General features: G+C 67.3%; 47 protein-coding genes (1 of these 47 running past the window's edge). 18 read left to right on the forward strand and 29 right to left on the reverse strand.

Annotated elements, in window-relative coordinates; genetic code table 11:
* Positions 1–592: the 3' portion of a serine hydrolase domain-containing protein gene (locus tag IB227_RS13270; protein WP_192287767.1), read on the forward strand. It extends 500 nt beyond the left edge of the window; only the last 592 of its 1,092 coding nucleotides appear in the window; its start codon lies off the left edge, out of view; the stop codon is at positions 590–592.
* 84 nt (positions 593–676) lie between these two features.
* Positions 677–1,162 carry a YajQ family cyclic di-GMP-binding protein gene (locus IB227_RS13275; RefSeq protein WP_132865789.1) on the forward strand — a complete coding sequence of 162 codons (486 nt, stop codon included), beginning with the start codon at positions 677–679 and terminating at the stop codon, positions 1,160–1,162.
* 18 nt (positions 1,163–1,180) lie between these two features.
* On the opposite strand, the gene IB227_RS13280 is transcribed toward IB227_RS13275, so the two are convergent.
* The 3 genes from IB227_RS13280 to IB227_RS13290 form a co-directional block, all read right to left on the reverse strand.
* Positions 1,181–2,287, reverse strand: a complete 1,107-nt coding sequence (locus IB227_RS13280) for a helix-turn-helix domain-containing protein (protein WP_192287768.1) — start codon at positions 2,285–2,287, stop codon at positions 1,181–1,183.
* 74 nt (positions 2,288–2,361) lie between these two features.
* Positions 2,362–3,489 carry an NAD(P)-dependent alcohol dehydrogenase gene (locus IB227_RS13285; RefSeq protein WP_192287769.1) on the reverse strand — a complete coding sequence of 376 codons (1,128 nt, stop codon included), beginning with the start codon at positions 3,487–3,489 and terminating at the stop codon, positions 2,362–2,364.
* A gap of 14 nt (positions 3,490–3,503) precedes the next feature.
* Positions 3,504–4,967: a benzaldehyde dehydrogenase gene (locus IB227_RS13290; RefSeq protein WP_192287770.1), complete on the reverse strand. Its 1,464-nt coding sequence runs from the start codon at positions 4,965–4,967 to the stop codon at positions 3,504–3,506.
* A gap of 223 nt (positions 4,968–5,190) precedes the next feature.
* On the opposite strand from IB227_RS13290, the gene IB227_RS13295 reads away from it, so the two are divergent.
* The gene (locus tag IB227_RS13295; protein ID WP_192287771.1) at positions 5,191–5,760 is read left to right on the forward strand and encodes a DUF1415 domain-containing protein; all 570 of its coding nucleotides are present in this window, start codon (positions 5,191–5,193) and stop codon (positions 5,758–5,760) included.
* A 101-nt stretch (positions 5,761–5,861) separates the two neighbouring features.
* Here the strand turns inward: IB227_RS13295 and IB227_RS13300 are convergent, their stop codons facing one another.
* The 5 genes from IB227_RS13300 to IB227_RS13320 all read right to left on the reverse strand — a co-directional run bounded on the left by IB227_RS13300 (position 5,862) and on the right by IB227_RS13320 (position 10,673).
* Complete coding sequence (locus IB227_RS13300; protein WP_192287944.1) at positions 5,862–6,530, reverse strand: HAD family phosphatase; 669 nt, start codon at positions 6,528–6,530, stop codon at positions 5,862–5,864.
* A gap of 5 nt (positions 6,531–6,535) precedes the next feature.
* Positions 6,536–7,243 carry a pseudouridine synthase gene (locus IB227_RS13305; RefSeq protein WP_132865794.1) on the reverse strand — a complete coding sequence of 236 codons (708 nt, stop codon included), beginning with the start codon at positions 7,241–7,243 and terminating at the stop codon, positions 6,536–6,538.
* On the reverse strand, positions 7,240–8,295 hold the full coding sequence (locus IB227_RS13310; RefSeq protein WP_192287772.1) for a class I SAM-dependent methyltransferase: 1,056 nt from the start codon (positions 8,293–8,295) through the stop codon (positions 7,240–7,242). The genes IB227_RS13305 and IB227_RS13310 overlap by 4 nt, the downstream gene beginning before the upstream one ends.
* Before the next feature lie 62 nt (positions 8,296–8,357).
* Positions 8,358–8,663 carry a DUF3247 family protein gene (locus tag IB227_RS13315; RefSeq protein WP_132865796.1) on the reverse strand — a complete coding sequence of 102 codons (306 nt, stop codon included), beginning with the start codon at positions 8,661–8,663 and terminating at the stop codon, positions 8,358–8,360.
* 63 nt (positions 8,664–8,726) lie between these two features.
* Entirely contained in the window at positions 8,727–10,673 is a 1,947-nt protein-coding gene (locus tag IB227_RS13320) for an ATP-binding protein (RefSeq protein ID WP_318639550.1), read from the reverse strand.
* 258 nt (positions 10,674–10,931) lie between these two features.
* On the opposite strand from IB227_RS13320, the gene IB227_RS13325 reads away from it, so the two are divergent.
* Complete coding sequence (locus tag IB227_RS13325; protein ID WP_192287774.1) at positions 10,932–11,501, forward strand: DUF3016 domain-containing protein; 570 nt, start codon at positions 10,932–10,934, stop codon at positions 11,499–11,501.
* Between the two features lie 73 nt (positions 11,502–11,574).
* Here IB227_RS13325 and alr read toward each other — a convergent pair whose 3' ends face one another.
* Entirely contained in the window at positions 11,575–12,651 is a 1,077-nt protein-coding gene (gene alr, locus IB227_RS13330) for an alanine racemase (RefSeq protein ID WP_192287775.1), read from the reverse strand.
* Positions 12,651–13,916 carry a D-amino acid dehydrogenase gene (locus tag IB227_RS13335; protein WP_132865800.1) on the reverse strand — a complete coding sequence of 422 codons (1,266 nt, stop codon included), beginning with the start codon at positions 13,914–13,916 and terminating at the stop codon, positions 12,651–12,653. The genes alr and IB227_RS13335 overlap by 1 nt, the downstream gene beginning before the upstream one ends.
* A 149-nt stretch (positions 13,917–14,065) precedes the next feature.
* On the opposite strand from IB227_RS13335, the gene IB227_RS13340 reads away from it, so the two are divergent.
* Positions 14,066–14,545 (forward strand): winged helix-turn-helix transcriptional regulator, encoded by a 480-nt coding sequence (locus IB227_RS13340; protein WP_132865801.1) that lies wholly within the window; start codon positions 14,066–14,068, stop codon positions 14,543–14,545.
* A 162-nt stretch (positions 14,546–14,707) separates the two neighbouring features.
* Here IB227_RS13340 and IB227_RS13345 read toward each other — a convergent pair whose 3' ends face one another.
* Positions 14,708–15,139, reverse strand: a complete 432-nt coding sequence (locus IB227_RS13345) for a classical arabinogalactan protein 4 (protein WP_192287776.1) — start codon at positions 15,137–15,139, stop codon at positions 14,708–14,710.
* Positions 15,140–15,241: 102 nt separating this feature from the next.
* Here IB227_RS13345 and msrB point away from each other — a divergent pair, with 102 nt between their 5' ends.
* From msrB to IB227_RS13370, 5 genes are all read left to right on the forward strand, one after another.
* Positions 15,242–15,709, forward strand: coding sequence for a peptide-methionine (R)-S-oxide reductase MsrB (msrB, locus tag IB227_RS13350; RefSeq protein ID WP_192287777.1), 468 nt, complete (start codon positions 15,242–15,244; stop codon positions 15,707–15,709).
* Positions 15,710–15,847: 138 nt separating this feature from the next.
* Positions 15,848–16,702 (forward strand): flagellar motor stator protein MotA, encoded by an 855-nt coding sequence (motA, locus tag IB227_RS13355; RefSeq protein ID WP_132865804.1) that lies wholly within the window; start codon positions 15,848–15,850, stop codon positions 16,700–16,702.
* 10 nt (positions 16,703–16,712) lie between these two features.
* A complete protein-coding gene (gene motB / locus IB227_RS13360) occupies positions 16,713–17,648 on the forward strand; it encodes a flagellar motor protein MotB (protein ID WP_192287778.1) in 936 nt (311 codons plus the stop codon).
* 188 nt (positions 17,649–17,836) lie between these two features.
* Positions 17,837–18,313: a hypothetical protein gene (locus IB227_RS13365; RefSeq protein ID WP_192287779.1), complete on the forward strand. Its 477-nt coding sequence runs from the start codon at positions 17,837–17,839 to the stop codon at positions 18,311–18,313.
* Positions 18,314–18,327: 14 nt separating this feature from the next.
* Positions 18,328–18,603 carry a DUF4031 domain-containing protein gene (locus IB227_RS13370; RefSeq protein WP_132865807.1) on the forward strand — a complete coding sequence of 92 codons (276 nt, stop codon included), beginning with the start codon at positions 18,328–18,330 and terminating at the stop codon, positions 18,601–18,603.
* Between the two features lie 125 nt (positions 18,604–18,728).
* On the opposite strand, the gene IB227_RS13375 is transcribed toward IB227_RS13370, so the two are convergent.
* Positions 18,729–19,271 carry a hypothetical protein gene (locus IB227_RS13375; RefSeq protein ID WP_192287780.1) on the reverse strand — a complete coding sequence of 181 codons (543 nt, stop codon included), beginning with the start codon at positions 19,269–19,271 and terminating at the stop codon, positions 18,729–18,731.
* 129 nt (positions 19,272–19,400) lie between these two features.
* On the opposite strand from IB227_RS13375, the gene IB227_RS13380 reads away from it, so the two are divergent.
* Positions 19,401–19,649, forward strand: a complete 249-nt coding sequence (locus tag IB227_RS13380) for a DUF3297 family protein (RefSeq protein ID WP_192287781.1) — start codon at positions 19,401–19,403, stop codon at positions 19,647–19,649.
* 166 nt (positions 19,650–19,815) lie between these two features.
* Here the strand turns inward: IB227_RS13380 and IB227_RS13385 are convergent, their stop codons facing one another.
* Entirely contained in the window at positions 19,816–21,459 is a 1,644-nt protein-coding gene (locus tag IB227_RS13385) for a Na+/H+ antiporter (RefSeq protein ID WP_192287782.1), read from the reverse strand.
* Positions 21,460–21,670: 211 nt separating this feature from the next.
* Positions 21,671–22,471, reverse strand: a complete 801-nt coding sequence (locus tag IB227_RS13390) for a class III extradiol ring-cleavage dioxygenase (protein ID WP_192287783.1) — start codon at positions 22,469–22,471, stop codon at positions 21,671–21,673.
* Between the two features lie 107 nt (positions 22,472–22,578).
* Here IB227_RS13390 and IB227_RS13395 point away from each other — a divergent pair, with 107 nt between their 5' ends.
* A complete protein-coding gene (locus IB227_RS13395) occupies positions 22,579–23,466 on the forward strand; it encodes a LysR family transcriptional regulator (RefSeq protein ID WP_192287784.1) in 888 nt (295 codons plus the stop codon).
* Between the two features lie 9 nt (positions 23,467–23,475).
* Here the strand turns inward: IB227_RS13395 and IB227_RS13400 are convergent, their stop codons facing one another.
* Positions 23,476–26,424 (reverse strand): EAL domain-containing protein, encoded by a 2,949-nt coding sequence (locus IB227_RS13400; protein WP_318639546.1) that lies wholly within the window; start codon positions 26,422–26,424, stop codon positions 23,476–23,478.
* Between the two features lie 303 nt (positions 26,425–26,727).
* Between IB227_RS13400 and IB227_RS13405 the strand changes: the two genes are divergently transcribed.
* Entirely contained in the window at positions 26,728–28,836 is a 2,109-nt protein-coding gene (locus IB227_RS13405; protein WP_192287786.1) for a M13 family metallopeptidase, read from the forward strand.
* 229 nt (positions 28,837–29,065) lie between these two features.
* On the opposite strand, the gene IB227_RS13410 is transcribed toward IB227_RS13405, so the two are convergent.
* Positions 29,066–29,986: an oxygenase MpaB family protein gene (locus tag IB227_RS13410; RefSeq protein WP_132865815.1), complete on the reverse strand. Its 921-nt coding sequence runs from the start codon at positions 29,984–29,986 to the stop codon at positions 29,066–29,068.
* A 321-nt stretch (positions 29,987–30,307) separates the two neighbouring features.
* On the opposite strand from IB227_RS13410, the gene IB227_RS13415 reads away from it, so the two are divergent.
* Positions 30,308–30,910 (forward strand): hypothetical protein, encoded by a 603-nt coding sequence (locus IB227_RS13415; protein WP_132865816.1) that lies wholly within the window; start codon positions 30,308–30,310, stop codon positions 30,908–30,910.
* Between the two features lie 74 nt (positions 30,911–30,984).
* Here the strand turns inward: IB227_RS13415 and IB227_RS13420 are convergent, their stop codons facing one another.
* The 12 genes from IB227_RS13420 to IB227_RS13475 form a co-directional block, all read right to left on the reverse strand.
* Positions 30,985–31,314 (reverse strand): hypothetical protein, encoded by a 330-nt coding sequence (locus tag IB227_RS13420; protein ID WP_225591819.1) that lies wholly within the window; start codon positions 31,312–31,314, stop codon positions 30,985–30,987.
* Positions 31,315–31,336: 22 nt separating this feature from the next.
* Complete coding sequence (locus IB227_RS13425; protein ID WP_132865817.1) at positions 31,337–32,110, reverse strand: LytTR family DNA-binding domain-containing protein; 774 nt, start codon at positions 32,108–32,110, stop codon at positions 31,337–31,339.
* Positions 32,100–33,437, reverse strand: a complete 1,338-nt coding sequence (locus IB227_RS13430) for a histidine kinase (protein ID WP_192287787.1) — start codon at positions 33,435–33,437, stop codon at positions 32,100–32,102. The genes IB227_RS13425 and IB227_RS13430 overlap by 11 nt, the downstream gene beginning before the upstream one ends.
* Positions 33,438–33,558: 121 nt before the next feature.
* Positions 33,559–34,008 carry a GNAT family N-acetyltransferase gene (locus tag IB227_RS13435; protein ID WP_192287788.1) on the reverse strand — a complete coding sequence of 150 codons (450 nt, stop codon included), beginning with the start codon at positions 34,006–34,008 and terminating at the stop codon, positions 33,559–33,561.
* 29 nt (positions 34,009–34,037) lie between these two features.
* Positions 34,038–36,008: a WD40 repeat domain-containing protein gene (locus IB227_RS13440; protein ID WP_192287789.1), complete on the reverse strand. Its 1,971-nt coding sequence runs from the start codon at positions 36,006–36,008 to the stop codon at positions 34,038–34,040.
* 167 nt (positions 36,009–36,175) lie between these two features.
* Positions 36,176–37,825: a M28 family metallopeptidase gene (locus tag IB227_RS13445; protein WP_192287790.1), complete on the reverse strand. Its 1,650-nt coding sequence runs from the start codon at positions 37,823–37,825 to the stop codon at positions 36,176–36,178.
* Positions 37,826–37,970: 145 nt separating this feature from the next.
* Positions 37,971–41,039, reverse strand: coding sequence for a TonB-dependent receptor (locus tag IB227_RS13450; RefSeq protein WP_192287791.1), 3,069 nt, complete (start codon positions 41,037–41,039; stop codon positions 37,971–37,973).
* 325 nt (positions 41,040–41,364) lie between these two features.
* Positions 41,365–42,606 (reverse strand): sigma-70 family RNA polymerase sigma factor, encoded by a 1,242-nt coding sequence (locus IB227_RS13455; RefSeq protein WP_225591820.1) that lies wholly within the window; start codon positions 42,604–42,606, stop codon positions 41,365–41,367.
* Positions 42,607–42,654: 48 nt separating this feature from the next.
* Positions 42,655–43,011 carry a DUF1428 domain-containing protein gene (locus IB227_RS13460; protein WP_192287792.1) on the reverse strand — a complete coding sequence of 119 codons (357 nt, stop codon included), beginning with the start codon at positions 43,009–43,011 and terminating at the stop codon, positions 42,655–42,657.
* Positions 43,012–43,030: 19 nt separating this feature from the next.
* Complete coding sequence (locus IB227_RS13465; RefSeq protein ID WP_192287793.1) at positions 43,031–43,441, reverse strand: VOC family protein; 411 nt, start codon at positions 43,439–43,441, stop codon at positions 43,031–43,033.
* Positions 43,438–43,875, reverse strand: coding sequence for a VOC family protein (locus tag IB227_RS13470; protein WP_192287794.1), 438 nt, complete (start codon positions 43,873–43,875; stop codon positions 43,438–43,440). Before IB227_RS13470 ends, IB227_RS13465 begins: the two co-directional genes overlap by 4 nt.
* A gap of 24 nt (positions 43,876–43,899) precedes the next feature.
* Positions 43,900–44,328, reverse strand: a complete 429-nt coding sequence (locus tag IB227_RS13475) for a YciI family protein (RefSeq protein ID WP_132865825.1) — start codon at positions 44,326–44,328, stop codon at positions 43,900–43,902.
* Positions 44,329–44,490: 162 nt separating this feature from the next.
* On the opposite strand from IB227_RS13475, the gene IB227_RS13480 reads away from it, so the two are divergent.
* The 4 genes from IB227_RS13480 to IB227_RS13495 all read left to right on the forward strand — a co-directional run bounded on the left by IB227_RS13480 (position 44,491) and on the right by IB227_RS13495 (position 55,406).
* Entirely contained in the window at positions 44,491–44,865 is a 375-nt protein-coding gene (locus IB227_RS13480; protein ID WP_192287795.1) for a YciI family protein, read from the forward strand.
* Positions 44,866–45,247: 382 nt separating this feature from the next.
* Positions 45,248–48,274 (forward strand): TonB-dependent receptor, encoded by a 3,027-nt coding sequence (locus tag IB227_RS13485; protein ID WP_192287796.1) that lies wholly within the window; start codon positions 45,248–45,250, stop codon positions 48,272–48,274.
* 366 nt (positions 48,275–48,640) lie between these two features.
* On the forward strand, positions 48,641–51,688 hold the full coding sequence (locus IB227_RS13490) for a TonB-dependent receptor (protein WP_192287797.1): 3,048 nt from the start codon (positions 48,641–48,643) through the stop codon (positions 51,686–51,688).
* A 688-nt stretch (positions 51,689–52,376) separates the two neighbouring features.
* Positions 52,377–55,406 carry a TonB-dependent receptor gene (locus IB227_RS13495; RefSeq protein ID WP_192287798.1) on the forward strand — a complete coding sequence of 1,010 codons (3,030 nt, stop codon included), beginning with the start codon at positions 52,377–52,379 and terminating at the stop codon, positions 55,404–55,406.
* Between the two features lie 117 nt (positions 55,407–55,523).
* Here the strand turns inward: IB227_RS13495 and IB227_RS13500 are convergent, their stop codons facing one another.
* Positions 55,524–57,608 (reverse strand): gluconolaconase, encoded by a 2,085-nt coding sequence (locus IB227_RS13500; RefSeq protein ID WP_192287799.1) that lies wholly within the window; start codon positions 57,606–57,608, stop codon positions 55,524–55,526.
* Between the last annotated feature and the right edge of the window lie 63 nt (positions 57,609–57,671).

Below are 57,671 nucleotides of genomic sequence, written 5' to 3' on the forward strand. Positions count from 1 at the left end.
CGGTGGCCGTGCCCCGGAGTTCACGCCCGGCACGCAGCAGAAGTACGGCAACTACGGCTACATCGTGCTCGGCAGGATGGTCGAGGTACTGTCCGGGCAGGACTTCGAAAGTTACATCCGGCAGCACGTCCTCGCACCGGCCGGCATGACCCGGACCGGCTTCGTGGACTGCGGCGACCCGGCCCCCGACCTGGCCGCGGGCTACGTGGAGGTGGACGGCAAGCGCGTGCGCAACTGCGCCACGCTGCCGGCGCGCGGTTTTGCCGCCGGCGGCGAGGTGGGTACCGCGCGCGACCTGCTGCGCTTCGTGCAGGCGTTGAACGCAGGCAAGCTGCTGCCTCCTGCCCTGCTGGCCGAGGCCACGCGCACCCAGCGCGAGTTCATGGGGCTGGGGTTCTTTGCCACCGGCTATGGCGAAGGCGTGCCGGAGCGCGATTTCCGCTGGGGCCATGGCGGCAGCGCCGACGGCATCTGCACCGACGTGCGCCACTACCCGCGCACCGGCGAGACGGTGGTGGTGTTGTCCAACAAGGACGCCCCGGCCTGCTATGCGGTGTCCAACCTGCTGCATGCGCAGTGGAAGGGGCCCTGAACGCCGGCGCATCATGGCGGTGCTCTACCGGGGTGCAAGGCATCGCCTAGAATGGCGGCGGTTTTCATTGAACGGAGTTGCCCCATGCCTTCTTTTGACGTCGTTTCCGAAGTTGACAAGCACGAGCTGACCAACGCCATCGACCAGGCCAACCGCGAGCTGTCCACCCGCTTCGATTTCAAGGGCGTGGATGCCAAGTTCGACCTGGAGGACGAGAAGCTGATCAAGCTCACCGCGCCCACCGACTTCCAGCTCAAGCAGATGGCCGACATCCTGCGCCTGCGCCTGTCCGCGCGGAACATCGACTTCCGCTGCATGGAGTTCGGCGACATCGAGACCAACCTGGGCGGTGCACGCCAGCAGGTCACGGTCAAGCAGGGCATCGAGCAGAAGCTGGCCAAGCAGATCGCCGCCAGGATCAAGGAAGCCAAGATCAAGGTCGACACCCAGATCAACGGCGACAAGCTGCGCGTGAACGGCAAGAAGCGCGACGACCTGCAGGAAGTGATCGCGCTGCTGAAGAAGGGTGAGTTCGAGCAGCCGCTGCAGTTCGACAACTTCCGCGATTGATCCAACGCCGCGGCAGGGTCAGTCGCCCTGCTGCAGCTTGCGGTACAGCGTGGTGCGCGAGATGCCGAGCCGGCGCGCGGCAGCGCTGACATTGCCCTGGTGCAGTTGCATGGCTTCATGCACCGCACGCGTGCCCTGCGCACGCAGCGAGCCCTGCCCCGCCTGCCGGGCCGCCTCCGGGATGGCGATGCTGCCGCGCCGCGGCACCGGCGGGCGCAGGTACTGCACGTACACCGCCCGGTCCTCGCTGACCGACACGCGTCGCGCCGCCCCGGCCTGCAGCAGGCGCCGCCGCTGGTGCACGTTGGCCGCGGCGAACAGGCCTTCCAGCATCAGCGCCGGCAAGGGGCCACGCCGTGGCAGGTCAAGCAGGCGCCGGGCGATGCGGTTGGCGGCACGGACGCGCCCGTTCTCCTCCACCGCCAGCAGCCCCTGGAACGGGGTATGCAGCCAGCGTGGATCATGCTGCAGGGCCAGCAGGTGGCACGGGCGGCATTCGAGCATCAACCGGTTCTCCACCGACAACGCCGCCTGGCGGAAGTAGTCCAGCAGCAGCGCGGCGTTGCGGTCGCCGTTGCCGGTGATGTCCAGCGCGCCCAGCACCTGGCCTTCCAGCCCATGCAGCGGCACGCTCAGGCAGAAGGTGTGCGCGAAGTGGTCCAGGTAGTGTTCGTTGCCTCGCACCAGCACCGGCAGGTCATCGGCCAGCGCGCAGCTGGGGGCTGTGGTGCCCAGGTGCGACTCGCGCAGCCGCCGGCCGAGCTGGATCGAGCGCAGCAGCGGCGAATCGGTCAGGCCGTGCTCGCGCTGGGCCACGATCCATCCCTGTGCATTCACGCAGAACAGGGTCCAGTGGCGGCCGCCGAACGCGGCCCACAGCCGGTCCAGTTCATGCTGCACGCAGCGTGCCAGGCGCCGGTCGTCCGGGTGCTCCGGCGGTGGTGGACGGGCGATGCGCGGCTGCAGCAGCGGGGCCTCGCGCGGCGCGATGCCGGCCTGCCGCGAGCGTTGCCACGAGCGCAGCAGCGGGGGCGGCAGCAGGTGGACGGGCAGCGGCCCGCCTTCGGCGAACGCGTGGCGCGCATGGGCCAGCTGTTGCTGGCGCTCCTGGATGATCCCGGTCATCACGGCGACTCCTGCGGCTGGGCGCGGCGGCGGCCTGCCCGCGTTGTGTGCATTCCCGACACCTCGTCCCGCCTTCAGCCGCCGATACGCAGGATCGGCTTGAGCGTGATGCCACGGCGGCTGTCCTCGGCCGCCTGGTTGATCTGCGCCAGCGGGTAGAACGTCACCAGCCGGTCGAACGGAAAGCGCCCCTGCAGGTACAACTGCACCAGTTGCGGGATGAACACCTGCGGCACGCTGTCGCCTTCGACCACGCCACGGATGCTACGCCCGCCCATCAGCAGGTTGTTGACGTCGAAGCTGGCCTGGGTGCCCATCTTCGAAGCACCGACCACGCCGATCACGCCGAGCTTGGCCAAGGCGGTGACGCCCTGCTCCAGCACGTCGGCGCGGCCGGTGGATTCCAGCGCGTAGTCCACGCCGCCGGGGCTGACCTGCTGCACCGCCGCGACAATGTCCTGCGTGCGGCTGTCGATGACATGGGTGGCGCCCAGTTCCCGCGCCAGCGCCAGCCGCGACGGCACCACGTCCACGGCGATGATGATGGCCGCACCCGCCACGCGCGCGGCCATCACCGCGCTCAGGCCGACCGCACCGGCCCCGTAGACGGCGAAACTGCTGCCGGGCGTGACCTTCATCGAGTTGATGACCGCCCCGGCACCGGTCTGGATGCCGCAGCCCAACGGCCCCAGCAGTTCCAGCGGTGCGTCGTCGGGTACATTCACCGCGTTGTTCTCGCGTGCCAGGGCATAGGTGGCGAAAGAGGACTGGGCGAAGAAGTGGTCGTGCAGCGGGGCGCCGTCGGCGTCCTCCAGCGCGTTGGAACCATCGGCCGCGGCGCCGCCGAAATTCTGCGTATAGAAGTCCACGCAGTACGCGCCGTGGCCGCTGCTGCACGGCTTGCAATGCCCGCAGGCACCGTAGGCCAGCACCACGTGGTCCCCCACCGCGAGCCCCTTCACTTCCGGGCCGATCACTTCGATCACCCCCGCGCCTTCGTGGCCAAGCACGATCGGCAACGGCACCGGGTAGTACTGGTCGCGCACGATCAGGTCGGTGTGGCACAGGCCCGTCGCCACAATCCGTACCAGCACCTCGTCGCTGCGCGGGCCGCGGATGCGCGCCTGCTCGATACGGAAGGGTTGTTCCTTGCCGCGCACCACCGCCACGGTGATCTCGCGCGTTGCATCAATCGCATTCATGCCGGTCTCCTGGCTTACAGCGGGTAGGCAGGGGCATCGGCCTTGATCGTCAGCCACTGCCACTGGGTGAACTCGTCGAGGTTGGCCGGGCCACCAATGCTGGTGCCGTTGCCCGAGATGCCCACGCCACCGAACGGGTTGAGCACCTCGTCGTTCACGGTCTGGTCGTTGATGTGCAGCAACCCCGTGTGCAGCCGCTCACCCAGCTTCAGCGCACGCCCGACGTTGGCGCTGATCACGCCCATCGACAGGCCGTAGGGCGTGTCATTGGCCAGTTCGACCGCTTCATCGTCGCTGTCGAAAGGCACCACCACCGCGACCGGGCCGAAAATCTCCTCGCCGAACGCGGGATTGTCACGGCCCACGTTGGCCAACACGGTCGGCGCGAAGAACAGGTCACGGAACGTACCGCCGGCCGCCAGCGTGGCGCCGGCCGCGCGCGCGGCGTTGACGATGCCGATCGCGTGGTCGCGTTGCTGCGCGTTGATCAGCGGTCCCAGTGCGACGTCCTCCTGCGCGGGGTCACCCACCTTCAGCTGCTTTGCCTTGGCCACCAGCTTTTCCACGAACGCCGCGTACAGGCCACGCTGCACCAGCACGCGCCCGGTCGCCATGCAGATCTGGCCCTGGTGCAGGTACGCGCCCCAGGCGGTGTTGGCCACGGCCAGGTCGATGTCGGCATCGTCCACGATGATCAGCGTGTTCTTCCCGCCCAGTTCCAGCGACACCTTCTTCAGGTGCTGGCCTGCGGCTTCACCGACCTTGCGCCCGGCGGCGGTGGACCCGGTGAACTGGATCATCCGCACGTGCGGGTCGCGGCAGAGCGCCGCACCGGCGGCGCCGTCCCCGGGCAGGACATGCAGCACGCCTTCCGGCAGGCCGGCCAGTTCGAACAGGCGGGCGATCACCAGCCCACCGCACACGGCGGTGCGCGGGTCCGGCTTGAGCACCACCGCATTGCCCAGCGCCAAGGCCGGCGCGACCGCGCGCAGGGCCAGGTACAGCGGGAAGTTGAACGGCGAGATCACCCCGACCACGCCCAGCGGGCGCCGCCGCGCCAGGCTCAACCGCCCCGGCTGCGATGGCAGCACCTCGCCAACGGCACGGGAGGGCAATGCCGTCGCCTCGTGCAGCACGCGGACAACCACCTTCAGCTCGGAACCGGCCTTGAGCCGCGTCGACCCGCCCTCGCGCACCAGCCAGTCAACGATCTCGCCGGAATGGGTTTCGGCGAGCACGGCGGCACGACGCAGCACACCTGCGCGCACTTCGTGCCCGGCATCGGCCCATGCACGCTGCACGTGCGCGGCCCGCGCCGCCGACGCGGCGATCTGCTCGGGCGAGGCCATCGCCACCTGGCCCAGCGCACGCCCGGTCGCCGGCTCGCGTACCTCGTGCAGGACGCGTCCGTCCCGCCACTGCCCGACAAACTGCTTGCCCAACCAGAGTGCGGCCGGCAGGAAGGTCTGTACGCTCATCACACACACTCCACGCATCGCTTGCGATGCATTGGATACCCCCACCCCGGCGTTGGCTATTGGCCGTGCCCGACAATCACGCAGATGCCCGCGCAGGCCGCCATTGCGGGACTTGCGGGTGTTTCATTGCGGGACAACCGGCGCTGTACCCGGTCTCATCCAGGGACAGCAGGTGTGCCGGAACCTCTACAATCGGCCCCCCAGCCAGCCCAAAGGGCCTGCCATGACCGACTTCACCGACCACCTTGCCCCCGATCCCATCGCCGTTACCCGGAACTGGCTGGAGAAGGCGGTGATCGGCCTGAACCTGTGCCCGTTCGCCAAGGCGGTGTACGTCAAGCAGCAGGTGCGCTTCGTGCTCAGCGATGCGACCACGCCCGAGGCACTGCTGGAAGAACTCGCCGAGGAGCTGGTGCTGCTGCGCGACACCCCGGCCGAGCAGATCGACACGACGCTGATCATCCATCCGGACGTACTGACCGATTTCCTGGAGTACAACGACTTCCTCGACAACGCCGACGCGGTGCTGGAAGCGCTGGACCTGCCGGGCATCCTGCAGGTGGCCAGCTTCCATCCGCAGTACCAGTTCGAGGGCGTGGCTCCGGACGACGTCAGCAACTACACCAACCGCGCGCCCTACCCGATCCTGCACCTGCTGCGCGAAGACAGCGTGGAGCGCGCGGTGGCGGCCTTCCCCGACCCGGACGTGATCGTGGAACGCAACATCGCCACGCTGGACAAGCTGGGCGTGGACGGCTGGGAGCGGTTGTTGTCGGGCGAAAAGCCGCACTGAAACCCACGTGCGGCGCATGGCGCCGGGATTGCATCCCGGCCTGCGGGAGGGTCACCGGGCGAACCGCTTGCCCGCGCTGCCGTGAGGGAACGTGGCCGGGTTCAGCCCAGCCAGGGTTGCAGCATCTGGTGTACGTCGTGCAGCGAGCCGGTGATGCGGTGGCCCAGCGCGCGGACGTCGTCGTCCGGCTCGAGCAGGTCGGGAATCTGGATGGTGGTCATGCCCGCCGCAAGCGCCGCGCGCACGCCGGTCGGCGAATCTTCCAGCGCCAGGCAATGCTGCGGCGCCACGCCCAGCCGCGCCGCGGCGAGCAGGTAGATGTCCGGTGCCGGCTTGGAATGGGCCACTTCGGTGCTGGTGGCCACGGCCTGGAAATACGCCAGCAGGCCAGCCGCTTCCAGTTTGCGCTGCGCCAACGGCGTGCGGGTGGCGGTGGCGACCGCGCGCGGCACCTGGTGCGCGTCCAGCAGCTTCAGCAGTTCGAGGATGCCCGGGCGCAACGGCACGCCGGCCTCGACGATGCCGTCGTAACGGGCATAGGAATCGGCCAGCAGCGCGTCGGTGCGCTCCACCCCCAGTGCATCGCCCAGCCTGCGGCGGGTAACCGCATCGGCCGAGCCCACCAGCGACAGCAGCAGGGCGCGCGGCACCTCGTAGCCATGCGCGCGCGCGGTCTGTTCCAGGCAATCGAGCAGCGCGCGTTCGCTGTCCAGCATCAGCCCGTCCATGTCGAAGATCACCGCCTGCGGACGTGCCGGCAGCCCCGTCATCAGGTTCACTGGGCCGCTCCGAACAGCGTCTGAAGATCGGCGGCCTGCAGTTGCCGCCATTGCCCCGGCTGCAGCTGGCCCAGGTCCAGGCCGCCAATGCGCACGCGCTGCAGCGCCTGCACGTGGTTGCCGACCGCGGCGAACATGCGCCGCACCTGGTGGTAGCGGCCTTCGTGCAGGGTCAGGCGCACCTGGCGCGGGCCCAGCACCTCCAGTTCGGCCGGCAGCAGCGGCTTGTCGTCCGATTCCAGCAGCAGCGTGCCGCTGGCGAACTGCGCCGCCTCGTCACCGCGCAGGTCCTGCGCCAGCTCGGCGACGTAGACCTTGTCCAGGCGTGCCTTGGGCGAAACGATGCGGTGCAGCAGCTGGCCGTCGTCGGTCATCAGCAGCAGGCCGGAGGTATCGCGGTCGAGGCGGCCGACGCTGGACAGCACCGGGTCGCGGTCGCGGAAACGCTCGGGCAGCAGGTCGTAGACCAACCGCCCCTGGTCCTTGGTCGAGCAGGTGTAGCCGGTCGGCTTGTACAGCATCAGTGCCAGCCCGGGCGGCGGGTCCAGCGGTTCGCCGTCGACGCGGATGGCGTCGTGCTCAACCTTGTCGTCGGCATACAGCACCTCGCCGTCGGCGTCGGTGATGCGGCCTTCGCGGAACATCCCCTGCACCTGCTTGCGGCTGCCGTAGCCGAGGTTGGCGATGTGCTTGACCAGCTTCATGCGCGGCCCCCGCGGGTGCCGACGATCACCTTGAAGCCATCGCGCTCGGCCGCCACGCGCACCTGGCCGAAGCTCTCGTTGAGGATCTGCTCGTACGGCAGGTGGCGGTTGGCCACCATGAACAGCTGCCCGCCCGGGCGCAGTGCCTGCGCGGCCACGGCGATGAAGCGCTGGCCGATATCGGGCCGGTCTTCGCGCGCCGGGGTGTGGAATGGCGGGTTGGAAACGACGAAGTCATAGCGGCCGTCGATGCCGGCGGTGACGTCATGCCAGCGGAAGTCCAGCTTGGTGTTGCTGCCGGCCAGGTTGCGGCGGGCCAGCGCCAGCGCGCGTGATTCGGCTTCGTACAGGTCAAGCGCGGTGACCTTGGGGCAGCGTGCCAGCACTTCGGCCGACAGATACCCCCAGCCGGCGCCGAGGTCGGCGCCACGCCCGGCCAGGTCGGCCGGCAGCTGTTCGACCAGCAGCGCCGAGGCCGGGTCGATGCGGTCCCAGGCAAACACGCCGGGCCGGCTCTGGAAGCGCCCATCGACGATGCCGCGCGGCGCGTCCAGTGCCGCCCAGCGCTTGCGCAGGGCTTCGTCGTGACGGCCATCGGCCGGTGCGGTCCAGTAGGTGCGGCAGTGGTTCTTGGTCAACTTGCCGCCCAGCCCGGCCAGCTGCTGCAGGTCGCTCTCGCCCGAGCGCGCGCCCTCGTTGTTGGACTGGCAGGCAACCACGATGCCGCCCGGCGCCAACGACGACAGCGCACGGGCGAACAGCGCGCGGGCCTCATCACGCTGGCGCGGCGGCAGCACCAGCACCAGCGCATAACGCGTGTCGTCGGCGTCCAGCGCGTCCTCGTCCACCACCTGCCAGCCACTGCGCCCCAGCGCGTCGGCGAACGGGCGGAAGCTCTGCGCGCAGACCAGTTGCCCCGGCGCGGCGTGCTCGCGCAGCGGCCAGCCATCGCGGGCGCGCAGGAACAACACCGGGCCGGCCGGCCAACGCAGGCCGGCATGGGAAAAGGGCAGGAACAGGGTTTGCAGCGGGGCGTCTTGCAGGGCGGGCATGCCGGTACTTCTTGGAACGGGCCGTCCATTCTACCGGGGCTTGGCCCCGGCCCACCGCAACGCTACAGGACCTCGCCCGGCCCCGGCTCGCCCAGCCGCAGCACCTGGCGGACGCTGTCCAGCCAGATCACGTGCTGCTGGGAGATCCGCGCCAGGTCGTCCAGGCGCACCATGGCGTTGACCCCGGCCTGCTCGGCCGGGTCGGAAAAGTGCTGCAGGCAAGGCCGCATCACCACCGTGCCGGCAACCCGGCTGCCGTCCTTGAGCACCAGCATCACCCGCGCCTGCCCCGGCAGTTCCCCCGCCAGGGTTTCAAGCGCGGCAATGGTCAGCGGGTCGGAATAGACGTGGGGCGCGTAGAGGGCCATGCGAGCGTCCAAGAGTGCTCGTCATCACATTAGCGGGGCGGCGCGTGAAACCGGCGCAAAGATTCAGCGCGGCAAGCGGGCATCGCGGATGGCGCCCACCAACTGGGCCACGCTGTACGGCTTGGCGATATGGCCCTGGAAGCCGGCCGAGAACGCACGGCGCCGGTCATCCTCGCGGGCCAGCGCGGTCACCGCCACCGCCGGCAGCTCGGCCCCGCCGATGCCCAGCGTCTCGCGCAGCGTGGTGACCAGCCCGTAGCCGTCCATGCCGGGCATGCCGATATCGCTGATCAGCACATCGAAGGCCGCATGGCCGCCCATGTCCAGCAGTTCCAGTGCTTCGGCGGCGCTGCTGACGGCCACCACCGAGGCACCCTGCTCCTCCAGCAGACGCTTGAGGTAGACCAGCATGTCGGGCTGGTCCTCGACCGCGAGCATGCGCAGCCCGGCCAGCGCGTGCGCGGCCACCACCTGTGCGCCGATCGGGCCACGCTGCACCTTGCGCCGCGGTCGTCCCTCCGCCTCGCGGGCGCGATGGACCGGCAGCCGCAGCCGGAAGGTGGCACCACGGCCCTCGCCGGCACTCTCGGCCGACACCGTGCCGCCATGCAGTTCGGTCAGCTGCTGGACGATGGCCAGGCCCAGCCCGAGCCCGCCATGGCGCCGGGTGGTGGTGCCATCGGCCTGGCTGAAGCGGCTGAACAGCTGCTGGAGGAACTCTGGCGCGATGCCGTCGCCGTCGTCGCTGACCCGTACTTCGTAATGCTCGCCGTCGCGCAGCACGCGGATGTGGATATGGCCTTCGACTGCGGTGAACTTGATCGCGTTGGAGAGCAGGTTGGAGAGGATCTGGCGGATGCGGGTGGCATCGCCCAGCACCTGGCAGGGGTGCTCGGGCAGCGACAGGGTCAGCTCCTGCGCCTTGCCTTCGGCCACCAGCTCCTGCGCGCGGACGGTCTCGCGCACCTGCTCGGCCAGGTCCAGCACCTCCACTTCCAGCTGCACCTTGCCCAGCAGCATGCTGCTCAGGTCGAGCATGTCCGACATCAGGTGCTTCTGCGTCATCGCGCTGCTGGCGATCACCTCCAGCCCCTTGCGCATCGGGTGGTCGGCGTCCATGCGCTGCAGAAGCAGCTCGCTCCAGCCCAGCACCGTGGTCAACGGCGTGCGCAGTTCATGCGACAGCGTGGCCAGGAATTCATCCTTCATCCGCGCGGTGCCTTCGGCGGCGTTGCGTGCGGCACGCTCGGCGGCGAGCAGTTCCTCGCGCGCCATGTCGATCTCGCGGCGCTCGGTGACGTCCGGGCTGTTGCCGGCCAGGCCGATGAAGCGGCCGTCCGGGGAGAATCGCGGCACGGCATTCATCTCCAGCCAGCGCCATTGCCCGTCGTGGCGGCGCACGCGCACGCTCATGTGCAGCTCGCGGCGCTCGGCCAGGGCCGCTTCGAGTTCGTACCCGAACGGCGCCAGGTCGTCGGGATGCAACAGCTTCTGCCAATGCCCGGGGCCGATGTCCACGTCCGGGGCCAGGCCGAAGTAAGTGCCGAAGGCGGCGTTGACGAAACGTACCTGGCCCAGGTCATCCAGCACCCAGACCGGCATCGGCAGGCCGTCGGCCAGCGCGCTGAAGCGCGCCTCGCTCTCGGCCAGCTCGATTTCCACCCGCTTGGCCTCGGAGATGTCGAAGAACAGCATCGCCACCCGGCATTGCTCCGGCGCACCGACGCGCACGGCCTCCACCGAGTACCAGCGGCCGAGCTCGCGCACCTCGCGCTCGAACTGCACCATCCGCCCTTCACGCACCACGTGGCCGAACAACTGGAACCAGTACGGCTCCACCCCCGGCAGCACCTCACGCACGCGCCGGCCGGTCACCTCGGCCAGGCCGGTGATGCGCTCGAACGCGCGGTTGACCTTCAGGTAACGGAAATCGACGGCCTCCTCGTTCTCGAACAGCAGCTCGATCACGCAGAAGCCGGTTCCCACCGCATCGAACACCTCCCGGTACACGGAGGCATTCTCCAGGTCCAGGTCAGGCAGGTTGGGAAGCGGGCGGCGGATTTCGTGGTCGAAGGGGAGCATCGGCGGGGCGTTCGGGGGACGTACTCGGGCTGGCGGCGGCGCTGCTGCAGTCTGCGCAGCGGGCGATCCACAGGACGTGATGATGAACCATCACGCAATCCTGGGCTGGCAGGTTGACAGCGTTCATTGCCGGCTCTCCCAACCCCGATCACACTTGGTCCATCCCAACCCACCGGAGTACGTGCCATGAGAACCCTGACCGTCACCGGACTTGGCCTGGCCTGCCTGCTGGCGGTTGCCGGTGCCCATGCCAAGCCGCGCAACGTGTCCGACCCGGAGGCCCCGCGTGCCCTGCCCACCGAAGGTACGGTGCAGGTGCAGTGGACCGACCCGGCCCAGTTCACCGAGCTGCGCACCAGCCGCAACCGCTGGGAAGCCCAGCGCGGCGACTGGGTGGTGACCCTGGCCGAACACCTGCGCAAGCAGGCCGACAAGCGCCTGCCCGAAGGACAGAAGCTGGACGTGACCATCACCGACATCAAGCGTGCCGGTGACTACGAGCCGTGGCATGGGCCGCAGATGGACGACGTGCGCTTCCTGCGTGACATCTACCCGCCGCGCATCACCCTGCAGTTCACCCTGACCGATGCCAACGGCCAGGTGATCGACCAGGGCGAGCGCAGGCTGTCGGACACCGGCTACCTGTTCAACAGCAGCCTGCCCAGCAACACCGATCCGCTGCGTTACGAGAAGCGCCTGCTCGACGATTGGCTGCGCCGCGAGCTGCAACCGGAACGCAAGACCGCCGGGCTGTAACTCCACCCGAACCGGGCATTACCAGGAAGGGCCGCGCATGCGGCCCTTCTGCATGGGTGGCCGGCGGCGCGGCTTACTCGCTCAGGTAGACGCGCGGGGTGCGCTTGAGGCTGCACGGCAAGCGGTAGGCGCTGGTGTTGCAGCGCGGGGCCAGCTCGGAAATGGTCGGCGCATTGCCCCACAGCTGCACGACGCTGCCGTGGCCCGCCTGCGGGTGGTCGGTGAGGTCGATGGTGAGCATGTCCATCGACACGCGGCCGATCAGCTGCCCGGGCACGCCATCGATCAACACCGGCGTGCCATTGGGCGCGAACTGCGGGTAGCCATCGGCATAGCCCATCGCCACCACGCCGACGCGGGTCGGGCGCTGGGCGATGAACCGCGCGCCATAGCCCAGCGGCTCACCGACACCCAGCTCGCGCACCGCGATGACCCGCGACTGCAACGTCATCACCGGGCGCAACTGCGCCGCGTGCGGGCTGGGCTGCGGGTACAGCGGATCGGCGCCGTACAGCATCAGGCCCGGGCGCACCCAGTCGCTGCGCACGTCCGGCCAGCCCAGCAGCGCCGGCGAATTGCACAGGCTGGTCTCGCCGGCCAGGCCGGCGATGGCGTGCTGGAACACGTCCAACTGCTCGCGGGTGCGGTTGCTGTCCAGTTCGTCGGCGCGCGCCAGGTGGCTCATCATCACCAGCGGTCCCACGGTGGGCAGCGCGCTCAGGCGCGCGTGCGCATCGCGGAACTGATCCGGCGACAACCCCAACCGGTGCATGCCGCTGTCCAGCTTCAGCCAGATGCGCAGCGTGGCATCGGTGCGGAAGGCTTCCACCGCCTCCAGCTGCCACGACGAGGACACCACCGTCCACAGGTCATGCTCGACGATCAGCGGCAACTCGGCCGCATCGAAGAAGCCTTCCATCAGCAGGATCGGCCCGCGGATGCCGGCCTGGCGCAGCTCCAGCGCTTCCTCAATGCAGGCCACGCCGAAACCGTCGGCCTCGTCCTGCAGCGCGCGTGCGCAGGTCACCGCACCGTGGCCGTAGGCGTCGGCCTTGATGATCGCCAAGGCCTTGCCGCCCCCCAGCTGGCGGGCCAGCCGGTAGTTGTGGCGCAACGCCTCCAGGTCGATCAGTGCCTGTGCCGGGCGCATCAGTGCTGCCCCTTGCCGTAGCGGAAGATGTCCAGGCCTTCGCTGCTGATCTGCGGCGTCCTGCCGCTCATCAGGTCGGCCAGGTAACGGCCCGAGCCGGCGGCCATGGTCCAGCCCAGCGTGCCGTGGCCGGTGTTGAGGAACAGGTTGCGGTACGGCGTGGCGCCGATCACCGGGGTGCCGTCCGGCGTGGCCGGGCGCAGGCCGGTCCAGAACGTGGCCTTGGACAGGTCGCCACCCTGCGGGTACAGGTCGTTGACCACCTTCTCCAGCGTGGCGCGGCGGCGTGCTTCCAGCGACAAGTCGAAGCCGGCCACCTCGGCCATGCCGCCGACGCGGATGCGGTCCTCGAAGCGGGTGATGGCGATCTTGTAGCTCTCGTCCAGGATGGTCGAGTTCGGTGCCATCGCCGCATCGGTGATGGGCAGGGTCAGCGAATAGCCCTTCAGCGGGTAGACCGGCAGGCGCATCCCCAGCGGCGCCAGCAGCTGCGGCGAGTAACTGCCCAGCGCCAGCACGTACTGGTCGGCGGTTTCCAGCGCGCCGTTGACGCGCACACCGGTGATGCGGTCGCCGTCGCCCTGGATCGCGCTGATGTCCTGGTCGAAGCGGAACTCCACGCCCGCATCGGCGGCCAGCGCCGCCAGCTTGCGGGTGAACAGCTGGCAGTCGCCGGTCTGGTCCTCGGGCAGGCGCAGTGCGCCGACCAGCAGGTCGGTCTTGCTGGCCAGCGCCGGCTCCACGCGGGCGATGCCCTGGCGGTCCAGCACCTCGTACGGCACGCCGTACTGGCGCAGCACCTCGATGTCCTGGGCGGCGGCGTCGAGCTGCTGCTGGGTGCGGAACAGCTGGGTGGTGCCGAGCTGGCGGCCTTCATAGTCGATGCCGGTGGCCGCGCGCAGTTCGTTGATGCAGTCGCGGCTGTAGTCGGACACCCGTACCATGCGCGCCTTGTTCACCGCGTAACGGGCCGCGGTGCAGTTGCGCAGCATCTGCCACAGCCAGCGGTACTGGTTCAGGTCGGCGGTCGGGCGGATCGCCAGCGGCGCGTGTTCCTCGAACAGCCACTTGATGGCCTTGAACGGCACGCCCGGGGCGGCCCAGGGCGAGGTGTAGCCAAAGGACAGCTGGCCGGCGTTGGCAAAGCTGGTCTCCAGCGCCGGGCCCGGCTGCCGGTCGACCACGGTGACGTCATAGCCGGCCTGCCGCAGATACCAGGCACTGGTCGTGCCGATCACACCGCTGCCAAGCACCAGAACTCGCATTGCCCTCTCCTGACCCGATCATTTCCTGCCCGGGAGTGGGCAGGCACTGGAAACGGCGCAGTATATTCAGGTCCTTCCAGAACTTTTCCCTGTATTGATTGGCCGATGCAGGGTAATTTCTTGTTTCGTTCATCAAAAGCAGAATCCCGATGGCCACCCGCAGCCGCGAACTGGACAAGATCGACCGCAGGATCCTGCGCATCCTGCAGCAGGAAGGCCGTATTTCCTTCACCGAACTGGGCGAACGGGTGGGGCTGTCGACCACGCCCTGCACCGACCGGGTGCGCCGCCTGGAACGCGAAGGGGTGATCACCGGGTACTACGCCCGGCTCGATCCACAGTTCGTGAAGGCCAGCCTGCTGGTGTTCGTGGAGATCAGCCTGGCCTACAAGTCCGGCGACATCTTCGAGGAGTTCCGCCGCGCCGCGCTCAAGCTGCCCAACGTGCTGGAGTGCCACCTGGTATCGGGCGACTTCGACTACCTGCTCAAGGCCCGCATCAACGAGATGGCCTCCTACCGCAAGCTGCTGGGCAGCACCCTGCTGACCATGCCGCACGTGCGCGAATCCAAGAGCTACATCGTGATGGAAGAGGTGAAGGAGACCTTGTCGCTGCCGATTGATGAGTGAGTGGCCGATGGCAGAAGTCCCTCTCCCCTACGCCTTCGGCGCAAGGCAGGCGCAGTCAGGCGCGCTGCAGGGAGCACGGAGCGCCGGACTGTCCACCCGCTCCCTTTCGTGCAGCAAAGGGGAGGGCTGGGGAGAGCGCCTTTCACGCATGGAACGCACACGTCAACTCTGCGGCTTGGCTCCGGCCGGCGGCGGCACGATGCGCTGGCCGACGCCGCTCGGCTCGGTGGTGTGGTATCGCCCGGTCCGCGGGTCGAAGACCCGGTTCGGCCCGGCCTGGCGCATGCCTTCGACCCGCTGGCCCTTGCTGTCGTAGATCGGGCGCATCGGCGGTGGCGGGGTCACCGGCTTGATCGGCGGCTTGGTCGGTCGTGGCGGCGGTGGCACCCGTGGTTGCGGGTCCTCGCGCTGCGCGTCGTCGCGGGTAGGCGGCGGCACGCTCGACGGGCGGGTGGCCGTCGGTGAGGTCGGCGGTGGCGAACCCGGCAGGCTCACCGGCCGCGTGGCGGTCGGCGAGGCCGGGGCCTGCAACTGGGCCAGCGCCGTCACCGGCAGGAGCAATGCGACAAGCAATACCGTGGTCGTGCGGAACATCACCCGTCCCTGTCTGTATCCGGCTCGAAGCATGCACCCATTCGACTTGCGTGGCGATGAACCGGCCACCACCATGGTTCCCTGCCCCACGGATTCCTCGCCATGACCGCTTTCGACCTGACACCCCCCAGCGCTGCACAGCGTGATGCCCTCATCGCTGGCCTGAGCGAGGAGGAAAAGCGCGTGCTGCTGCAGCACGGCACCGAGGCGCCGTTCTGCGGCGTGTTCCTGGACAACAAGCGCGAGGGCGTCTACTGCTGCCGGCTGTGCGCGCTGCCGTTGTTCCGCTCCAGCACCAAGTTCGACTCCGGTACCGGCTGGCCCAGCTTCTTCGCCCCGTTCGACCCGGCCCATGTCGGCGAGATCCGCGATACCAGCCACGGCATGGTGCGCACCGAGATCGTCTGCGCCCGCTGCGGCAGCCACCTGGGCCATGTGTTCCCGGACGGCCCGCCGCCGACCTTCGAGCGGCACTGCCTGAACTCGGTGTCGCTGGGCTTCGTCGACCAGGGCCAGCCCTACCCTGACCCGCTGCAGCGCGGCGGCGCCGAGGCCGAACCGGCGCGCTGAGCCATCGCGCCGAGCGATGCCGGGGGCATGGCGGCGTCTGGCCGTCTGCACGCACGCCCTGCTTAGCGGCCAAGCCCGCGCCTACAGAATCCGGCGAGCGTGCCGACAACGGGATATCCCCTTCCCCGTGCCCGCACCATGCTCATCCTCGTTGGCCTGCTCATCGTCATCATCAGCGTGCTCGGCGGCTACGTCGGCGCGCACGGCCGTCTGGGCGCGCTGTGGCAGCCTTACGAGCTGGTCATCATCGGCGGCGCGGCGCTGGGCGCGTTCCTGGTCGGCACGCCGGTCAAGACCGTCAAGCAGACGCTCAAGGCCGTGGTCGGCGTCTTCAAGGGCCCGCAGTACAAGCGCCAGGACTACCTGGACGTGCTCAGCCTGCTGTACGAACTGCTCAACAAGGCCCGCCGCGAAGGCTTCATGGCGCTGGAGGACCACGTCGAGCGACCGCAGGAAAGCCCGGTGTTCGCCAACTATCCCAAGGTGCTGGCCGACCACCACCTGATGGACTTCATCACCGACTGCCTGCGCCTGATGATCGGCTCCAACATCGAGCCGCACGAGCTCGAGCCACTGCTGGAACTGGAGCTGGAAAAACACCACCACGAGGCCATCGAGCCGGCGCACGTTCTCAACAAGGTGGCCGATGGCCTGCCCGGCTTCGGCATCGTCGCCGCGGTGCTGGGCATCGTGATCACCATGGGTTCGATCGGCGGTGACATCAAGGAAGTCGGCGCCCACGTGGCCGGCGCGCTGGTCGGCACCTTCCTCGGCATCCTGCTCGGCTATGGCTTCATCGGCCCGCTGGCGGCGGCGGTGGAAGCACGCGCCGAACAGGACGCGCGCATCTACGAGTCGGTCAAGACCGCACTGCTGGCCTGCCTGCGCGGCTACAACCCGAAGATCGCACTGGAGTTCGCGCGCAAGACCGTGCCCTCGGCACTGCGCCCGGGCTTCAGCGAGTTCGAGCAGCACCTGAAGTCGGTCAAGTAAGGCAGCCACGATGAGCGATACCAAGCCCACGGTGATCGTGCGCCGGGTCAAGAAGGTCCAGGGCGGCGGCCATCACGGCGGCTCCTGGAAGGTGGCCTACGCCGACTTCGTCACCGCGATGATGGCCTTCTTCCTGGTGATGTGGCTGATGGGCAGCACCAGCAAGCCCGAGCGCGCGGCCATTTCCGAGTACTTCCGCAACCCCAGCCCGTTGAGCGGCACCAGCAGCACGCCGGCCCCGGGCATGGCCGGGCCGGGCGGTGCGAGCACGTCGATGATCAAGCTCGGCGGTGCCACCGATATCTCGCGCGGCAACAGCAACGACCCGTTCCAGAACAAGCAGGAAGCGGTGCCGACGCCGGTGGCCGAACGCGAGCGCGAGCGCCAGCGGCTGGAGGCGCTGAAGCAGGATCTGCAGGAAGCGATCAGCAAGAGCCAGGCGCTGGAACCGTTCAAGGACCAGTTGCTGCTGGACATCACCCCCGAGGGCCTGCGCATCCAGATCGTGGACCAGCAGAACCGGCCGATGTTCGACCTCGGCAGCGCACGGCTGATGCCCTACACGCGGTCGATCCTGCTGGAGTTGTCGCACTTCATCAACCAGGTACCCAACCGCATCAGCATCACCGGCCACACCGACACCACCGCGTACTCGACGCAGCTGGGTTATGGCAACTGGGAACTGAGCGCCGACCGTGCCAATGCCGCGCGCCGCATCCTGATCGAAGGTGGCATGGACGAGGCCAAGGTCGCCCGCGTGGTCGGCCTGTCCTCCTCGGTACTGTTCGACAAGGCCAACCCGCAGAACCCGATCAACCGTCGCATCAGCATCGTGGTGATGACCAAGGAAGCCGAGGCCGCCGCCCTGAACGAGACCGAGTCGCTGCCGGTGCCTGCGCCCGGTACGGCTCCGGTGACTGCGGTAACGCCGCCTGCGGTGGAGTAAGGAAGCCGGGGGCATCCCGGGCCTGCGGGAGGGCATTCCACGCGGTTCCGGCCGATCCCCGCGCACCCCATTTCTGCCCCCTTTTGCACAATGAAGGCGAGCACGGGGGCGGCCCAAAGGGCGCCCATCAAGGCAGGAACAGGCCCGGGCGCCTACAATGGCCGCTGTTTTCCTTCTCTACCGAGCCCATGTCCAAGCAGTCCAAAGCCAAGCGCGACAAGCGCAAGAAGCAGGCCCCGCGCCGCCCGTTCGCCCGCCTGAACGCCCAGCAGCAGATCCAGAACCACGCCGTGCTGGTCAATGAAGAAGGCCAGGTCGTGGCGGCCATTGGCCTGCAGGGCAACGAATGGCTGCTGGCCATCGGCGGCCAGACCATGGGCAATGCCGATAACCCGGTGCCGATGCTGGCCATGCTCAAGCACCTGGCCAACGTGCAGGAGAAGGAAGGCCGCAAGGTCACGCTGGAATACTCCGCGCAGCTGCAGCAGATGATCGACGACCTGGCCGCCGACGAAGGCAAGACCGCCGACGACTACCTGGCCGGCCTGGTCGCCGAATTCGAAGGCGTCGAGGGCGAGGAAGCCACGGACGTGGCCGAAGCCAGCGAAGCGGCCGAGCAGGCCGATGCACCGGCGGCCGACGCCGACGAACAGCCCAAGGCCTGAGCCCCGGACCGATCGTGACGGTCTATATCGACGATGCGGTACATCCCTGGCGCGGCGAGCGCTGGGCGCATCTGATGGCCGACACCCTGCCCGAGCTGCATGCGCTGGCGCAGCAGCTCGGGATTCCCCGCCGCGCCTTCCAGAACCTGCCCAGCGGCGTGCACTACGACGTGCCCGCGCCGCTGCGCGAGCAGGCCATCGCCCTGGGCGCGCAGCCGATTTCCCGCCACACCGACCGCACCCTGATGCGCCAGGTGATCGCCAACGCCCGGGCGCTGTACCAGCCGTAGGCACGGCGAGTGCCGGAATCGACAGGCGCGGCCTCGGCCGCGAAGCCGGTGGCACCGCGCCGCCGGGTTGATCGGCAACCTGATGGCCTTCCGGTTTCGCGGCCGAGGCCGCTCCTACTGGATGATCAGAACGGGTCGCTGCCCGGGCGTACTTCCACGCCCAGCAACGAGCACAGCGCCATCATCGCCTCGTCGTCGCGGCTGAGCGCGATCCAGCCGGCATAGGCATCACCGCCGGTGTTCCAGTTCCAGACCGAATAGCCGTGCTCACGCAGGCGGTCGTAGGCAATGCTCATCAGCGCCGGGACATCCAGGTCGGCGGCGAAATCCTCGTCGTCCAGGTCGCCGCCCCACTCGATGCCCAGGTTCCAGCGCGCGGCCAGCTCCTGCAGCGCCGCGACGAAGGAGTCGGTGTCCTTCCAGTCCACGTAGAAGCCGGCGCGCCAGTCGATGGCATCCTTCAGGTCCCACAGCCAGCTTTCATCGGACGGATCGTCCTCGGCGCCGGCACGGGCTTCGCGCCAGGCATCGAACTGCTGCAGCGCCGCGTCCTCGTCACCGGGGTTGATCAGCCACAGCAGGTTCCAGACCCGCGCCGGATGGTCATCCTCGTCGAAGGTGGGTTGCAGTTCGTCGGCGTCTTCGTAATCGGCGCTGTTGTCGGGCATTGCGGTCTTCCACGGCGTGTTTGCCGCGCATTCTGCCGCCACGCGCCCGGCGGCGGAAGCCGTCCGTGCGCCCAGCGGTTATCCTGTGGCACGGAAGATGGCCACGGTGGCCGTCAATGAATCAGTGCCATGAGCGATACCCCTCCCGATCACCTGGCGGTCAATCCGCGCAGCCCGTTCCATGATGCCGCCGCCCTCGAGCGCGGTGTCGGCGTCCGCTTCAACGGCATCGAGCGCGATGACGTGGAGGAGTATTCGGTCAGCGAAGGCTGGATCCGCGTGCAGGCCGGCAAGGCCCGCGACCGTCGCGGCAACCCGATGACGCTGAAGATCAAGGGCGCGGTGGAACCGTACTTCCTTGAACTGAAGAACGCCTGATACCGGGACCACCGGTTCGGCAGGACACGCAAGGGCCGCCCACGCGGCCCTTCTGCATTCCCCGGCAGGAGCGGCCTCGGCCGCGAAGCCGATGCCGTCTGCAATTGCAGGCTCTGCGTGCGCGCAACGGCTCCCCAGCTTCGCGCCTGAAGGCGCTCCTGCCGGGTCATTCGCGTTGGCGGCTTTCCAGCAGGTCGAGGTTGCGGATCAGCTTGCGCGAGATCTCATCGGAGATCTGCCCGCGCCGGGTCAACCGGAACAATTCCTCGCGCTCGGCGTTGAGGCCGGCCGAGCGCAGGTTGCGGTAGGCCTGCTCCATGCGCTTGATCTTGTCGGGGTCTTCGTCCGGGGTGATGCCCTTGTCCAGGTTGCGCTGGTACAACAGGCTGACCCGCGCCGCCGCGTCGTTGAGCAGCTGCACGTTGCCGGTGGGCTGGCCGTCGGCCAGTTCCTGGCGGGCCCGCTCCACCGCGGCCAGTGCCGCCTTGGACGAGGACTTGCGGGCCAGGTCCTCCTCGCGCCGCGAGGTATCGTCCTTGGGCAGCTCCAGCCCGCGCAGCAGGCGCGGCAACAGCAGGCTGGCGGCGATCAACGACACCAGGATCACCGCCGCGGCCAGGAAGATCACCAGGTCACGGGCCGGGAAGGGCGCGCCGCTGGGGATCATCAATGGCAGCGTCAGCACGCCGGCCAGGGTGATCGCACCGCGCACGCCGGCCACCGACATCGCCAGCACCACGCGCAGTGGCGTGCTGGTGCCCTTCTCGCCGCGCATGCGCGCGCGCAGCAGGTTCCAGCGCAATGACAGCCACACGAAGGCCAGGCGCATCGCGATCAGGATGGCGTTGATCGCCAGCACGTAGACCAGCAGCCACCACGGGCTCTGGTGGCCGGTGACCGACATGGTCTCCACCGCGCGCTCGACGATGCCCGGCAACTGCTCGCCCAGCAGCACGAACATGATGCCGTTGAAGGTGAACTGCACCATGTTCCAGACCGCGCTGCGCTGCACGCGCATGCTGCCGCTGATGCGGCCGGTCAGCTCGACGTAGCTCATGGTGATGCCGGCCGCGACCGCGGCCAGGATGCCGGAGGCGCTGAGCTCTTCGGCCAGCAGGTAGGCGGCGAACGGGATCAGCAGGTTGACCAGCAGGGCGGCACCGGGCTCCTCGCCGAAGCCGCGCCACAGCCAGCGCTGGAAGGTGGACACGCTCCAGGTCACCGCCACGCCGATGGCCAGGCCTGCGAAGGCCACCCACAGGAAGGTCAGCGAGGCCTGCGCCAGCGAGAACGTACCGGTCATCACCGCCGCCACCGCGAAACGGAAGCAGACCAGGCCCGAGGCATCGTTGAGCAGCGACTCGCCTTCCAGGATGTGCATCAGCCGCTTGGGGATGGGCACGCGCGAGGCGATGGCACTGACCGCCACCGGATCGGTCGGGGAGATGATCGCCGCCAGCGCGAAGGCCACCGCCAACGGCATGGTCGGGATCATCCAGTGGATCAGCAGGCCGGCACCGACCACGGTGAACACCACCAGGCCGAAGGCCAGCTCCAGGATCGCGCCCTTGTCGCGGAACAGGCCCTGCTTGGGAATGCGCCAGCCATCGAGGAACAGCAGCGGCGGCAGAAACAGCAGGAAGAACATCTCCGGGTCGAGCGCATGGCCACGCTTGAACACCCCGGCGATCAACGCCCCCAAGCCGATCTGCACCAACGGCAGCGGCAGGGAAAAGGGAAGGATTCTTACCAGATAGCCGCTGGCGACGACGGCCACCAGCATGGCCAGGACGACTTCGATCGTGTGCATGCCCGTTCCACGGATTCACCACCACGGCAGCATGCTGCCGGCGCTGGCAGCGACGGTTGATTAACCCTTGGAAAACTATCACAGCCATGTGCAATGCAGCATGGCGTCGACACTGCAGCAGGAGCGGCCTTGGCCGCCAAGCCGGTGCGGCGTGCAATCACCGATGCCCGCGCGGGTGCAGCGAGGGTGAACTTCGCGCCTGAAGGCGCTCCTATGCGGCCGCGTCGGCCCCATCGAAACGGTAGATGTCCATCGCCAGGAAACCCTGGTCGATGCCGGCATCGATGCGCTGCGCGCCCAGTTGGTCACCGCCGGCGGCACCCATCGCGAAGTACAGCGGCAGCAGGTGCTCATCGGTCGGGTGAGCCTGTGCGGCGAACGGGGCCTGGCGGCGGTAATCGAACAGGGCCGGCAGGTCATCGGCCTCCAGCCTCTGCTCCACCCATCCAATGAACGGCCGCACGTACGGGGCCTCCTTGGCCTCGGAGTAGCTGTGCCAGTCATGCAGGTTGTGGGTGATGCTGCCCGAGCCGATCAGCAGCACGCCCTGCTCGCGCAGCGGTGCCAGCGCGCGGCCCAGCGCGAACTGGTGCTGCGGGCCGAGCATCGGCTGGATCGAGACCTGCAGCACCGGGATGTCAGCCTGCGGGTACAGGTAGCGCAGCGGCACCCAGACACCGTGGTCCAGGCCGCGCCGCGGGTCGATGCCCGGCTGCAGCCCGGCATCGGCCAGGCGTTGGGCCACCTCCTGCGCCAGTGCCGGCGCACCCGGGGCCGGGTACTGCAGCTGGTACAGCGGCTCGGGGAAGCCGCCGAAGTCATGGATGGTTTCCGGCTGCGGGGCCGCCGAGACCAGCGGCGCCCGGCCCAGCCAGTGCGCCGAGGCCATGACGATGGCGCGCGGTCGCTGCAGGCCCGCCGCCAGTTCGGCCAGGCGCGGTCCCACCTGCCCCGGCTGCAGCGCCGTCATCGGCGAACCGTGGGAGATGAACAACGAAGGCAGGCGATTCATGGCAGGCTCCCGGCGTGGGAAGAACAGAAGTTGGGACGCAGCTTATTGCGCGGCAAAGGGGCAACAAATAGCCTCGACATCAACGTTTTATTGCAGGGATGGAAATAATGGACACCATCGATGCCATGCGGGTCTTCGTCGCGGTCGTGGAACGCAACGGCTTCAGTGCCGCTGCCGATGCCCTGAACCTGTCCACCGCGGCGGTGACCCGGCAGATCGCCGCGCTGGAAAGGCGCCTGTCCGCGCGCCTTCTCAACCGCACCACCCGGCGGGTCAGCCCGACCAGCACCGGGGCAACCTACTACCAGCGCTGTGTGCAGCTGCTCAACGAATTCGATGAGCTGGAAGCCTCGGTCGGCGCGCAGGCCCTGCAGCCGGCCGGGCGGCTGCGCATCAACGCGCCGGTCAGCTACGGCATCTCGCGCCTGGCGGCCCTGCTGCCCGGTTACAGCGCGCGCTACCCGCAGGTGGAACTGGACCTGTCGCTGTCCGACCGCCTGGTGGACATGGTCGAGGAAGGCTTCGACCTGGCCATCCGCATCACCCGCCAGCCCTCACCCTCGCTGATCGCCCGGCGCCTGTCGCAGGCGCGGATCATCCTGTGCGCGGCGCCGTCCTACCTGGCCCGGCGCGGCGAGCCGGCCACGCCGCAGGCCCTGGCCGAGCACGACTGTCTGGCCTACAGCTATTCGGACACCGGGGACGCCTGGACGCTGCAGGGGCCGCACGGGGACGTCAGCATCCCGGTGGTGCCGCGCATGCGTGCCAACAACGGCGAGGTGCTGCGCGAGGCAGCCATCGCCGGCATGGGCATCATCGCCCAACCGGACTTCATCATCGACGCGGCGCTGGCCAGCGGCCAGCTGGTACCGATCCTGCGCGACTGGACCGTGCCGCCGATCGGCATCCATGCGGTCTACGCCAGCCGCAGCCACCTGGCACCGAAGGTGCGCAGCTTCATCGACTACCTGGTGGAGTGCCTGGGCCCGGCCTGACCCCGGCGCTCAGGCAGCGTCACCCGGCTCGCCGAGCGCGGCGAGCAGTGCCTCCAGCGCCATCGGCCGGCCCAGCAGGTAGCCCTGCACCTGGTCACAACCATGCGCGGCCAACCAGCGGTACTGCCCTTCGGTCTCCACGCCCTCGGCGATCACCGACAGGCCCATGCTGTGGCCCAGCGACAGCAGCGCACGGCAGATGGCGGCATTGCGCGGGTTGGTCTCCACGTCGGAGACGAAACTGCGGTCGATCTTCAGCGCGTCAAGCGGCAGGTGCTGCAGGTAGGACATCGACGAGAAGCCGGTGCCGAAGTCGTCCAGCGAGATGTGGATGCCCTTCTCGTGCAGGCGCTGCATGGTCTGCAGCGCCTGGGTCGGGTTGCGCATCAGGCTGCTCTCGGTCAGTTCCAGCTGCAGCGCGCCACGGCGCAGGCCGTACTCCTCCACCGCATGGGTGAACTCGCCGGCCAGGTCGGTGTTGAAGAACTGCACCGCCGACACGTTGACCGCGACCGACAGCTCGCCCCAGCCGGCATCGGCCAGCTGCCGCTGCGCCCGCGCCGCGGCGCGGGTGACCCAGCGGCCGAGCGCGATGATCAGGCCGGTGTCCTCGCACAGCTGGATGAAGTCGCCGGGCGGGATGTAGCTGCCATCGGGCTGCGGCCAGCGCAGCAGCGCCTCCAATGCCACCGGGCTGCCGTCGGCGGCATGCCGGATCGGCTGGAAATGCAGTTCGAACTCGTCGCGGTCGATGGCCACGTGGATGCGCCCGGCCAGCTGCAGGCGCTCGGTGTAGCGGGTGGCCATGGCCTGGCTGAAGCGCGCCAGCGCCAGCCCGCCTTCACGCGCGGCATGGGCGGCCTGCGCCGCGCGGCCGATGACCTGCTCGGCCAGTTCGCCGTCGCGCGGGCAACTGGCCACGCCGATGCGGGCCTCCAGCTGGTGGAAGGTGTCGCGGCCACGCACCGGTTCGGCCACCGCCGCCTGCAGTGCGTCCAGCGCCAGGGGCGCGGCGGCCGGGTCCAGGATGGCCAGGACGAAATCCTCGGCCGGCTGGTGCGCCAGCAGGCCATAGCGTGCGGCCAGCCCCCCCAGCCGCACCGACACCGCGCGCAGCGCGTCCTCGCCGGCTTCGCGGCCCAGCGTGTCGGTGATCATCTGCAGCCCGCGCAACTGCACGTGGGCGATGGTGTAGCCGCGCGCACCGCTGTCCAGGCGCTCGCCCAGCGCGCGCACGGTCAACAGGCCGGTACTGGAATGGTGGCTGGCCCGGTACGCCAGCTCGTTCTCGAAGCGCAGCCGCTGGCTGACGTCCTCGGCCAGCACCAGGCAGGCCTTGCGCCCGGCGAAGTCCAGCAGCGCACTGTGCGCGACCACCATGAAGCTGCTGCCGTCCTTGCGGTGGTGGGTGCGCGCGATCAGCTGCTGCGGCGCACCACTGTTGATGCTGCGGATGGTCTGGCGCAGTTCGTCCCATTCCTCGGGCGGGCGGATGTCCAGGATCGACATCCCCAGGAACTCCTCGCGGCTGTAGCCGTACTGGTCGATCGCCGCCTGGTTCACCTCCAGGAAGCGCAGGTTGACCATGTCGAAGATCCAGAACGGCGCAGGGTTGCGGTCGAACACCAGCCGGAACTGCCGCTCGGCCTCCTGCGCCCGGGCCTCCACGTGCACCCGCTCGCTGATGTCCACCACCGCGCCGGCCAGGTGCGCGGCACCGCCGTTCGGGCCACGGACCTGGTCGCCACGCGCCGACAGCCAGCGGAACGAGCCATCGGCCAACAGCAGCCGGAACGTGGCGTTGACCGCCCCCTGCCCTTCGCCGGCGGCATCGAGCACCTCGCGCAGCACCGCCACGTCCTCGCCATGGACGCGCGCGTACAGCGCCTGGAGGGTGGATGAACGCCCTTCCAGGCCCAGCATCTGCTGGGTCAGCGCGGACCAGTGCAGGGTCCGCCCGTCGCCGCGGATCGACCAGGTGCCGACCTTGCCCACTTCATGCGCCAGCGCCAGTTCGGCGGCGCCGGCCTGCAGTTCCTCGTTCAACTGCTGCTCGTGCGAGGCGCTGCGGCGCAGGCGCCCCATCAGGAAGCCGAAGCCGATCAGGTAGACCAGGTACAGGCCGGTGGCTGCGTACAGGAACACGTACCAGCGCGCCATCACCTCGCGGTAGGACAGCGCGGTGTACAGGGTGAGCGGGTAGTCCAGCGGCACGCTCACCGCGGCGATGCGCTTCTGCCCGTCCGACGGGCTGTGGACCACCCCGCGCGGGATCACCGAGGCCGACTGCGGCAGGATGATCATCGGCGACGGCAGCGTCCGCCCCACCAGGCCGGGGTCACGGCTGTGCGCCAGCAACTGGCCGTAACGGTTGCCGATGGACGCCACGCCATCGCGGCCCAGGTCCAGGCCGCTGACCACCTGCTGGAAGGTGCCCAGCCGTACCCGCGCCAGCAGCCACTGGCCGTTCTGCATCGGCAGTGCCGTGCGCACCACCCAGTGCCCGCCCGGCAGTTCCTCCAGCGCGCCGATGTAGAGCTCGCCGCTGAGCAGCCGGTTCTGCGCGATCGTCCAGCTGTGCAGGGTGGGATCGCCCTGCCCCTGGGACAACGCCATGCCCTGGTCGTCCACCAGGGTGATCGAGGCCAGGTCGCGGTTGCGCGACAGCACGCCCTGGATGTTGGCCTCCAGCAGCTGCACCGCCTTGTCCGGCACCTGCCGGTAGAACTCGCGGCCGTCGTTGGCGGTACCGCGCAGGGCGCGCTCCAGGGTGACCAGCTGTGCCCGCATCAGGCGCTCGCTGCCCGAGGCCAATGCCATGCTCTGCCGCTGCGCGCCCTCGATGCGGGTGCTGCGGTCGTTCCACAGCATCATCACCAGCCCGACCGCCAGCAACACCGCCACCGCCGTGCCGGCGATGGCGATCACCCGCAACGGGTGCACGGCGCCCCGGCTCACGGAGACATCCAACGCAGCGGCAGTCGGCACACAGGTATCACGGGCATTCCAGGAAAGTTGGCGACGGGGGAGTCGGCAAGCGAACACCATTGACCGGCGGTCCCCTCGCAGCTGTTGTCTCCCCAGACACGGCATGCATCAAACGCACGACAGCATGCAGCACAACCACGGCGGCGTGAAGACGGGTTCACGATATTAAGCGCGACTTTGATACGGGCGGGTGATGCCAAGGGCCAGAATGGGCACTCCCGGTCACACTCCGCCCGCTCTAGACTTGGCGGTTTCACCGACACGGAATCTGCCATGGTCCTGCAACGTTCCCTCCTGATGCTTGCCATCGGCGCTGCGCTCACGCTCAGCGGCTGCAACAAGGATGCCCCCCAGCCCGCGGCCGAAGGCCAGGCACCGTCCGCGTCGGATGCGACGGCGGCGGCCAAGCCGCAGCTGGGCAGCTTCGGCTTCGATGCCGCCGGCATGGACCGTGCTGTCGCCGCCGGCGACAACTTCTTCGACTTCGCCAACGGCGAATGGGTCAAGCGCACCGAGATCCCGGCCGACCGCTCCAACTACGGCAGCTTCAACGTGATCGCCGAGAAGACCCTGGCCGACACCCGCGCGATCATGGAGGAAGCCGGCAAGGCCAGCGACGGCGAAGCCCGCAAGATCGGCGACTACTACGCCGCCTACATGGACGAGGCCGGCATCGAGGCGCGCGGCGCCGCACCGGTGCAGCCGCAGCTGCAGGCCATTGCCGGCATCGCCGACAAGCAGGCCCTGGCCAAGGCCCTGGGCGGCACCCTGCGCGCCGACGTGGACCTGCTCAACGCCACCAACTTCTATACGCCGCACCTGTTTGGCGTATGGGTTTCGGTGGACCTGATGCAACCGGACCGCAACGCGCCGTACCTGGTGCAGGGCGGCCTGGGCATGCCCGACCGCGACTTCTACCTGCAGGACGGCCGCATGGCCGAGCTGCGCAAGGCCTATGAAGGCTACGTGGCCCAGCTGCTGACGCTGTCCGGCGACACCGATGCCGCCGCCAAGGCCGCGCGCATCGTCGCCCTGGAAACCCGGATCGCCCGCGCCCACGCCACCCAGGAGGAAACCAACGACGTGCAGAAGGGCGCCAACGCCTGGAAGCAGGCCGACCTGGCCGCCAAGGCACCGGGCATGGACTGGGCGGCGTTCCTCGACGCGGCCGGCCTGTCGGCGCAGCAGGACTTCATCGTGTGGCAGCCCAAGGCCGTGGCCGGTCTGTCCCAGCTGGTGGCCAGCGAGCCGCTGGACACCTGGAAGGACTACCTGGCCTTCCACGCGCTGGACGAAGCCGCACCGTACCTGCCCAAGGCCTTCGCCGACGCCCACTTCGCCTTCCACGGCACCGCCATGAGCGGCACGCCGCAGCAGAGCGAGCGCTGGAAGCGCGCCGTGGGCCAGACCAACGATGCCATCGGCGAAGCGGTCGGCAAGATCTACGTCGAGCGCCACTTCGACCCGGCCACCAAGGCCCGTGCCGACGAGATGGCCAGGAACATCATCGCCGCCTTCGCCAAGCGCATCGATGCGCTGGAATGGATGTCGCCGGAAACCAAGGCCCACGCCAAGGCCAAGGTCGCCGGGCTGAAGGTGGACATGGGCTACCCGAGCAAGTGGCGCGACTACAGCGCGCTGGACGTCAAGCGCGATGACGCGCTGGGCAACGCGCAGCGCGCCTCGCTGTTCGAGTACCGGCGCAACCTCGCCAAGCTCGGCCAGCCGGTGGACCACAGCGAATGGGCGATGCTGCCGCAGACCATCAACGCGATGAACGTGCCGCTGGAAAACCGCCTGGTGTTCCCGGCGGCGATCCTGCAGGCGCCGTTCTTCGACGGTGCGGCCGATGACGCGATCAACTACGGCGCGATCGGCGCGGTGATCGGCCATGAGATCAGCCACGGCTTCGACAACGCCGGCGCCCTGTTCGACGAGACCGGCAAGCTGCACAACTGGTGGACGGCCGAGGACCTGAAGCAGTTCAACGCCGCAGGCGATGCGCTGGCCGCCCAGTTCAACAGCTACGAGCCGTTCCCCGGCGTGCACGTCAACGGCCGCCTGACCCTGGGCGAGAACATCGCCGACGTGGCCGGCCTGGCCACCGCCTACGACGCCTACCGGCTGTCGCTGCAGGGCAAGCAGGAACAGACGCTGGAAGGCTTCACCCCGGACCAGCGCTTCTTCCTGGGCTTTGCCCAGGCCTGGCGCAGCAAGGCCCGCGAGCAGGCACTGCGCAACTCGCTGCTGACCAACGTGCATGCGCCGGGCCAGTTCCGTGCGCTGACCGTGCGCAACCTGGATGCGTGGTACCCGGCGTTCGAGGTGAAGGACGGCCAGAAGCTGTACCTGGCACCGGAGAAGCGGGTGAAGGTCTGGTAACCGCCGGGTTGGAAGCTTGAAAGGAGAACGGGCGCGAAAGCGCCCGTTTTCTTTGTTGCTGCGGTGAGGAGCGGAGCCTTACCCCTCCCCCGCCCTCCCCTGCGCCTTCGGCGCAAGGGAGGGGGTGGTAATGCGTTGCCTGTCCGATTGCAGCGAAAGCGCTCTTGCCCCCTCCCTTGCGCCGAAGGCGCAAGGGAAGGCGGGGGAGGGGTCGCTTCTGCTTCTGCCCCTATGCCGGCCAGCGCATCAGGATCGCCGGGTCCTCCCCCACCCGCCGGCAGGCGCGCGTGGAGATGCCATCATCCAGGGCGATCCGGAACAACGGTGCGACGCTGCGCAGCACGCGTGCGGCCACCACCGACTGCAGCTGCTGGCCGCGGCTGCGGCCCAGCAGGCGCGCCGCCCACTCCGGCAACAGCGCCGCGCCGGCGGCCAGGAACATGTCGCGTGACACCCCCGGCAGCGGCACCGGCAAGCGCACCGCACTGAGTACGTCCAGCACTTCGCGCGAGCGCTCGTCCATCCGCAGCTGCGGTTGCCGCGCTGCGAAGTACGCCTGCACCTGCGCCTCGCTGGCCGGCACATCACGTGCGCCCAGGGCCTCGGCCACGCGCCGGTATTCGTCGTAGTAGCGGTCGGCGATGGCCTGCGGTACGTCACGGCAGTAACGGCGGCAGCCTTCCAGAAAGCCATAGGCCTCGGTCACGTGCACCCAGGTCAGCAGCTCGGGATCCTCGGCGGTATACGCGCTGCCATCGGGCAACGTGCCGACCACCTGGGCGTGGATCTTCCGTACCCGCGCGATGAGCGCGTCCACCTCCGCCGCCGGCGCGTAACTGGTGCCGGCCACGAAACTGGTGGTGCGCCGCAACCGGCCGACCAGGTCCTGGCGGAAGTTGGAGTGGTCATAGACACCGGCCAGCGCACGCGGGTGCAGCAACTGCAGCATCAAGGCGCACAGCCCGCCGGCCAGCATGCCCGGGAACTCGGAATGAATACGCCAGGTGACGCTGCCCGGACCGAACCAGCCCGGGTCACCGGCTGGCACGTCGTAGTCCACGCCGTTCTGGTTGCGGGGGAAGGCATCAAGCACCCAGCGGCGGATCTGGGCGGTGGCAGCGGTGGAGACACGTCGGGACAAGGGCAGCATGGCCGCTATCGTAGCCGGGCAGCCGCGCAACTGGCGTGTCCGGCGCCGGTGACAGCCGCGTGGCAAGGCCCCCTGCCCGCCCGCGGACATGTCATGTGCGGGCGCAGCACGCCGACCGGATTTCAACTTCCGGCACCACTACTTGCATCGTGGTGCGCTGCAAAAATCCGCCCCGCAGGCGGATCACCGCCGGTGGCCGGACGCGGAATCTTCGCGTTTTCCCCATTGCCAAGCGTGGTGAAAGTGCTAGAACTGGCCGTGCCTCACCGTTCCACGCTGCATCCGTCGCTCGTTCCAGATAGTTACTGCAAGGAGCTCACCATGATCGCGTTGTTCAAAGGTTTGGGGTTGTTGCTGCAAGACAACGAGCTGTACAACAGCCCGTTCGAGAAACAGGTTGCACACTGGAAAGGGTTGAGCGACCAGCAGATCCGTGAGGAAGTGTCCTTGCTTGCCAAGGCCAAGTGCCAATGGCTGATGGCCTCGATCGTGATCTGGCAGGCGTCCTCGCTGCTGATCCTTGGGCTGATCACCAACTATCTGTGGCGTGACGATTTCCATATCACCTTCACCCGCATCGTGATCGTGCTGGGTTCGTGGGTGTCGATCCTGTTCGTGATCTGGTTCATGGCCAACATGTTCGACCACACCGCCGGCTTCGAGCGCTGGATGAAGGCCTTCAACAGCCGCGCCCGGATCAGCTCCGACGCCGACAGCGTCGACGACGTGGCCGAGGCACTGGACATGGCCAGGCATTATCCGGAGGTGCTGGACTACAAGCAGGCCGTCACCGCCAGCCGCGAACTGCGCCACGAGGACATCCGCATCATGCGCGAGCTGGGCCGCATGCGGCAGCACTCGCAACTGGTCGGCGAACTCAACCACATCGGCGACGACGGGCTACGCCTGCAACCGGCGTTCTAGCCCGCCCATTCCCGCGTCCTCCCGCCGGGGACGACGCAACCTGCACCCCCATCGCCGCGCCCGTCGCGGCGATGTCACTTGTGGATCGTCACCTGCTGCGCGAAGCCATCCGGCAGCCCGGTCATCTCGCGGGTGTAGCCCACCACCACGGCGAAATCCATCAACGCCTCGCGGTTGCATACCTGGGCGCGTTGCCCGTCGGCGCACTGTTCGCGGTAAAGCTGGTAGAAGCAGCGACCGCTTTCACTCTGCAGGCACTGGAAGCGGGCCACGTCCTGCCGCACCGTGGTGCGGCTGAGCAGACTGTGCTCGCCGCTGATGCGGGTGACCGAGGTCTGCCCCGGCGGCTCGCTGAAACCCAGCATCGACAACAGGCTGCCCAACAGCATGGTCAGGTAATGCATGGCGATTCTCCTGGCAGCGGCGTTACATGCCGCGGAACAGACTCATGAAGGGTTGGCTGACCACCAGCGTCTCGCTGCGGTGCTTCAGGCGCAGCACGCCACGGCCGGTATCCTCGCGGCTCACCGATGCCACCGCCTGCATGTTGACGATGGTGGAGCGATGCACCTGGCGGAAGCGGTTGGGGTCCAGCGCCTCGGCCAGCTCGCGCAGCGAACTGCGCAGCAGCAGTTCCTCATCGGCGGTCACCACCGAGGTGTATTTGCTGTCGGCGCGGAAGTACAGCACGTCCTCCAGCATCACCAGGCGGGTCTCGCGGCCGTTGCTGGCGGTGATCCAGGCCAGCGGCGGCGCCGCCTGTGGCGTACTCGGTTGCTGCGCCAGCTGCCTGAGCAGGCGTTCCAGCAGGGTGGGATCCGGCAGCCCGGCCTGGCGGCGCGCCAGCACGCGCTGGCGGGTGGCCAGCAGGCGCTCGTCGGTGACCGGCTTGAGCAGGTAGTCCACCGCGCCCTGCTCGAACGCGGCGATGGCGTACTGGTCGTAGGCGGTGACGAACACCACCTGGGTCTGCGGGCTCACTGTCTGCAACGCGCGGGCGACATCGATGCCGGTGACGCCGGGCATGCGGATGTCCAGGAAGGCCAGATCCGGTTGCTGGCTCTCCAGCGCTTCCAGGGCAGCCGCGCCGTCCTCGCACTCGGCCACCAGGTTCAACTCCGGCCACAGCCGCTGCAGTTGCCCGACCAGCGCCTGGCGCAGCAGCGGCTCGTCCTCGGCGATCAGGGCATCAAGACGCATGTGGCACCTCCGGCAGCGGCGGCAGTACCGGTGCGCCGGCCGGCGATGCGACGCCGGGCACGATCGACAGGGTGGGCGGCGCCGGGGCTTTGCCCGTGTACGGCAGGCTGATGGTCGCGGCCACGCCGCTGGGGAAGTTGGACACCATCGCCAGCGCAGCCCGCTCGCCGCAGGTCAGGCGCAGCCGCTCGCGCAGGTTCTTCAGCCCGATGCCGGTGCCGGCGGTGTGGGCGCTGATGCCCTGCCCGTCGTCGGCCACGGTGATGGTCAACTGGCCGTCGAGCGCACGCGCCAGGATCCAGACCGTGCCGCCGCCGGGCTTGGGCTCCAAGCCGTGCTTGATCGCGTTCTCGACCAGGGTCTGCAGCGACATCGACGGCAGGCTGACCTCGTGCAGCGCCTCGGGCACGTCGATCTGCAGGGCCAGCCGGGCGCCCATGCGGATGCGCAGGATCTCCAGGTAGGCCTGCACGCGTTCCAGCTCCTGGCCCAGCGTGGACACCGACTGGTCGATGCCCGGCAGCGAGCTGCGCAGGTACTGGATCAGGTGGCCGAGCATCTGCTCGGCACGCTCGGGATCGGCCCGGGTCAGCACCTGTGCGTTGGCCAGCGTGTTGTAGAGGAAGTGCGGCTCGACCTGGGCATGCAGCAGATTGAGGCGGGCGACGGTGAGCTCCTTCTCGGCCTCGGTGCGCGCGGCGTGCTCCCGCTCCTCGCGGCGCAACTCGGCGACCTTGCCACTGAGCGCATGGGTCACGGCATCGGCGTTTTCGTAGTTGCTGCCTTCATCGAGCAGCAGCAGGTCCACCCAGGCCCCGGCATCGGGTTCGAACAGCAGGGTGACGCTGCTGGTGTCCGCGCCAGGGGTGACGCGGGCGGTGATCTGGTTGCGCTTGATCGCCAGCCGCGCCAGCGGGTTCCAGCGCGATGGCGGACGGTCGCCATAGGGGTCGGCGCGGCGCTGGGTGGCGCGCACCTGCAAGGTGCCGACCGAGCGTTCCATGTGCTCGATGCGCGGCATCTGGCCGATCACCTGCTCCAGCAGGGCGAAGGCGGTGGCCGCGTCCATCGGCAGCTCGACCTGGCGGCGGTGGCGGTTGGCCAGGGTCTGCGCGTCCAGGCGGTCGGCGACCAGCGCGACGCGCCGCACATGGCCGACGATCGAGGTCAGCGCGAACACCATCAGCGCCATCGCGGCCAGGCCGAAGATCCAGCCCGGCGCTTCGTCCATCCCGCTGAACAGCCCGCTCCACAGGAAGCCGGCGGCGATGAGCGTCAACGCCCATGCCAACAGGATGCGGAAACCCAGGAAGAGGCTGGCGAACATGGTCGGACCTGATGGCGGGGAACTGGCGTCGAGCATAAGTGCCGCCCGCGCCGGCACAAGGGCCGTGCGACGAAACCCCGGAATCGGCGCCTGAACCCGGCCGACGGCGGAGCGACCCCGTTCAGGCCGCCGGCCGGGCCTTCTCGTAGCGCAGGTCACCGTCGTCCAGCGCGGCCACCACTTTCCAGCCATGGCGGCGGTAGAAGCCATTGGCACGCACGTCCTCGTGCCCGTCGGTGCTCAGCCAGATCCGCGCATGGCGCGCGAACAGCGCCTGTTCGGCCGGCCGCAGCACCGCCGCGCCCAGCCCCTGCCCCTCGAAGCCGGGCTTGACGAACACCGCGAACAGGCAGGCATCGTCCAGGTCGACCATCGAGAACGCCACCGGCTGGCCCTCCACCTCCGCCAGCCACGCGCAGGGCGCGGCCGCGAGCATCGCGGCGAGCACGTCGGCATCGATGCCCAACTGCGCCATCTGCTCGCGCGAGAGATGGTTCTGGGTGACGCTGGTGCGGATGTCGAACAGCGCCTGGACATCAGCAACGGCGGCCGGCCGTACGGTGAATGCCATCGGGTTGCCCTGCCTGTGCGTTGCCTGCTTCACTCGCGCCGCGATTGCCAGTTGGCCGGCAGCTCCCATTGCACCAGCGCATTGACGCAACGCCCCCACAGCCGTTGGCCATCCGGGCTCCACTGCAACTGGTTCAGCTCATCGCAGTGGGCATCGTCCGCACGCAGGCTCAGCGAACGACCACTGTCCAGGTTCCACAGCACCGCAGCCACATCGCCCGCCGCCGTGCCCAGGGCCAGCAGGCGGCCGTCCGGTGAGCCGGCGGCAACCTTGAGCGAGTCCCGCCCCGGCAAGGTCAAGGAGTAGCGCACCTTGCCACTGTCCACGTCGACCACATGCATGCCCGGGTTTCGGCGCTCTCCGTCCATCAACACGAAGCCAACCGCGACCCAGCGCCCCTTGACCGAGCCGAACGGCTCGGGTGTCCATTGCGCCATGCCGATGTCATCGAACGGGTCCGCCGAACCGAAGCGCCGTGGCAGTGGCAGCACGCGCAGCACGCGGCCGGTGCCGCCATCAAGCTCGGTGAGGCCAAACACATCCTCGACCCAGGGATTGGCCATCGGGCCATCCCATTGCACGGGCTTAGACTGCGCGTTGCCGGGGAAGTCGCCGCGCATCACGTGCTGGCGGGGCGCGGCGAACTGCTGCGCGTAATCCCAGCGGGCACCATCGGTGCTCGCGGCCTGCACCGGCGCCCACAACTTGAATGTGTCGCGCTTGTCCACGTAGTCACGCAGGTACGCCAGCGGCACGCCGTTACCGTCATGGAAGTAGCGCACGTAGCTGTCGCCGAGCACGCCTTTCTGGTCGAACGCCAGCGGATGCGTGCTCAGTGACCGGGCCACCGTGTCGTAGCGCATCACCTGCCCATCCACCAACAGATGGGCGACCTGGCCACGCGCGTCGGCGGCAAGCAGCCAACGGTTGGCGTGCGGTTGCGGTGACGTCCACAGCGTGCGCGGCGTGGCACCGTCGTCGGGCCGCCAATGCATCAGGGTGAACGGATATCGTTGGATCAGCAGCACGCTGCCATCGGCCAGCACCTGCATGCCATCGGCATCATAGGTCTTGAGCGAGGCCACCCGCTCGATGCGCAGCACGGCCTTGGCATCGAGCGTTGCCGCATCGGCGTCGGGCAGCTTGCGCTGTGGCTCGGCGATCGTGACCTGCGGCTGCGCCGCCGCGATCCACTCCGAGGCACCGGTACCGATGCGCATGCGTGCCCCGGGCAGCACGCTCAATGCCTCGTATATCGGGTTGAACGCCTGCTCCGGCACGCTGCTGCGCTGCAGCCGCGCCTGCGGCCCGGTACTGAAGATGTTGGCGTCAGCCAGCGCGCGCAGCTGCCCGACGACGCCACCGCCGGGATTGGGCCAGTCATCGCTGCGCCACACGGTCACCGCCGTGGCCGGTTGCCCCATCACCGCATCAAGCTGGGTCACGCGCACGTTGAGCGTGCTGGTGCTGCGCCCCATCGCCCCGTGCCGTTGGGTGATGCGGCCATCCCAGTAGCTGAAGGGCTGCTGCAGGTCCGGCATGCGTTCACCGTGTCCCTCGAAGCGGAACTGGCGCTCAAGCCGCGCCATGCGCCCGGGGATTTCCGATTCCAGCAGCGCACCATCGCTGACGTACTGCTGCAGCTCGGGCAAGGCGTAGCGGCGCAGGTAGTCGCGCGTGAGTTCGGGGCGCCGCGCCAGCAGGACATCGCCCCAGCCCTGGCCAATGCGTGCCACCAGGTTGTGGTTGTCTTCCCCGGCCACGGTTCCCAGCGGTCTGAGCGTGGCCTGCACCACCGGCAACACCTGCGCGTAGGGCAGGTCCACGACCATCTGCACCTGCGCCAGGCGCTTGCCTTCGCGGGCCAGCTGCGGGGAACGCAGCACGGAGGGAAGTCCGTTCTCGACGGCACCGGGGTCGGTGGGAACCACCTGCCAGTTCGGCGGCAAGGCCGCGGCGTTCGCCCATCCTGCGCTGCCAATGGCAAGCAGCCACAACACGCGTTTCCATCTGCCAGCATCCGCCATCCGTGTTCCCTTGTCGCGATAAGACCTGACCTTAAGGGTTGGGGTGGTGACGGGGGAATCAATGGCCGTGACTGGAGTGCCCTTGGGTGCCCAAAGCCCAATCCCTCCCCCGTTTCCGGGAGAGGGGCTCAGGGCGTGCGTTACCTGCGCTCGGCCGCGCTGGCATCGCGCGTGGCGCGGAATGCCTCTTCCGGGCTCCAGTTCGGCCAGTCACGCGAATTGGCCAGCTTCTCGCCCAAGGTGTAGACCACTTCCAGGTCACGCACCGCGCCGGCGAAGGTCCAGTCGGCCTGCCATTCGTCGCCCTGCTGGTGGTAGCGCTTGGCGGTGTAGTCGTCGGAGGCCTTCTTGCCGGCTTCCACGCCACCGTCGATCCAGTCCTGGCCGGCCGAATACGACAACGCCGGCACGCCACGCTTGGCGAATGGGAAGTGGTCGGAGCGGAAGAACAGGCCCGCCTCCGGCTTCGGGTCCGGCGTGTAGTGCAGGTCCCATCCCTTGGCCACGTCCTTGAGCTGGTCCAGCAGTTCCATCTTCGCCGAACCGTAGATGCCGAAGTCACGCGACGGGCTGTACGGCGCCATGCCGTCCATGTTGATCACCGCCACCGTTTTGAACAACGGGTACAGCGGGTTGCTGGCGTAGTACTCCGAGCCCAGCAGGCCCTTTTCCTCGGCCGTCACCGCCAGGAACACCACCGAGCGCTGCGGCTTGGGCTGCGTGGCGAAGCCGCGGGCCAGCTCGACCAGCGCGGCGGTGCCGCTGGCGTTGTCCATGGCACCGTTGAAGATGCGGTCACCGCGTGCATCCGGCTCGCCCACGCCGATGTGGTCCCAGTGCGCGCTGTAGATCACCGTCTCGTCCGGCTGGGTGCTGCCTTCCAGCCGCGCCACCACGTTGTGCGAGGTAATCACCTCGTTGTGGACCTGGTAGTTGGCCGAGAAGGTCTCGCCCTTGATCTCCACCGGCTGGAAGTCGCGCGACTGCGCCTGCTTCTTCAGCGTTTCGAAATCCAGGCCGGCGCGCTTGAACATCGCCACCGCCAGGTCACGCTGGATCCAGCCCTCCAGCGCCGGATGCGCCTCGGCGGGCTTGTCGCGCACCACGTCGAACATGGTGTTGGTGTTGGAACCGGCCACCGTCGCCCAACCGTAGGACGCCGGTGCGGTTTCGTGGACGATCAGCACGCCGGCCGCGCCCTGGCGCGCGCCTTCCTCGTACTTGTAGGTCCAGCGGCCGTAGTAGGTCATGCCTTTGCCGTCGAAGTCACCCACGCCGGTCTCGAAGTCCGGGTCGTTGATCAGCACCACGGCGATCTTGCCCTTCAGGTCCACGCCCTTGAAGTCGTCCCAGTTGCGCTCCGGTGCCTTGACGCCGTAGCCCAGGAACACCAGCGGCGCGTCGGTGATGGCCACCTGGCTGTCGCCATTCATCGCGGCGCGCACGGCGATCTCCTGGCCCTGGGTCAGCACCTGCGGCGTGCCCTGGCCGGTCAGCGTGAGCTGCGGCTTGCCGACGATGTCGCCCTTGAGCAGGGGCACGGCCTGGGTCCACAGGCGCTTGCCGTCCTTCAGGTCGCCGCCCGGCTGCAGGCCCGCGTCGGCGAATTGCCGGCTCAGGTAGGCGATGGTCTTTTCCTCGCCCGCCGAGGCCGGCGAACGGCCTTCGTAGGCGTCGGAGGAAAGCTCCTTCACGTCGGCCGAAATGCGGGCACCGTCGAACTTCGGCGGGGCGGCCATCAGGGCCGTGGATACCGACATCGCCAACAGGCTGATTACTACACGCTTCACGCTGCACCTCCAGTGGTCAGACAACCCCCGGAGTGTAGCCAGCTTGGCGCCCTTGCGGGCAGTGCCAGCGTGCACGTGACGGACAGAAAGAACCGGCCTTCTCGCGAAGGCCGGTTCAAATGGAGCAATGGCAGAGAGTTTCTGCTTACCAGTCGTAGGACACGTTCATCATGACGTAGCGCGGAGTAGCGAAACGCAGCGGCATGTTGTAGGTGTTGCTGACCGTCGCAACGGCCGTCTCGGTCTCACCATCGATCGCGGTCGGCTTGCGCTCGTTGAAGACGTTCATCACGTTCAACGAAACGGCCAGCTTCTCTTCCGCGAAGGACGGACGATAGGTGACGCCCAGGTCGAAGCGCTTGGTCCACGGTGCGAACTTCTTGCCCGGGGGCGACGCCTTGCCGAAGCAGGTGTGGTAGTACGAGCCGTCGTAGCCCACCGGATCGGTCTCGTTCTGCGCCGGATCGCCACCCTGCTCGTTGTAGTAGCCCCAGCAGGTGATCGGCATGCCGGACTGGACGCGGAGGCTGCCGCTGATCAGCCATTCCGACGTCAGCGCGTAGCTGCCACGCACCTTGATCTGGTGGCGCCGGTCGTTGGGCAGGTAGCCCATCGAGTGGAACATGAAGGCCGGGCCGTCCCAGTTGACGCTGGTGGAGACGCCGTTGTCATGCGAGGCCGAACCCTGACCGGAGTCGGAGTTGGCCGGGCCTTCCATGTTGCCCTCGCTCTTGCTGTAGGTGTAATCGACACGGGCTTCCCACTTGCCATCGAACGGATGCTCGATGAACAGGTCCACCGCCTTGTAGGTGCGCTTCATCGGCACCGTCCAGCCCCAATCGTCCGGCGTCATCTGGAACTGGGTGTAGCCCTTGCCGTCCTTGTTGGCGAACTTGAAGGTGTTGCTGTCGCCGACATTGACGATGAAGCAGCCGCCGTCGATGCCGGTCGAACCCGGGATGGCAACCGTGGACGGGTCGATCCCCATCTTCTCGAGCTTGGCCTCCATCGCTGCGGCGTCGCAGGTGTCGTCCATCGCGGCCTTCAGGTCGCGGTAGGTCAACTTGGCGCCGTAGTTCCAGTTCTCGTTCAACTGGGCCTGGAAGCCGAGGATGAACTCATCCTGGTAGGACGACTTCAGGTCGGTCGGCGCGAAGCTGCCGGCGTCCTTGGGCTGTCCGGTTTCGTGGTTGGACGACACCGGGCCGGCCGGCGCGGTACCCGCCACGTTCAGGATCGGCGTCAGGCCCGTCGGCACGCCGTTGGCATCGATGCCGGTGTAGGTGAAGTACTCGCTGGTGAAGATCGACGAGGACGCACCGCGCACGGCGACCGCCTGCGGCAGGGCCAGGTAGTAGCGACCGGCATTACCGAAGATCTTCAGCGAGGAATCACCCCGCACGTCCCAGCTGAAGCCAAGGCGCGGGGCCCACTGGTCACCGGTATCGACGTACGCCGCGCCGGTGTTGTTCTTGTTGGTGAACTGGTCGTTGCGGATACCCAGCGACAGCAACAGGTTGTCGGTCACCTGCCACTTGTCCTCCAGGTACCAGCCCTTCTGCTCCAGCGACATGCTGGTGGAGTTGCTGTAGATGTACTTGCGGACGTAGTACTGGGAGCCCGGCGCACCGACGTCAAGCGTCTTGTTGATCGGATTGTTCGGCGCGTTGGTGCTGTGGTAGATCCAGCGGTCCACCAGCTGGTCGACGCCTTCGTTCTTAGCCTCGAACTTCTGGTTGTCGATACCGGCGGTCAGCGTGTGCTGGCCCAGCACGTACTCCAGCTCCAGGCGCAGGCCATCGCCATAGTCACTCGCACCCGGCGTACCGTTGCTGGCGACCTGCGAATTGGTGATGCCGCTGTTCGGCGTACCGGCCGGCCAGTAGGCCTTGTTCTGCAGGTTCGCGCTGGACACGCGCGAGAAGCCGGTCAGCGTCGGGATGCTGCTGTAGCGAAGGCGCGAGTGACCGTACATCGCGTTCACCGTCAGGTTGTCGGTGAGGTAGCCGGTGTACTTGAGGATCGAGAACTCGTCGTTCTCGCTGACCTCGTTCGGCACGGCGCCGTTGCGGTCACCGATGGTGTCCTGCTCGAAGTCATAGTCGGAGTAGCTGCCGCTGTAGCGGTAGCGCTGCGCCATGTACGTCATCTCCAACAGGTGGTTGTCGGTGATGTTCCAGTTCAACTTGGCGTACAGCTTCGGGTTCTTGGTGGTGTCGTTCAGGACCTGCGGGGTACCCACCGCGGTCGGGAACGTATCGGCCTCGGTCTTCTCCTGCTCCAACGAGACGAAACCGAACAGGCGGTCCCTGATCAGCGGGCCGCTCACGTATGCGCTGTAGGTCTGGCTCCAGCTCTTGTTGCGGTCACCACGGCTGTAGAGATCGCCCAGGATCGTGTCGTCCTCGTAGGCGTAGCCCGGCGGCAGGCTGGTGCTGGGGTAGTAACGGTTCGGGTTGCCTTCACGCAGTCCCTTCGGGGTCCAGGTGACCTGGGCGCCGAAATGGAACTCGTTGCTGCCGCTCTTGCCGATCTGGTTGATCACGCCGCCATCGGAACGACCGTACCTGGCGCTATAGCCGCCGGTGTAGGTTTCCTGCTGCTCGATCGAGCCGTAAGGCAGCGTGTAACCACCCACGTTCGTCATCGGATTGCCGGTGAAGAAGCCGTTGATGTAGTAGGCGTTCTCGGCCACGCTGGCGCCGCCAAGCGATACCGCGCTGCCAAACCACACGCTGTTGCCCGCCACCGCGCCCGGTGCCAGCATGGCAATCGCCTCGGCGGAACGGGTCAGCGGCAGGCGCTGCAGTTCCTGCGCGGTGATCACGGTGCTCGTGGACACGGTGCGCACGTCGATGGTGTTGGCCGCGGTGGCGGTGACGTTCACGGTGCTCAGCGTCGATGCGTCCGCGCCGCCGAAGGACACCGTGACGGTGTTGCCCACGGTCACCACGACGTCACGCTTGTTGCCGCCCGCGGTCACGGTGTAGTTGCCCACCGGCAGGTTGCTGGCGTTGTAGCGCCCGTTCGCGTCCGCGGTGATCGTGCGGGTAAGGCCGCTGTTGTTGACGATGGTCACGCTGGAACCTGCCGGCACCGTGCCGGCGATGTTGCCCGTCGTGTTCTGCGCATGAACGCCGCCGGCGAAGCACAACCCCAGGGCGACCGTCAGTGCACTGCGTTTGAATCCCTTTGAAACGTAATGTGAAGCCATTTGTTACTCCTCTCTCCGAGACAAAATGACTAAAGCAATTGAAGTGATTTCAAGGATTTCATCCGACCTGAATGGACGGACCGGCGGACTATAGAGCCCTGAATGATTCGTTAACAATAGGTTTAACGGAAATTCATCAAATTAAATTTCCGTTCATGTGTTTGACTGATAACTGAATGGAATCAAGTGTGAGCCAGCTGCCGACCGACCGCCCATGAAATCAATCAATTACGGGTGAAAGCAGCGCTCACCGCCGCGTGGGCATGGCAAACGGCCGGGCAGGCGTCGCGCCAGCCCGACGCCCCTTTCCGGCGACCCTTTCCAGCTACAGGGAGGCTGCGCGCGCGCGCAGCACGGCGCTTTCCCGCGCGTTGCCGCTCAATTCGGCGGCCAGTTCGAACGCGACACGCGCCTCCGCGGCGCGGCCCAGCTTGTCCAGCAAGTCCCCGCGCACGGCCGCCAACGGGGCATAGCCCTTCAGCCGGGCATCGCCGGACAGGGCTTCCACCAGCGGCCAGGCGGCCTCGGCACCGCGTGCCTGCGCAATGGCGACGGCGCGGTTGAGTTCGATCACCGGCGATGGCGTCACCTGGCCAAGCCGCGTGTACAGCTCGGCAATGCGCTGCCAGTCGGTCTGTTCGGCGCGCCGCGCGCGGGCGTGGCAGGCGGCGATGCCAGCCTGCAACACGTAGGCATCCTCGGCGCCGCCCAGCGCCTCGGCCGCGTCCAGCGCCTGCAGGCCGCGCGCGATCTGCAGCCAATCCCAGCGGCTGCGGTCCTGCGCCGGCAACAGCACCGGTGCGCCGTCGGCGCCGGTGCGGGCACGCAGGCGCGAGGCCTGCAGCTCCATCAATGCGAGCAAGCCCAGCACCGCCACCGTGGATGGCAGCAGGCCGTTGAGTATGCGGACAAGCCGCAAGGCCTCCTCGCACAGCGCCGGGCGCATCCAGTCCTCGCCGCTGCTGGCGGCATAGCCCTCGTTGAAGACCAGGTAGACCACCTCCAGCACCGACTGCAGGCGGGGCTGCAGGTCCTGGCGACGCGGCACCTCGAACGGCACCTGGCGCTCGGCCAGCAGGCGCTTGGCGCGCACGATGCGCTGGGCGATGGTGGCCTCCGGCTGCAGGTAGGCGCGCGCGATCTCGGCCGTGCTCAACCCGCACAGCAGGCGCAGGGTCAGCGCGACCCGGGCCTCGGCCGGCAGTACCGGGTGGCAGGCCACGAACACCAGCCGCAGCAGGTCGTCACCGAAATCATCCAGGTACTCCCGCGCATCCGCCCCCATGGTCGGCTCCTGCAACTCGTCCGTCAGTTCGGCCTGCACGTGCAGGCGCCGTTGTCGCAGGCGGTCGATGGCGCGGCGCTGGGCGGTGGTCATCAACCACGCGGCGGGATTGTCGGGCATGCCGTGCCGGGGCCAGTGCTCGAGCGCGGCCACCAGCGCGTCCTGGGCCAGCTCCTCGGCGCTGTCCAGGTCGCCCAGCATCCGGGCAAGGCGCGCGACCAGGCGTGGCGATTCCATCCGCCACACCGTGTCGAGCCTGCGCTGGAGTTCGGCGTGTTCCATCAGGCCGCGATCAAAGCACCCGCCGCCGCGGCCGGCAAGCGCCGGGCCTCACACATTCACGAACGGCTTGAAGCCACCCCAGAACATGCGCTTGCCATCGAACGGCACGTTCTGCGCGTTCATGCCGGCCAGGCGCGGATCGGCCATGGCCTTGGCATTGACGCGGTCACGGTGCGCGCGCGAGCGGAACAGCACGTAGGCGAACACCACCACCTCGCCGGGCTTGAGCTTGACCGCCTGCGGGAACGAGGTGTGCTTGCCCGGCTTGACGTCATCGGCCACCGCTTCGAGGTAGCCCAGCGCGCCGTGCTCCTTCCATACCTTGGCCGCCTTGCGGGCGATGCGCTGGTACTCGCCCAGCTTGTCCTGCGGCACCGGCAGTACATAACCATCGACATAACTCATCGCGAATCCTCCACTGGGCTCAGTTGGGTTCACCGTCCATGAAGGCGATCTCCCACAGATGGCCATCCAGGTCCTGGAAGCCACGCTGGTACATGAAGCCGTAGTCGCGCGCCGGCATCGGCTCGCCGGCGCCGGCCTTCAGCGCCTTGTCCACCAGCGCATCCACGGCCAGGCGGCTGTCCGCCGACAGGCAGGTGATCACCGTCGTCTGCGCGCGTGCGTCACCGACCGGAAGCGGCGTGAACGTCTTGAAGAATGGCTCCACCAGCAGCATCACGAAGATGCTGTCGCTGACGATCATGCACGCGGCGTTCTCGTCGGTGAACTGCGGGTTGAAGTGGTAGCCCAGGGCGCCGAAGAAGGCCTTGGAGGCCTCCAGGTCGCGCACCGGCAGGTTGACGAAGATCATCTGTGGCGTGGCCATGCTCACTGCCCCCCGTCCATCGGCTTCATGCAGTTGACCATCCACGGCTTGCCGTAGCGGTCGACCAGCATGCCCCAGCGGTGCGCCCAGAAGGTCTCGCCCAGCGGCATCTGCACCTGACCGCCATCGGCCAGTGCGGCGAACACGCGCTCGGCCTCTTCGATGCTGTCCACGTCGACGTTGATGGTGGTGGCGGCCTGCCCGTCCGCCGCAGGTCCATCGGCGGCCATCAGCACCGCGCCGCCGGCCTCGACCTGGCAGTGCGCCACCTGGTCGGCATCCGGGGTGAAGCCCCCGCAGCCCTCCATGTCCGAATCGGGGCCGGGTGGCATGTCGCCGTACTTCATCTCCGACACCACCTTGCCCCCAAGCGCCCTGGCGTAGAACGCCATCGCTTCGTGGGTATTGCCGTTGAAACCGAGGAAGGGAATCAATCTCATGGTCGTGCTCCTGTCGTTGCGGGGTCAGTTGTGCTCGATGCGGTCACGCAGACGCTGCTCCTGCGCGCGCAATTCCGGGGTGAAGGCTTCGCCGAAATCCTCGGCCTCGAACAGCGGCCGGATCTCCACCTCCACCGCGCTGCCATCGGCGCTGCTGAACGGGGCGCGCTTGAGCCATTCCACGGCTTCATCCATCGAGCGCACCTGCCACAGCCAGAAGCCGGCGATCAGCTCGCGGGTCTCGGCGAACGGCCCATCGATGACGCTGCGGCGCGTGCCTTCGAAGCGCACCCGTGCGCCGCGCGCACTGGGGTGCAGGCCTTCGCCGGCCAGCATGATGCCGGCCTTGACCAGCTCCTCGTTGTAGGCGCCCATCGCCGTCAGCTCAGCCTCGGTGGGCATCACCCCGGCCTCGGTGTCGGCATTGGCCTTCACGATCACCATCACTTTCATCACCGTCTCCGTCGCCGGCCCCATGCCGGCTCACATCCACTACGACGAACCCGCGCGACAGGGATCGACATTGCGCGCATGGAATTTTCTGAACAAATTCATGCGGCATCGCAGCAACAACGATGCGCGATGATGGGCGCCCGGCCCCACCGTCCCCGCCCGATGAAATACCTGCTGCTGATCTACATCGACCCCGACCTGGCCCAGGCGCTGCCGGCCAAGGAATACGACGCCTTGATGCGCGGCTGCCTGCGCCATGCCGACACCCTGCAGGCGCAGGGCACGTTGCTGATGTCCCAGCGCCTGCAACCGGTCGAACGGGCGCGCACGTTGCGCACGCGCGCCACGCAGGCGCGCGTGACCGATGGACCGTTCGCCGAAACCCGCGAACTGCTGGCCGGCTTCAATCTGATCGAGGCAGTGGACGCCGAGGACGCAATGCGCATCGCCCGGCAATTCCCCTGGTCGGCCTACGGCAGCATCGAGGTACGGCCGGTGGATGACCTCGACGCCGAGCGGGTACGCCTCGGCGCCTGATCCCAGGCCTGGATGCGAACGCACGGACGACAACATGGATGTGCACGAAGGGCTCGACCGACGTCGGGCCCTTTCCTTTGTGCCCGCCTCCCCGCTGCCTGATACCCGCGGCGCCGTCTGCACGTACCTACGTCCAACTGTCCCCTTCAAACGCACGAACATCGCGATTCCAGGCGTTTTCCGGAAGAACGCGGAGGTGCGGACAAACGACACCAACCACTTGTATTTCCTGGGATACGCACGCGCACCTTCCCCGCAATGATCCGAAGCGGTCCGTTGGGTGGCACGCCGCGCCTCGCCGCATTGCACTCTCTGCGAACCGCAATGTCACCGCCCCGCACGACAGGGCACCACGACAGAGCGCAACTTCTCGGGGATATACATGACGAGCTTCAAACACAACAACCACGCACTGAAGCGCGCCACGTTGGCGTTGGTACTGGGTGCGAGCATCAGTGGCGCCTTCGCCCAGAGCACCACCGGCGCGCTGTTCGGACAGGCACCTGCGGCTGATGGAACAACCGTCACGGTCCAGAACGCTTCCGGCCTGCAGCGCACCGTCAGCGTGGACGCCAACGGCCGCTACACCCTCGGCACGCTGCCGGTAGGCAAGTACACGGTGAAGCTGGAGCGCAACGGCCGCGTGATCGAACAACGCCAGGATGTCCTGTTGCGGGTCGGCACCGGCACTGAAGTCTCTTTCCGCGACGACGGCGCCACCACGCTGGACGCGGTGAGGGTCACCGCCGCCAACGTGCCCAGGATTGACGTCTCCACCTCCGTGGCCAAGTCCGTCATTACTTCCGAGCAACTGGACGTGCTGCCACTGGGACGCACCGCCGAAGCCATCGCCCTGCTGGCACCCGGCGTGATTGCCGGCAGCAGCGCCTTCGGCAACGGCTCGCGCTCGGTGCTGTCCTTCGGCGGTTCAAGCGTCAGCGAGAACGCCTATTACCTCAACGGCTTCAATGTCTCCAATCCGTACAACGCACTGGGCGGCGCCAGCCTGCCCTACGGCTCGATCGACCAGCAGGAAACCTACACCGGCGGTTACAGCTCGCGCTATGGCCGCTCCACCGGCGGCGTGCTCAACCAATTGGGCAAGCGCGGCACCAACGAATGGCACTTCGGCTTCCAGACCACCTGGTCGCCCAAGTCACTGGCGGCCTCGCCGCGCGATGTCTGGTATCCCAACGATACGCTGCCTCGCGGCTCCGAATACGTGGACCCGAGCCGCCCCGGCACGCTCTACCGATCACGCGATGACGACACCTCCAGCTCCACGACCTACAGCGGATACGTCAGCGGACCATTGATCGAAGACCGCTTGTTCGTCCATCTGGCGGCCGAATCGAACAAGCGTGAAGGCGCAAGCACCAACAGCATTGCCTCGACCACCCAGGCGCGCAACAACTACACCATCAGCACACCCAAGTTCTATGGAAAGATCGACTGGAACATCACCGACAACCACACGCTGGAGTACACCCGGTTCCAGAACAATGACCGCAGCAGCGGCTACTACACCGCATTCGACTACGAAGGCCTGCAGGGCGGCGAGCGCACGGGAACGTACCCGGACATCACCAAGCTCGAAGACGAGTACGACATCTTCAAGTACACCGGCTACCTCACCGACGACCTGACCCTGAGCGCGGTTTGGGGCCGCAGTGAACAGAAGAACCTGCAGTACAACCCGCTTGAATCCGACGACCCCTACCTGAGCGGGGTAACCCTGCAGGATCCGGCGATCACCGGTGGAACACCGATCCGCAATGGCCAGGCGGCGCGCGATACCAAGGCGCGCGACGCCGGCAGCAAGACCCGTGGCCTGCGCGTGGACCTGGACTACCGCATCGGCGACCACCAGCTGACCGCCGGCATCGACAACATGTACTACAACGGCCACAACGAGGGGCAGACCATCACCGGCCCGGGCTACGCGTGGTACTACTCACGCATCGCGCCAGGCCAGTCGCCCAGCCCGGGCTTCAACATCACCCCACCGGGAGGGGACGGCTACTACGTGTACAAGTACATCTTCTCCACGACCACCAGCATGGCGGTGGAGCAGAAGGCCTATTACCTGGAAGACCGTTGGCAGGTCACGCCACGCTGGCTGCTGACCCTGGGCATCCGCAACGACAAGTTCACCAACTTCAACAGCGCCGCCCAGCCCTATGTCGAGAGCGGTGACCAATGGGCACCACGGCTGGGCGCCAGCTGGGACGTGTTCGGGGATGCCTCGTTCAAGGTGTTCGCCAACCTCGGCCGCTACTACCTGGCCTTGCCGAACAGCGTCGCGGTCCGCGGCGCGTCGGCCTCGACCTTCACCCGCGAGTACTTCACGTACACCGGCATCGACGCCAACGGCAATCCGACCGGGCTGACCCCGCTCGGTCCCGGCCCGGTGTCGACCAACAATGAGTACGGACAGACGCCGGACCCGGCCAACGTCGCCCCCACCGACCTGAAGTCGCAATACCAGGATGAATTGATCCTGGGCTTCGAGAAGACCATCGGCCAATCCTGGAACAGCGGCGCGAAGTTCACCTATCGCCGCCTGCAGGCGGCCATCGACGATGTCTGCGATCCCGACCGCATGCTGGCGAAACTGCAGTCGACCGGCGTGGATACCTCCGGGCTGGAGGTTCCCGGCTGCGTGATCTTCAACCCGGGCGAAACCAATACATTCCTGGCCACCCACACCGACGGCACCGGCTATACGGCATTCCAGATGAGCGCCAGCGACTGGGGCTTCGGCAACAATCAGGCCAGGCGTGACTATGTCGCGGTGGATCTGTTCATCGAGCACCCGCTGCGCAACAAGTGGTACGGACGCCTGGACTACACCTGGTCACGCAGCTTCGGCAACACCGAGGGCCAGGTGAAATCCGATATCGGCCAGGACGATATCTCCAAGACCCAGGATTGGGACTCGGCCCTGCTGATGGAGTACTCCGGTGGCTACCTGGCCAATGATCGTCGCCATCAGCTCAAGGGCTACGGTGCCTATCAGTTCAACGACGAATGGACCGCATCGGCGACGCTGCGGGTCATGTCCGGTGCGCCAAAGAACTGCCTGGGCTATTACGGCGCCGATCATGATGACCCGATCGGCTACGGCTCGTCGTACCACTACTGCGATGGCGTTCCGTCCAAGCCGGGCGATGCCGGCCGCCAGCCCTGGACCAGGCAGATCGATCTGGGGGTGATCTACCGGCCGGCGTTCGCCGACCACAAGCTTGCCTTCGGCCTGGATGTGTTCAACGTGCTCAACGAGTTGAAGCCGATCCAATCCGACGCGGTCTACGAGTCTGATCCCTACACGATCTCCAACAGCTACGACATGGAGACCTACTTCACCACGCCACGCTCGGTTCGCCTGACCGCGTCCTACGACTTCTAGGCATCGGCATCGCGCGATCCCGCGCTTGCGACGCACCTGAGCCCCAGCCTCGCGCTGGGGCTTCTTTTTGTCTGACTTCCACCATGGAGCGGCGGGGCGGGCTCACTTTGTCTGCGTCGCTCCGCTCCCCTGGCCAGGGTGCGGCCGGTCCCTCCAGCTGCCCGACGTGTGCACCGGAGATAACCATCGGCCATCGCTTCATGCCCGACGGGCCATCCGGGCCGCGTGCCTTATCCAGCATTTGTTGCCGTTGTTTGCCAACGCACGCCATGAATCGTTGCTTTTTTGTGGAACCGTCTGCACCAGGGCGGTTTGTGAATCTGGGGTTAAGGCCGCCCGCCCACTACATCGATTCAAGGGGATTCAATGAACCACTACAGGCACAACAAGAACGGGCCGACACTGCGACGCACCGTCCTTTCCCTGCTGTTGGGCGCGTGCATGGGCACGGCGTTCGCGCAGAGCACTTCCGGCGACATCATCGGCAGCGGCACCGCCGCGCAGAAGGTTCAGGTCAGGAACCTGGCCAGCGGTACCACCCGTGAGGCGTTGATCGGCGCTGACGGCAAGTTCCGCATTTCCGCACTGCCGACCGGCGAGTACGAGGTCACCACGCTGGACGGCGGTTCGCCGGTGGGCACCACCAAGGTCCGCGTGATCGCCGGCCAGGCCACGACCGCCACCTTCGCTGCGGGCGGTGATGGTGCGACCTCGGCGCTGGACCGCATCACCGTGCTTGGCCAGGGCCCGAACCAGATCGACCTGACCAGCGTGGAAACCCGAACCACCTTCACCGCCGAACAGCTCAACACCCTGCCGGTCAGCCGCGACATCACCAGCGTCTCGTTGCTGACGCCCGGCACCGTGGCCAGCTCCGGCTACTTCGGCCCGGCCTCGTTCGGCGGCGCTTCGGCGGCCGAGAACAGCTACTACGTCAACGGCTTCAACGTCACCAACCTCTACGACAGCCTGTCGTTCTCGGAAGTGCCGTTCCAGGCCATCGACCAGCTGGACATCCAGACCGGCGGCTATGGCGCGCCGTATGGCTTCTCCACCGGCGGCGTCACCGCGGTGAACGTCAAGCGTGGCACCAACGAATGGAAGGGCGGCTTCAGCTGGGCCGGCGTGCCCTCGGGCCTGCGCGAGAACGTGCCGGATACCTTCCGTACCGATGGCAGCCTGTTCCGTTCGTATGACAAGAACAGCAGCAGCTCCAATACCTACAGCGCCTGGGTCGGCGGCCCGCTGATCGAGGACAAGCTGTTCGTGTTCGCGCTGGCCGAGTTCGGCAGCTCCAGGAACACCACCTATGGCGGTCGGGTCGGCAGCCAGCTGCGCAACACCAGCGCACCGGACACGCCGGTCGTCCCGACCTCCCTATCCACCACCGCCTATGACTATGAGTCCAAGACGCCGTACTGGCTGGTGAAGCTGGATTGGTACCCGAACGACAGCAACCACCTGGAGTACACCGGCTTCGACAACAGCCGGCGCTACACCTACGACTACTACAACGCCGCCTACAGCAATGACACCGGCAGCGGCGAGCCCTCCAAGACCAGCTACCTCGGCCAGCTGGTCGGCAAGAGCGGTGGCCAGACCGATGTATTCAAGTGGACCAGTTATCTGACCGACACGCTGACCGCCTCGCTGCAATACGGCCAGATGCGCAACCGCAGCTCGCAGTTCACCATCAGCCCCGATGGCACGATGAGCTACTACGACGGCAACATCGACAGCGATGCCGGCGCATGCCCCTACGTAATCGACCGCACCGGCGCGCAGATCGGCTGCGCGGTAAGCAGTTCGGTCGACATGATGGGCGGCAAGAACGAGCGCAAGAACACCCGCCTGGACCTGGAATGGCAGCTCGGCCAGCACAAGATCAGCACCGGCTACAGCGACGAGAGCTGGGATTCGACCGCCGGCACCTCGTACTCGGCCGGTGCCTACTGGCGCATGGCCTCCTCCTACGCCTACCTGATCAACTACCGCACCGGCGGCGGCATCGGCATCGACCAGAAGTCCTGGTACGTGGATGACCATTGGCAGGTCACCGACGACCTCATGCTGTATGCGGGTATCCGCAACGACTCGTTCGAGAACAAGAACGGCTCGGGCGCGACCTTCGTCAAGCAAGACAACATCTGGCAGCCGCGCCTGGGCTTCTCGTGGGACGTGTTCGGCGACGGCAGCAGCAAGCTGTACGCCTCGCTGGGCCGGTACTCGCTGCCGATCGCCGCCAACGTGGCGCTGCGTGCCGCTTCGGCCTCGTACTACACCTACACCTACTACACCTACGACGGCTACGACCCGGTCACCGGCGTGCCCAACGTCACCGGCTCCTTCGCCGATGGTGCGTACGACTTCGTGGTCAACGGCGAAGATGGCAGCACCCCGGACCCGAAGGCCGTCGCGTCCAAGGGCCTGAAGCCGTACACGCAGGACGAGGCCATCCTCGGCTACCAGTACGAGCTGCGTTCGGACACCCCATGGCTGGACGCGTGGACCTTGAGTGCCAAGGCCACCTACCGCCGCGTCAACAACGTCATCGACGACACCTGCGATACCCGCCAGCTGTACAACGCCGCGCAGGACGCCGGCTACGACGTCTCCAGCTGGGGGGACGAGTGGGGCCTGCGCGAGGGCCTGCCGGGCTGCTACCTGTACAACCCGGGCCGCGACCTGACCCTGACCCTGGACGTGGATGGCGACGGCGCCACCGAAACCCTCACCGTCGACGGCGACAAGCTGGGCCCGAAGGCCAAGCGCTACTACAAGGCATTGACCCTGGCCGCCGAAAAGCACACCGACAAGTGGTATGCCAGCTTCAACTACACCTGGGCCAAGCTCAGCGGCAACTACGAGGGCCTGGTGAAGAGCACCAACGGCCAGGACGACACCGGCACCACCTCGGACTTCGACTTCGCCGAGATCATGTACGGTGCCGACGGCTACCTGTTCAACGACCATCGCCATACCTTCAAGCTCTATGGCGGCTACAGCTTCAACGACGAGTGGCAGGTCGGCGCCAACCTGCAGGTGCAGTCCGGCGCGCCGATCAGCTGCCTGGGCGGCGGCACCGGCACCTTCGGCACCGAGTATGGCTACGCCGGCGTGTTCCACACCTGCAACGTGGGCGAGGACGACATCGCCAAGCTCGGCAGCGCCGGCCGTACGCCGTGGACGTTGAACTTCAGCCCCAACGTGGTCTACACCCCGAAGTGGGCTGAAGGCCTGAGCTTCCAGCTGTCCGTGCTCAACGCCTTCAACTCGATCAAGCCGCTGCAGGTGTACGAAACCAGATACGCGTACAACTCCGCCGGCACGGTCACCGACTACTACAGCTACCGGGTCGGCAAGTACTACACCAGCCCGCGCTACGTGCGCCTGCAGCTGCAGTACGACTGGTAAGGATCCACCGCTCCACCCGGCCCGGCACATCACCAAGGCGATATCGGTGGTGTGCCGGGCCGACGGCATTTGAGGAGGTCGGCAACGGCATCCTGCCTGGCACTGCCGCCGCGACCTCGACCTGCGTGCCTTGCCATCGAACGGCGTGCGCTTCCACGCACGCCCCCGCATCCTTGATCGGCATCAGACGTGAACGCTCGCAGGCCCGCTGCGTGCCAACTGCGATCACACCGGGCGGCCAGCACAGGCCGTCAACCTCGCCGGCGACGGCAAACCCCACTGGCCGACACGGCCGCGGGGACGGGATGGGGGCACGACGGCTGCTCCATCTGGAAAGCACTGCGTGTCATCCGAAGCATCTCCCGACATCGACTGGCATCTGCCGCCGCGAGCGGGGCAGACGGCATGTCACACATGACACGAAGACCCCGCCCAAGGCCGGATCCCGCCGTTGAGCGCCCCGTAAGCGTCCTCATCGGGCGGGCTCTGACGTGCCTGAGGGTGGGCAATAACACCCCATTCAGCGTCCAGTAGAATTCGCAATTTCAATGTTTTCAATCACTTAAATTTAGTTTCAGCTGATATTGCAAAACCTGTCAAAAAGAAATTAAGATTTCGTTCAGTTGTCACGGTGGTTTCACCAGAAACAGCTAGCGAATGAAACAACTTTCCAATGCAAGGGATTTAGATGAGCAGTGCTAAGCAAGCAATCCGCCTGAAGCGCACCGCGCTCGCGGTGATTCTGACTTCGGTCATCGGTGCCGCTGCCGCCCAGAGCACCACGGGTTCGTTGTACGGCAACGCCCCGCAGGCCGCCGGTGCAACCATCACGGTGCAGAACGATTCCGGCCTGAAGCGCTCGGTGACGGTCGATGCCAATGGTCGCTACAACCTCGGCTCGCTGCCGGTGGGCAACTACTCGATCACCCTGCAGCGTGATGGCCAGGTGGTCGACAAGCGCGAGAACGTGCAGCTGCGCGTCGGCGCCGGTACCGAAGTGTCCTTCGGCGGTGGCGATGCCACCAACCTGGACGCCGTGACCGTCACCGCAGCCAACATGCCGAAGATCGACGTGAGCAACACCGTCTCCAAGTCGGTCATCACCTCCGAACAGCTGGACGTGCTGCCGCTGGGTCGCAGTGCCGAAGCCATCGCACTGCTGGCACCGGGTGTGGTCGCCGGTAGCGGCCAGTTCTCCAACGGTTCGCGCTCGGTGCTGTCGTTCGGTGGCTCCAGCGTCACCGAGAACGCCTACTACCTCAACGGCTTCAATGCCTCCAACCCGCTGAGCAACATGGGTGGCGTCAGCCTGCCCTACGGCGCAATCGACCAGCAGGAAACTTACACCGGTGGTTACAGCGCGCGCTACGGCCGTTCGACCGGCGGCGTGATCAACCAGCTCGGCAAGCGCGGCACCAACGAATGGCATTTCGGCGCGCAGGTGACCTGGGCTCCGGACAGCCTCGCCGCTTCGCCGCGTGACATCAATTTCCCGGACATGGATCTGCCGGATGGCTACGGTTACGCCTTCGCCGACCGTGCAGGCACCATCTATCGGTCGCGCGATGAAGACACCGCCACCCGTACCACCTATAGCGGTTATGTCAGTGGTCCGCTGATCGAAGATCGCCTGTTCATCAACCTTGCCGCAGAGTCGGACAAGACCGAAGGCGTATCCACGGCCAATCGCGTGGCATCGCAGGTCATCCGCAACCACTACAGCTACTCGGCACCGAAGTTCTACGGCAAGATCGACTGGAACATCAACGACAACAACACGTTGGAGTACACCCGCGTCCAGAACACGGACCGCCAGGCGGGCTATTACAACAAGTTCGACTACGCCACGCTGCAGGAAGGCGGGCGCGCAGGTACCTTCGCCGACACCACGAAGCTGAAGAACGAGTTCGACATCTTCAAGTACACCGGCTACCTGACTGACGACCTGACCCTGAGCGCCGTGTGGGGCCGTAGCAAGGAAACCAACCTGCAGGGCAACCCGGGCAACTCCACCAATCCGTATCTCAGTGGCGTGGCCAACCAGAACACCGCGGTCACCGGCGGCAAGCTGATCCGCAACGATCAGGCCAGCCTGTACACCAAGGCCGATGATGCGGGCAGCAAGACCCGTGGCCTGCGCGTGGACCTGGAATACCGCCTCGGCGACCATGAGCTGACCGCCGGTATCGACAACATGTATTACAACGCGCATAACGAAGGTGAGCGCGTCACGGGGCCTGGCTACGCTTGGGTTTACTCCAAGTCGAAGTCCCCGTCCTCGCCCATCTCTCCGGGTCTGGGAGTCGGCGCACCGGGTGGTGACGGCTACTACGTCTCCAAGTACATCCTCACCACCACCACCAGCATGGCCGTCAAGCAGAAGGCCTACTACCTGGAAGACCGCTGGCAGGTCACCCCGAACTGGCTGCTGACGCTCGGCGTGCGCAACGACAAGTTCACCAACTACAACAGCGCCGCGGTTGCCTACGTGGAAAGCGGTGACCAGTGGGCCCCGCGTCTGGGCGCCACCTGGGACGTGTTCGGTGATTCGTCGCTGAAGGTGTTCGCCAACCTGGGCCGCTACTACCTGGCCCTGCCGAACAGCGTCGCCATCCGCGGTGCCTCGGCCTCGACCTTCACCTACGAGTACTTCAACTACACCGGTATCGATGCCAACGGCAACCCGACCGGCCTGACCGCACTCGGCCCGGGCGCCGTGTCGTCCAACGGCGAGTATGGCCAGACCCCGGACCCGGCATCCGTGGCTCCGACCGACCTGAAGTCGCAGTACCAGGATGAGCTGATCCTGGGCTTCGAGAAGACCATCGGCCAGTCGTGGAACACTGGCGCCAAGGTCACCTACCGTCGCCTGCAGTCGGCCATCGACGACATCTGCGATCCGGACCGCATGTTCGAGAAGCTGGAGTCGATGAACATCGACACCTCGAACCTGGACGTGCCGCACTGCACGATCTTCAACCCGGGCAAGACCAACACCTTCCTGGCCAAGCACCTGGACGGTTCGGGCTACACCTCGTTCCAGATGAGCGGCAGCGACTGGGGCTTCGGTGGCAACAAGGCCAAGCGTGACTACGTCGCCATCGACCTGTTCCTGGAGCACCCGCTGTCGAACAAGTGGTACGGTCGCGTGGACTACACCTGGTCGCGTAACTTCGGCAACACCGAAGGTCAGGTGAAGTCGGATATCGGCCAGGACGACGTCTCCAAGACGCAGGACTGGGACGGCTCGTACCTGATGGAATACGCCGGCGGCTACCTGGCCAACGACCGTCGCCATCAGCTGAAGGGCTACGGCGCCTATCAGTTCAACGACGAGTGGACCGCCTCGGCAACCGTGCGCATCATGTCGGGCATGCCGAAGAGCTGCCTGGGCTACTACGGCGCCAATGAAGGCGACCCGATGAGCTACCGCACCGCGTATCACTACTGCGCCGGCGAGCCGTCGCGTCCGGGTGATGCGGGCCGTCAGCCGTGGACCAAGCGTGTGGACCTGGGCGTGATGTACCGTCCTGCCTTCGCCGACCACAAGCTGGCCTTCAGCCTGGACGTGTTCAACGTGTTCAACGAACTGAAGGCGGTGCAGTCGGATTCGAAGTTCAACGCGGATTCCCCGTACACCGTTTCCAACACCTATGGAATCGGCACGTACTACACCGCGCCGCGTTCGGTCCGTCTGTCCGCTTCCTACGATTTCTGATCGAAGGAAGGCAACAGCAAGGCAATCGCCCGTCGATTGCAGGTGAACAAAAGCCCCGGCATCTGCCGGGGCTTTTTTGTTGCCGCACGACACGATGTACCTGCCGGAGGATCGCCGTTACTGGACCCTTATCGGAAGCTCGGTTCCCGCCATCGCCGCGTTCCCGCTGTAATCCTTCGCAGTGATGCGGATCGTGTAGTTCCCCGGCAGCAATTCCGCTGGTTGCAGCAAGCCGGTGGCCAACAGGCCATCACGCACGGTGTTGGTCAGCACGTAGCGGAAACGCGTGCTGCTGCTGCCATGCACGGTGATGCCGCTGTCGGCGGCATAGGCCACCTTTACCGCCTCGCGTTGCGGCGGCATGCGGTTGAAGAGGATGTTCATCCGTGGCTGCGCATAGCCGGGCAATGCGCGACCGTTGCTGTCCAGGATCTGGTAACCCAACGTGTACAGGCCAAGACGGCGGCGCGGCAGGTTGTCGTCGACCTGGTCCCACGCCTCCACCACCAGTTGCAGGCCACCGCCATCGCGGGCCACACGCAGGCGTCCGTTCACCGTCTCCTTCAGGCGCTGGTCATTGGCATCGAGCAGCGCGATGTCGTCGATCTTCGGCGCGACGTGATCGGCGTAGTTGGCAAACCCCAGACGCACCGCGTTGCGCTCGTAGCCGGACGGTCCCACCGCCAAGTGCACGTGCGCCTGGTTGTTGATGCTCCCCAGGGCGTCGCCCGGCTGGAAGCGGGTGCCGCGGCGCACGCGCACGCGATCGAGGCGGCCGCTCTCATCATCGAGCAGCTGGAAACGCGCGGCGTCCAGCGGGCGGTTGCCGGCATCACGCCCCACCTTCATGTGGATGTAGTCCAGCTTGTCCAGCGAGAACCCTTCGGCCTGGCCGCCCAGTGACCAGGTCGACGCGGGACTGCTGACCTTCCCGGGCGCAATCGCCAGCACGGTCTGGCCGACATCGCCACGCACGTCGAAACCGCTATGCAGGTGATGGCGGCTCTCGCCGCTGAAGTTGCCACGCACCTCGCCCAAGGTCCCGGTCACCTCATGCCAGCCGAGCTGCGGTGCCAGCGGCCACCGGCGCTGGTTGGCCGGCAACGGGTTGTCCGGCGAAGGCCCCAGCACGGGCGGCGACGCCTGCAGGCCGCCGGCTGCCGATGCCAGGTGATGGACACGGTAGGCATCGGCATCGGCCATCAACAGGCTGCCGTCCGGGGCCAACGCCAAGCCGGCCGGTCGCGCGAAGCGCTGTGCGTCATTGCCCGCCACCGCCACGATGTGGCCGTGCGGCGAGACCTGCACCACGCGACCGCTCAACCGCTCGCTGACATAGACCACGTCGTCGTGCGTCACCGCCAGCGCCATTGGTCCCCACAACACACGCTCCCCGTCGCGCATGCCAACGCGCGTGCTGACCGTGCCCTCGGGGCTGATCACGCGCAGCGCATTGTTCTGCAGGTCGGCGACCCACAGGTTGCCGTGCGCGTCGAGCTTCAGGTCGGTGGGCGTGTCGAACCGCGCCACCGCACCGGCGCCGTCCTCCCACCCCGGGCGTTCGCCGCCGGCCAGGGTCGCAACCTGTCCATCGGGCGTGATCACGCGGATGCGATCGTTCCAGGTATCGGCCACGTAGATGCGGTCATCCGCTCCCACGGTCACGCCCATCGGCCCGTTGAAGCGTGCCTGCGCGCCCACACCGTCGGCGAAGCCCGGCGTACCGTCGCCCGCCACAGTGCTCACCTGCCCCTGCGGGGTGATCCTGCGGATGGCATGGTTGCCGGTATCGGCCACGTAGAGGTTGCCGTGGCGGTCCAGCGCGATGCCGGACGGTGTGTTGAATGCCGCCGCCGCACCCTGTCCGTCGGCAAAGCCTTCGCGGCCACCGGCCAGCAGCGTGAAGGCCCCGCCCAGCAGGTCGCGGTAGAGGATCCGGTTGTTGTCGCCGGCATCGGCCACGAACAGCACCGTGCCACCGATGGCCACGCCCCACGGGTCGCTGAAGCGCACCTGCGCGGCACTGCCTGCCGCATTGCCGGCAACGCCGTCACCGCCCAGCAGGTCGATGCGGGCCTGCCAGCCCAGCGGCGTGGGCGCCGGGCCCACCGGGCCTTTCGGCGTCGGTACCCACAGGAAACTTGCCGCCAGGGCAGCTCCGGTAACGACGACGACGGCCGTAATCCAATGCTTGCGATCCATGTACACCCAAATGATTGCCGAGCCGGCACGATAGACGCTGATCGACCGGGGCGGAACCTGCCA

The organism is Stenotrophomonas sp. STM01, assembly GCF_014852135.1.
In the GTDB taxonomy this organism is placed as follows: Bacteria; Pseudomonadota; Gammaproteobacteria; order Xanthomonadales; family Xanthomonadaceae; genus Stenotrophomonas; species Stenotrophomonas capsici.

Bases quoted from the DNA above. Each gene is read 5' to 3' on its own strand.
- IB227_RS13310 (WP_192287772.1), bottom strand. From the start codon at position 8,295: ATGCCCGCCCTGCAAGACGCCCCGCTGCAAACCCTGTTCCTGCCCTTT.
- IB227_RS13315 (WP_132865796.1), bottom strand. From the start codon at position 8,663: ATGGCCCTCTACGCGCCCCACGTCTATTCCGACCCGCTGACCATTGCC.
- IB227_RS13390 (WP_192287783.1), bottom strand. From the start codon at position 22,471: ATGAATCGCCTGCCTTCGTTGTTCATCTCCCACGGTTCGCCGATGACG.
- IB227_RS13455 (WP_225591820.1), bottom strand. From the start codon at position 42,606: ATGGAACACGCCGAACTCCAGCGCAGGCTCGACACGGTGTGGCGGATG.
- IB227_RS13435 (WP_192287788.1), bottom strand. From the start codon at position 34,008: ATGGCATTCACCGTACGGCCGGCCGCCGTTGCTGATGTCCAGGCGCTG.
- IB227_RS13395 (WP_192287784.1), top strand. From the start codon at position 22,579: ATGGACACCATCGATGCCATGCGGGTCTTCGTCGCGGTCGTGGAACGC.
- IB227_RS13490 (WP_192287797.1), top strand. From the start codon at position 48,641: ATGAACCACTACAGGCACAACAAGAACGGGCCGACACTGCGACGCACC.
- IB227_RS13415 (WP_132865816.1), top strand. From the start codon at position 30,308: ATGATCGCGTTGTTCAAAGGTTTGGGGTTGTTGCTGCAAGACAACGAG.
- IB227_RS13325 (WP_192287774.1), top strand. From the start codon at position 10,932: ATGAGAACCCTGACCGTCACCGGACTTGGCCTGGCCTGCCTGCTGGCG.
- IB227_RS13290 (WP_192287770.1), bottom strand. From the start codon at position 4,967: ATGAGCGTACAGACCTTCCTGCCGGCCGCACTCTGGTTGGGCAAGCAG.
- IB227_RS13405 (WP_192287786.1), top strand. From the start codon at position 26,728: ATGGTCCTGCAACGTTCCCTCCTGATGCTTGCCATCGGCGCTGCGCTC.
- IB227_RS13275 (WP_132865789.1), top strand. From the start codon at position 677: ATGCCTTCTTTTGACGTCGTTTCCGAAGTTGACAAGCACGAGCTGACC.
- motA (WP_132865804.1), top strand. From the start codon at position 15,848: ATGCTCATCCTCGTTGGCCTGCTCATCGTCATCATCAGCGTGCTCGGC.
- IB227_RS13345 (WP_192287776.1), bottom strand. From the start codon at position 15,139: ATGTTCCGCACGACCACGGTATTGCTTGTCGCATTGCTCCTGCCGGTG.
- IB227_RS13335 (WP_132865800.1), bottom strand. From the start codon at position 13,916: ATGCGAGTTCTGGTGCTTGGCAGCGGTGTGATCGGCACGACCAGTGCC.
- IB227_RS13460 (WP_192287792.1), bottom strand. From the start codon at position 43,011: ATGAGTTATGTCGATGGTTATGTACTGCCGGTGCCGCAGGACAAGCTG.
- IB227_RS13485 (WP_192287796.1), top strand. From the start codon at position 45,248: ATGACGAGCTTCAAACACAACAACCACGCACTGAAGCGCGCCACGTTG.
- IB227_RS13475 (WP_132865825.1), bottom strand. From the start codon at position 44,328: ATGAAAGTGATGGTGATCGTGAAGGCCAATGCCGACACCGAGGCCGGG.
- IB227_RS13340 (WP_132865801.1), top strand. From the start codon at position 14,066: ATGGCCACCCGCAGCCGCGAACTGGACAAGATCGACCGCAGGATCCTG.
- IB227_RS13450 (WP_192287791.1), bottom strand. From the start codon at position 41,039: ATGGCTTCACATTACGTTTCAAAGGGATTCAAACGCAGTGCACTGACG.
- msrB (WP_192287777.1), top strand. From the start codon at position 15,242: ATGACCGCTTTCGACCTGACACCCCCCAGCGCTGCACAGCGTGATGCC.
- IB227_RS13480 (WP_192287795.1), top strand. From the start codon at position 44,491: ATGAAATACCTGCTGCTGATCTACATCGACCCCGACCTGGCCCAGGCG.
- IB227_RS13305 (WP_132865794.1), bottom strand. From the start codon at position 7,243: ATGAAGCTGGTCAAGCACATCGCCAACCTCGGCTACGGCAGCCGCAAG.
- IB227_RS13410 (WP_132865815.1), bottom strand. From the start codon at position 29,986: ATGCTGCCCTTGTCCCGACGTGTCTCCACCGCTGCCACCGCCCAGATC.
- IB227_RS13300 (WP_192287944.1), bottom strand. From the start codon at position 6,530: ATGACGGGGCTGCCGGCACGTCCGCAGGCGGTGATCTTCGACATGGAC.
- IB227_RS13375 (WP_192287780.1), bottom strand. From the start codon at position 19,271: ATGCCCGACAACAGCGCCGATTACGAAGACGCCGACGAACTGCAACCC.
- IB227_RS13365 (WP_192287779.1), top strand. From the start codon at position 17,837: ATGTCCAAGCAGTCCAAAGCCAAGCGCGACAAGCGCAAGAAGCAGGCC.
- motB (WP_192287778.1), top strand. From the start codon at position 16,713: ATGAGCGATACCAAGCCCACGGTGATCGTGCGCCGGGTCAAGAAGGTC.
- IB227_RS13500 (WP_192287799.1), bottom strand. From the start codon at position 57,608: ATGGATCGCAAGCATTGGATTACGGCCGTCGTCGTCGTTACCGGAGCT.
- IB227_RS13420 (WP_225591819.1), bottom strand. From the start codon at position 31,314: ATGCATTACCTGACCATGCTGTTGGGCAGCCTGTTGTCGATGCTGGGT.
- IB227_RS13425 (WP_132865817.1), bottom strand. From the start codon at position 32,110: ATGCGTCTTGATGCCCTGATCGCCGAGGACGAGCCGCTGCTGCGCCAG.
- IB227_RS13430 (WP_192287787.1), bottom strand. From the start codon at position 33,437: ATGTTCGCCAGCCTCTTCCTGGGTTTCCGCATCCTGTTGGCATGGGCG.
- IB227_RS13280 (WP_192287768.1), bottom strand. From the start codon at position 2,287: ATGACCGGGATCATCCAGGAGCGCCAGCAACAGCTGGCCCATGCGCGC.
- alr (WP_192287775.1), bottom strand. From the start codon at position 12,651: ATGCGCCCGGCACAGGCACTGATCGACCTGGAGGCGTTGCGCCACAAC.
- IB227_RS13385 (WP_192287782.1), bottom strand. From the start codon at position 21,459: ATGCACACGATCGAAGTCGTCCTGGCCATGCTGGTGGCCGTCGTCGCC.
- IB227_RS13295 (WP_192287771.1), top strand. From the start codon at position 5,191: ATGACCGACTTCACCGACCACCTTGCCCCCGATCCCATCGCCGTTACC.
- IB227_RS13380 (WP_192287781.1), top strand. From the start codon at position 19,401: ATGAGCGATACCCCTCCCGATCACCTGGCGGTCAATCCGCGCAGCCCG.
- IB227_RS13285 (WP_192287769.1), bottom strand. From the start codon at position 3,489: ATGAATGCGATTGATGCAACGCGCGAGATCACCGTGGCGGTGGTGCGC.
- IB227_RS13495 (WP_192287798.1), top strand. From the start codon at position 52,377: ATGAGCAGTGCTAAGCAAGCAATCCGCCTGAAGCGCACCGCGCTCGCG.
- IB227_RS13470 (WP_192287794.1), bottom strand. From the start codon at position 43,875: ATGAGATTGATTCCCTTCCTCGGTTTCAACGGCAATACCCACGAAGCG.